We start from the raw sequence: 45,703 nt of genomic DNA on the forward strand, positions 1-45,703 counted from the left end.
GGGTGCTCGGCCTGGGGCGGTTCGCCTCGCGCGGTGGCGTCTTCGGCGGGTGCGGGTGTTTGGTGCAGGCCGGGCCGACTTGCTCGGCGGTGTCTTCGGCAGGGGCGGGGCGCTCGGCCTGGGGCGGGTCGCCTCGCGCGGTGGCGTCTTCGGCGGGTGCGGGTGTTTGGTGCAGGCCGGGCCGACTTGCTCGGCGGTGTCTTCGGCAGGGGAGGGGTGCTCGGCCTGGGGCGGTTCGCCTCGCGCGGTGGCGTCTTCGGCGGGTGCGGGTGTTTGGTGCAGGCCGGGCCGACTTGCTCGGCGGTGTCTCTGACAGGGGACGGGTATTCGGTCCAGGGCGTCCCGCCGCACTGGTGGTGTCTTCGGCAGGGTGCGGGTGGTCGGTGTAGGGCAGTCCGACTTATCCTGCGGTGTCTCCGAGACGGGAACCGCTGTGATTTCGGTGGCCCCTCAGCGCGACTGGTCGGGCGCCGCAGCCCCCGCCCTGGAACCGTGCCGACCCCGCCCGCCCCGCCCGCGGTGCGATTGTTAGCCTCGGTCATGGCCTGTTTCCCCCAACCCCGTCACGGATCGCGATGAGTACGGTCGCCGCCGCCTCCTTCCCGCTCGGCGCCGGGACGACGCTCGCCGAACTCGCCCAGGACCCGCACCCGCGACTGGCGCGGCTCCGTGAGAGCGAACCCGTGTCCTGGCTGCCGGAGTTGGACGGCTGGCTGGTCACCCGGCGGGACCTCGCGCTGAGCGTGATGAAGGACGCGGCGACCTTCACCGTGGACGACCCGCGCTTCTCCACCGCCCAGGTCGTCGGCCCGAGCATGCTGTCCCTCGACGGGGAGCGGCACGCCCGCCACCGCGAACCCTTCACCGCGCCCTTCCGTCCGCGCGAAGTACGGGACGGCTTCGCCTCGTTCATCGAGCGTGAGACCGACCGACTCGTCACCGCGCTGCGACCGGCGGGCGCCGGCGAACTGCGCCGCGCCTTCGCGGGCCCGCTCGCGGTCGCCGTCGTCACCGAGGCACTCGGGCTGACCGGCACCACCCCGGACACGGTCCTCTCCTGGTACGACGCGATCGTGCGGTCGGTCTCGGACATCACGGCCGGCCACGAGGCGGGAGCCGACGGCACCAAGGCGTACGCGGAACTGCGCGCCTCCGTCGAAGCCACCGTCGCCGACCGGGGCGGAGCCTCGCTCCTCGGCTCCGCCGCAGGACAACTCACACTGCCCGAAGTGGCCTCCAACGCCGCCGTGTTGATGTTCGGCGGCATCGAGACCACCGAGGCGATGATCACCAACGCGCTGCTGCACCTACTACGACACCCCGACCAACTCGCCCTCGTCCAGGCCGACATGGGCCTGCTGGACGGTGCGATCGAGGAATCGCTGCGCCTCGAACCCGGCGCGGCGGTCGTGGACCGTTACGCCACCCGGGACACCGTCCTCGGCCCGGCCGCGATCCGCGAGGGCGACCTGGTCACCGTCTCCCTCACCGGCGCCAACCGCGACCCGGCCGCCTTCCCCGACCCCGACCGCTTCGACGTCCGCCGCGAGAACGCCCGCCTCCAACTCGCCTTCGCCCACGGCCCGCACTACTGCCTCGCCGCACACCTCGCCCGTTTGGAGACCCGTATCGCCCTCCGGCACCTCCTCGAACGGCTGCCGGCCTTGCGCCTCGACCCGGACCGCCCGACCGCCCCGCACGGCCTCGTCTTCCGCAAGCCGCCGACGCTGCATGTGCTGTGGGACGCCACGACTCATGAGCTGAGGGGCGGCACGGCCTGACACGGCGAGTCTGGATGGTGACTGTTCGTCAGGACCCCTTCAGTCATTCAGTCACGGCCCACTTGGCGCTCCATGACCTCCACCAATCGCCCCAGTGCACTCAGCACTTGATCCCGGTCCTCGCCCAGCCCCGCCAACAGCCGCACCTCGGCGGAGAGTTGGCGGGGGAACAGGTCGTCCACGGCCTTCGCCCCGGCCGGCGTGATGGTCACCAGGGCGGCACGCCGGTCGGCCGGGTTCGGGGTACGGGCGATGAAACCGCGCTTCTCCAGCTTGCCCAGGGCCTTGCTGACCCCCGCGCGGGACAGCCCGAGCCATTCGGCGAGGCGGCGGGCGATCACCGGGTCGGTGGCATGCCGTAGGGGGATCAGCATGTCGACCTCGGGGGCGGTGAGCTCGGCGCCCGCGTAGAGGGGTTCGACCGCCCGGTTCAGGAGCCCGGTGGCGTGCTTGAGCAGGCCGATCAGCTCCATGGGGGAGGTGTCGAGGCCGGGGTTGTGCTCGGTCCACTGTGCGCGGACGTCGGCGGGGGAGGGCGACATGCGGCTCGTCTTCTCGCTTCCTGGATCGGGTCTTCGTAGGCCTTCGAAGACCCGATCCGCAGGCTTTCACGGTCTTCACGGGCTGACGAAGGCTTTCTCCGGTCCACCATTGTTAACCGGTGAACCATCGGTTACCGTTATGGTCATGGTATCGCCGTCCCCTTCCAGTTCCGCCGCCGCGCGCGCCGCCGCACCGGCCGACTCCACCGACCCCTCGCGGCGCACAGCCGTCGCCCTGGTCGCCGTCCTCGCCGCGCTGACCGCGGTCGCCCCTCTCGCGACCGACATGTACGTCCCCGGTTTCCCCGCGATGGGGGACACGCTCGGGGCGAGCAGCTCGGCAGTACAGCTGACGATGACCGCGTTCCTGGCCGGACTCGTCGTCGGCCAGCTGCTGATCGGCCCGCTCAGCGACAGCCTCGGCCGCCGCGGACTGCTGATGTCCGGAACGGCCGCGTTCACGGTCTTCTCCGTCGCCTGCGCCCTCGCGCCCAACATCGGCGTGCTCACCGGCGCCCGGTTCCTCCAGGGACTGGCGGGCGCCGCCGGCATGGTGCTGGCCCGCGCCGTGCTGACCGACCGCTTCCAAGGGGCCGACCTGCCGCGCTACTTCGCGGTCCTCTCGCAGATCATGGGTGTCGCGCCGGTCGCCGCACCGGTGCTCGGCGGGGCGATCCTCGCCGTGTCGACCTGGCGCGCCGTATTCGTCGTACTGACCGTGATGGGCGGCCTGTTGCTGCTCGGCGTGGTCCGCAAGGTCCCGGAGAGCCTGCCGCCGGAGCGGCGGCACGCGGGCGGGATCACGAACACCTTCCGCGCGATGGGAGCGCTGCTCGGCCGGCGGACGTTCATGGGGTACGTCCTCGTCCTCGCGTTCATCTCGGCGGCACTGTTCGCCTACATCAGCGGGTCCAGCTTCGTCTTCGAGAACCTGCACGGAGTGTCGGCCACGACGTACTCCCTGATCTTCGCGAGCAACGCCGTCGCCATGCTGATCGCCGGCGCGGCCTTCTCCCAACTCGCCGGACGGGTACGGCTGAACAACCTCCTCGTGGCGGCGGTGGCCGTCGCCGCGGTCGGCGCGCTGGCCCAGGTGCTGCTGGTACTGACCGTGGGGGAGACCCTCGCCGGCACCTGGATCACCCTGTTCATCACGGCCGGCGGCATCGGCATGGTCTTCCCGTCGACCCTGAGCATCGGCCAGGCCCTCGGCCGCAACGCCCCGGGCGCGGCCTCCGCCCTCCTCGGTGGCCTGCAGTTCCTGTTCGGCGCGCTCGCGGCGCCGCTGGTGGGGGTGTTCGGCGAGGACAGTTCCCTGCCGATGGCGGTGATCATGCTGATTGCCGTGGCAGCGGCGGGAGTTGCACTGGTGGGGCTGGCCAGGCCCTGGGAGGGACAGGGTGAACCGACGCCGTCGGCATAGGAATTGACGACCCGTCTGGAGCCCGCGCGTTCCGTGGAGTTGCTTCATCGGCTCGGCGGGATGCGAAGGGCGGGTGATCGGTTGTGACCCGTCGGGTTACGGGTCTGTCCCAACGGACGGTGACCGCGGACGAGTTCGCGACGGCGGCGGGAACCGCCGTCCGGGCTGGCCGTTGGGGCGTTCCGGCGTGTTGTGCCTGGTGATGGCGGGCGTCGTACGTGGGGGTGCGTGTAACAGGAATGTCTTATGCGGTGGTTGTGCGGAACGGTCGACCGGGTCGAGCCGCTCTTGATGATCAGAAACGCCCGCTCGTACCGATGACCCGTACTGGGCGGCCGGCACTGACACCACCGATTCTGAGGATGAAACGATGCGCGCTCACAAGCTCACCTTCGCCGCCCTGGCCGTCGCCGCCGGTGTCTCGCTCACGGCCTGCCAGAACGGCGACGCCGCCACGGGGCAGAGCGATTCGTCGTCCGCGTCCACGGCGTCGTCCGGGTCCAACGCCTCGTCCTCGGGCGGCAGTTCGGACACCGGCAGCTCGGACCAGAGCGGCGCGAAGGCCTCCACGGGGACCAGCTCCGGTGGGTCGAGCTCCGGCGGCACGGGTACGGCTGCCGGTACCGGCTCCGACGCGAACGCCAAGGTCGGCAAGTGCCGCACCGACGAGCTGGAGATCACGGCGAAGGACAACACCATCGACGGCGACCCCGACGCCACCGTCGTGGTCGAGCTGACGAACGGCGGCGGCCGGGACTGCACGATCTCCGGGTACGCGGGCGTCGACCTGAAGACCAACGCGGGTCCGCTGTCCGCGAAGCGCACCGGCCAGGCGACCACTTCGACCATCCTCAAGAACGGGAAGTCGATCGCCTTCCCCATCAACTACCCGTTCAACAAGTCGGGCGGCTCCGGCGTCCGCATCACCGGGCTGGTGGTGACCCCGCCGAACGAGACGAAGTCGGTCACCCTCAACTGGCCGGGCGCCGCCACCCTGCCCGTCACGGACGGCTCCGGTGCCTCCGTGACGGTCGGCCCGGTCGGCAGCGCCGGCCAGGGCGGCTGACCCGCAGGCCTGGCCACCGTGCGTTCCAGTTGTGTGCGGTGGCTCTTCCGCATCTGCTGGTGACGGATCCCAAACGGACTCACTACGCTAGGAGTTCTTCGCCGCCCGGGCCCGATAGGCCGCAACCGTCGTCCGGCTCGCGCACGTGTTGGAGCAGAACCGGCGTGTGCGGTTCCGTGACTGGTCCACGAAGTAGTTTCCGCACCCGGCCGCGACGCACCGCCCCAGCGTCACCGCCGGGTCCCCGGCCGCGACGAGGGCGAGTTCGGCGGCGATCAGCTGGCCGAGCCAGTGCTTGGCCGGGGTGCCGTTGCGGCTGAAGTGGATGTGCCAGCCGTCGAGGCCGTCATGGTCGGACAGGTGCATCTCTGGCGGATAGTCGCGCAGCAGGCGGTGCACGGCTTCGGGGGCGGCGCCGTCGACCGACTGTGCCAGGGCCGTGCGGACGAGGTCCGGCAGTTCGCCGTAGTCGCCGCCCGGGGGCGGAGTGACCTCGTGTTCCGCGAAGAACGCGGCGACCAGTTCGCCGTGTTGGTCGAGGGTCCCGGTGTTGGCCAGCTCGACGGCCAGCCGTGCCACGTTCCCCATGTAGTCATCGTATTGCACTTGACCGCCTACATCGCCGCTTCGTATCGTAGGTGCCATGATAGCTGACGCCACCTACATCGCCCGTCGACTGCAGATGCTCGGGGAGTGGGACGCCGCACTCGCCGTCCTGGCCCCGGACGTCGAGCCCGAGCTGCGCGCGGTGATCGCCGTCGACCGCTGGTTCTTCCGGATCGAGGGTCACGAGGAGGCCGAGAAGGCGGTCGCGGTGCTCGAACCCGCATCGCCGACCGCGCACTTGCTCACGGCACGACTGGCCTACAGCCGCCTGCTGTTCCGGCGCGACACCCGCGCCGACGACCGTGCCGTGGCCGAGGCCGGCTACCGTGCGGCGATCGAGGGCGGCGACGAGAAGACACGCGCTTGGGCCGAGTACCACTGGGCCGTCCTGCTGGACAACATCGACGAGGACCCGGCCGGCGCCGTCCCGCTCTACGAGACGGCACTCGAGGTCGCGACGAAGTCCGGCGACGGCTACTTCGAGTCCTACATCATCCGGCACCTCGCACCGCACAAGGAGCCCGCCGAGCGGATGGCGATGCTGCGCCGCTCACTCAACTTGCGCGCCGCGCTCGGCGCCCGGCCCCAGACGATCGCCGCGCAGGCCCTCCTCGCCGACAACCTCCCCGAGGGCGAGCCGGAGCGCGCCGAGCTCATCCGGATATTCCGCCCAGGCGCGGAGGAACTGCACATCGGCTGGCTCCTGTCCGAGGACTGATCCGCCGAGTGTCCCGGCCCTGGGCGAAGTGCGGCGGGGCCGGCCACCCACACCGCGCGAGGTCGTCATGACCTGCTACGGCGCCATGCGGGCCTTCGGCGTCCTGGACGCGTCGGCGAGATCACCGCGCCGACGCTCATCGTGCACGGTTACCACGACATCCAGTCGCCCCTCTCCCAGATGCTGCGGATGGCCAACGCCTACCCGGACGCGGTCGTCCGGATCGTCGACGCCGGCCACGAACTGCCCGTGGAGGAACCGGCCGAACTCACCGCCCTGATCGACGACTTCGTGACCGCGCCGGCCTGAGACCAGCTCCGACTCACCGGCCCGACACCAGTCCCTACTCACCAACCCCGGCCCACCTCAAGCCGGCCGTACCAACCCCGCGTCGTACGCGAAGATCACCGCCTGTACCCGGTCCCGCGCGCCGATCTTCGCGAGGATGCGACTGACGTGGGACTTGACGGTGGACTCGGCGAGGCACAGGCGTTCGGCGATCTCGGTGTTGCTCCAGCCGGCCGCCATGACGGTGAGGACCTCGCGTTCGCGGTCGGTGAGGGCGTCGAGGCGGCGGTCCTGTTCGGCGGTGCGGCCGGGCATGCGGTCGGCGAAGGCGTCGATGAGCTTGCGGGTCAGGCCTGGAGAGATGACGGCGTCGCCGGCGGCCACCGCGCGGATGCCGGCGACGAGTTCCTCGGGCAGCGCGTCCTTGAGGAGGAAGCCGCTGGCCCCGGCGCGCAGCGCGGCGTACGCGTACTCGTCGAGGTCGAAGGTGGTCAGCACCAGGACGCGTGAGCGGCCGCCCGACTGCACGATCCGGCGGGTGGCCTCGATGCCGTCCATGCCGGGCATGCGGACGTCCATCAGGACGACGTCGGGGCGCAGTTCGGCCGCCAGCCGGACCGCCTCGACGCCGTGCGTGGCCTCGCCGACGGTGCTCAGGTCGGGGTACTGCTCGATGAGCATGCTGAAGCCGAGGCGCTGCAGGGCCTGGTCGTCGACGATGAGGACGGTGGTCATGCCGAGTGCTTCTCCGTGAGGTCGGGAGCAGTGGGGATGGGGACGAGGAGGGCGCGGACGGTCCAGCCACCGTGGGAGTTGGGGCCCGCGACGACCTGTCCGCCGTAGAGCGCGGCCCGTTCGCGCATGCCGACCAAACCCTTGCCCTGCTCGTCGGTGCCGGATGCCTTGTGCGGGCCGGTGTCCTCGACGGTGACGGTTACCGCCTCCGGAGCGGCCGTCACCGTGACCTCGACCGTCGTGTTCGGTGCCGCGTGCTTGAGCGTGTTGGTGAGGGCTTCCTGCACGATGCGGTAGACGGCGAGCTGAAGTCCCTGGGCGAGACCGGTGAGTTCGCCCTTGAGGTGGAGTGCGGCGGCGGGACCCGCGGCCCTCACCCGTTCCATCAGGGCGCCGAGATCGGCCAGCCCGGGCTGGGGTGAGAGTGGGGTGTCGTCGGGCTCGTCGTCGTGGATGACGGCGAGCAGCCGGCGCAGTTCGGCGAGGGCGCCGCGGCCGCTCTCGGCGATGATCCGCAGGGTGTCCGCGCCCCGCTTCGGCTTGGTCTCGGCGAGTCCGGCGGCGCCGCCCGCGAGACCGACGATCACGGCGAGGGTGTGGCCGAGGATGTCGTGCATCTCCCGTGCCACGCGGGCGCGTTCGGTCGCCGCGGCCAACTGGGCTCGCTGGTCGCGCTCCATCTCCAGACGTACGGCGTGTTCCTGGAGGGCCTCGATGTAGGCGTTCACCAGTTTTCCGGCCAGACCCAGCGCGGCCATCGACAGGATGGCGACCACGGCCAGGAACGCCAGCACCGGGGTACTGGTCCCTTGGTCCGATCCCTTGAGGCCGTTGAAGAAGGCGATCGACACGAAAGTCTGCAGGAGGTTGTACGCGACGCCGACTGCCAGTTGGCCGGGAGCCCCGAAGCGCCCCAGGTTGAGCAGCGCCACCAACTGGGTTGCGCTCGAACCCGAGTCCACCCCCACGAACAGGCACACCTCGGAGAGGACGACCAGGAAGGCGAAGACCAGCACGGGCCGCTGCCTCCGCCACAGCAACGGCACCGTGTACCCCGCTGTGACCGTCAGCATCAGCACGAAGTCGGGGCCGGAGTCGCGGGCCGCGAGCACCAGCGCCGGAATGCCGCCGAGGGCGTACAGGACGGGCACCCCCCACCGCCGGACCCGAGGATGCGCCACGTCGGCCGCCCGCACCCGCCCCAGCCAGGTGAGCAGCCGGACGACCGACCGGTACTCGGAATCGCCCAGCCGGGTCCGTCCGATCAGGTTCGCGGGCTTGGGAGGCCGGTCCGTCGTCGGCGGTGCGGTCACGGGATACACCCTCCATGGTGCAGGCGGGGCCGCCCGCCGGTCCCGGGGGGAAGGGGACCGGCGGGCGGGGACGGTGTGGTCGACAGGGGCGGCGGCCGTACGTCCGTAATAGGCGTCCTGGGGTGGATCGTACGGCCGCTGCCTCAGCTCTTGTTGGTGGCGCCGGACGACACGGGCGCCTTGTCCGGGCCGATGGAGCCGTCGTCCGGGGTCTCCGCCAGCAGATGGCGCAGCCGGTCGCCCTCGACGTCGACGTTGGGCAGCGCGCGGTCCAGCCAGCGGGGCAGGGCCCAGGCGCGGTGGCCGAGCAGGGTCATGACCGCGGGCACGAGTGTCATCCGGACGACGAACGCGTCGAAGAGGACGGCGGAGGCGAGACCCAGGCCGATCGACTTGATCAGCGCCACGTCGTCGAGTAGAAACCCGGCGAACACGGAGATCATGATGACCGCGGCGGCCGTGACCACCCGGGCGCCGTGCCGGAAGCCGGCGATCACCGCCTCCGTGGGCTCGGCCCCGTGGACGTACTCCTCCCGCATCCGGGTCACCAGGAACACCTCGTAGTCCATGGCGAGTCCGAACACCACGCCGATCATGAAGATCGGCAGGACGCTCACGATCGGCGAGGTCTGGTCGATGCCGAAGACGTCCGCCAGCCAGCCCCACTGGAACACCGCGACCACGACACCGAGCGTGGCGAGCACGCTGAGCAGGAAGCCGAGGGCGGCCTTGAGCGGGACCAGGATCGAGCGGAACACCAGGAGCAGCAGGACCAGGGCCAGGCCGACGACCACACCCAGGTAGGGGATCAGGGCGCCGCTCAGCTTGTTGGACACGTCGATGTTCAGCGCTGTGGTGCCGGTGACCATCAGTTCGGCGCCGGTGTCGTTCTTCAGGGCGGGGCCCCGGTCGCGGATCTCGGAGACCAGGTCGACGGTGGCCGCGCTGCTGGGCGAGCTCTTCGGTACGACGGAGATCAGGGCCACGTCGCCGTTCTGGTTGAACACCGCGGGGCGTACGGCGGCGACGTCGGACATCTTCCCGAGCTGGGCGACCGCGTCCTGCGCGGCGGTCTTGGCGTCGGTGCTGCCCTGGCCGTCGATGACCACGGTCAGCGGGCCGTTGTAGCCGTCGCCGAAGCCCTTGGTGATCGTGTCGTAGGCGATGCGCTCGCTGGTGCCCGGCGAGGACGTGCTGTCGTCGGGCAGGGCCAGGCGCAACGACAGCGCGGGGATGGCCAGGATGCCGAGCCCGACGACCGAGACGACCAGCATCTTCAGCGGGTTGCGGGTCACGAACCGGGCCCAGCGCACGCCCGTCGTCTCCCCCTTGCCGCCCTCTTGGAGCACGCGCATCCGGCGGCTGGTGAACCTGCTGCCCATGATCCGCGTCCCGGCGAAGCCCAGCACCGCGGGCAGCAGGGTCAGCGCGATCAGTACGGCGACGACGACCGCGAAGGCGGCGCCCAGGCCCATGGTGGTCAGCATGCTGATGCCGATGATGCTCAGGCCGGCCAGGGCGATGACGACAGTGAGACCGGCGAACACCACCGCGGAACCGGCGGTGCCCAGCGCGCGGCCCGCGGCCTCCTCCGGTTCGTGGCCGTCCCGGATCTCGCTGCGGTACCGGGAGACGATGAACAGGGCGTAGTCGATGGCCACCGCGAGGCCCAGCATCAGCGCCAGTGTCGAGGCGGCCGAGCTGAGGTCGAAGAACGCGCTCGCGACCGTGATGGCGGCGACCGCCGTCCCGACCCCGAAGATCGCCGTCAGCAGCGGCAGTCCGGCCGCGAGCAGCGACCCGAACGTGATGACGAGCGCCACGGCCGCGATCAGCAGACCGAGCAGCTCGGTGCTGCTGCTGCCCGCCTTCTCCTGTACGGCGTTGCCGCCCAGGCTGACCGCGAGGCCCGCCTTCTCGCCCCGGTCGGCCACCGAGTGCAGCGCGTCGCGCGCGGCGGCGGTGACGTCGGGCTGGCCGACCTTGTAGGTGACCTGCGCGTAGGTGATGGTGCCGGATTTGCTGATCAGGCCGCTCTGGTACGGGTCGGAGACGTTCGCGACCTGGGGTGCCTTCTTGAGGTCGGCGATCAGCGACTGGACCTCGGTCCTGTCGGCGCCGGAGGCCAGCGTGTGCCCCTTGGGCGCTTCGAACACCACGCGGGCGGTGGCGCCGGAGGCCGACGCCTGCGGGAACTCCTTCTCCAGCAGGTCGATCGCCTTCTGCGACTGTGTGCCGGGGAGGCTGAAACTGTCGGACGTGCTCGTCGTGACGTTCATGGCACCGATGCCGACGACCGCCAGGACGGCGATCCACAGCATCAGGACGAGCCGTCGCCGCCGGAACGAGAACCGGCCCAGCCGGTAGAGGAAGGTGGCCATGGGGTACTCCCACCAGGTTCGATAGAAAGTGGAGGGCCTGCGCGACCCACGGCTTCACGCTATGAGCGGCTTTCCTCGCATCCGCAGCACCGGGGAAGTGAAAACGGCCGGGGTGACTAGTACCGGGGTACTAGACCCTCTCCACCCTCCAGTCGAGGTGGGCGAACCTTCAGCCGTGGCGGGCGACTCTCCCGTCGAGAGTGGGCGCCGTGATCCGCCCCACATGATCCGGGACAAGAGCCGGTTATGGTGATCAGGCGAATCGAACATGGACAGAACCGGCGGAGGACACCGTGTCGGACGAAGGGCGTCGCATCGCCGGGCGCTACCGGCTGACCGAGGAGATCGGCCGGGGCGGCATGGGCACCGTCTGGCGGGCCGACGACGAGGTGCTCGGCCGCCAGGTCGCGATCAAACGGCTCCACGCCCGGCCGGAACTCTCCGCCGACGAACTCGCCACCCTCTACGAGCGCACCCGCCGCGAGGCCCGCAGCGCCGCCCGCATCGCGCACCCGAACGTGATCGTCGTCCATGACGTCGTGGACGACGAGGGGCGCCCCTGCATCGTCATGGAGTACGTCCCGGGCCCCACGCTCGCCGAACTCCTCAAGGACGGCCGGACCCTCCCGTACCAGGAGGCGGCCCGGATCGGCCTCGACATGGTCGCCGCCCTGCGCGCGGCCCACGCCGCCGGTGTGCTGCACCGCGACGTCAAGCCCGGCAACGTCCTGCTCGGCGCCGGCGACCGGCTCGTCCTCACCGACTTCGGCATCGCCATGACGGACGGGGCGTCCACGCTGACCAAGACCGGCGAGATGGTCGGCTCCATCCACTACATGGCCCCGGAACGGATCCGCGGGCTCACCCCCGGAACCGCCTCCGACCTGTGGGCACTTGGCGCCACGCTCTACCAGGCCGTCGAGGGACGCCCGCCGTTCCGCCGGGTCACCGCCATGGAGACCGCGTACGCCATCGCGGTGGACCCACTGGAACCCATGAAGCAGGCCGGACCCTTGGAGCCGCTCATCGAGGTACTCCTGATCAAGGAGCCCGACGAGCGGCCGACGGCGGAACAGACGGAACGGGCCCTGCAGACCGCGTGGTGGGGGGAGTCGACGTCCGAACTGCCCCCGGCCACCGCCCACTTGACCGTGGTAGGCCCGGAGCCCGCGAAACCGGCCGGGGACTCAGGCGGTGGCCGTGGGCGGCGACGGAGCCGTAAGGGGCTTGTCCTCGGGGGGATCGCCGTCGCCGTGGCCGCTGCTGTGGCGGCCACGGCGTTCGTGCTGCACACGACGTCGAAGTCCGCACCCGGGGCCGCGACGAGCCGGCCCACGACCACGGCCTCCGCCTCGCCCGTGCCGGAGGGCTATCACCTCGTCCGGGACCGCCAACTCGGCGTCTCCTTCCCGGTGCCGGACGGCTGGAAGGCCGGCAAGCGCACGGCGGAGGGCGTCACCTACACCGACAGGACGGGCCTGGCAGGGCTCACCATCGGGGTCGTGGATCCGGCGGGCCCCAACCCGGGCACGCACTTCGCGGACATCGAGGCCAACACCAAGGTCAACTACCCCTCGTACCGCAGGCTCCGCATGCAGCAGACCACCTTCCAGCAACAGCCCGCCGCCATATGGGAGTTCACCTTCCAGGGCCGGGTGCGGGTGTTCCGTGCCATCGACCTCGGCTTCGGCCGGGAGGGCGACCGCGAGTACGACATCTACCTCTCGGCCCCGGACGCGAAGTGGGACACCTACCGTCCCGTCTTCGACACGGCCAGGGACGGCTTCGTGACGAGCGCGTCCTGACTGGCCTGCTCACGCCGGGTGTTCGGCGCAGAGGCAGCCGACCCCCTTCTCGATCCAGTCCCGCTCGGCCCACTCCGGATGCCGCTGGATCATGAGCGCCCGAACCTCCTCGACGATCGTCTCCTCGCTCGTCGCCGAGTCGCGCCGCACCCACGTCTCGTCCCGCAGCAGCCGCAGATAGTCACGCACGTCCGCGAGCAACTCCGGTCCGCCGACGGCCCCGTGGCCGGGTACGACGACCCGGGCCCCCTCGCCCGCGAGGCGCTCCATGACCGCGAGCCAGCGCGTGCCGGAGACATCGGTGTCGTACGGCGGGAACCACGGGAAGATGGCGAACTGGCCCGCCTCCACCAGGTCCCCCGTGAACAGCACGCCCGCGTCCGGCACCCGCACCACCTGGTCGCCCTTGCTGTGCGCCCGGCCCGTGGCCCGCAACTGCACGACCCGGCCGCCCAGTTCGAGGTCGTACGCGTCGTCGTAGACGAGGTCGGGCTCCGGCAGGACGACACCTTCGAGCTGCCGGGCGACCGGCTCGCCGAGCCCTCGGAACATGTCGAGATAGCCAGGACCCTTCACCTTCAGGTCCTCCGCCTGCGCGCGGTTCACGAGGAACGTCGCCTCGCCCGCGAACACCTGCGCCCCGAAGGCGTGTTCAGGGTGGAAGTGGGTCGTCGTCAGATACAGCCTGCGTCCCCCGGCGTACTCGGACGCGAACTCCAGCACCTTCTCGGCGTTCCGCGGCCCCAGGCCCGTCTCCACGACGAGCACCGCGTCCCGGCCGCCGATGACACCGATGTTGGGCACCAACTGCACCCGCCCGTCGGGCACGACCACCAAGTCGCGGTCCAGTTCCCGCACTTCGGTGATGTGCACGACGGGGTCGTGCGACACGCGGTCGGCCATGGCGACTCCTCAGCAGTACGACGGTCTCGTTCGCCCACCACTCCACCGCCGGACACCCTTGGGTGTCCAAGACCGATCCTGTACGGCCGATACCGCGTCGGTATCATCGCCGGTCATGGAGCTACGCACGCTGCGCTACTTCGTGGCGGTCGCCGAGGAACTCCACTTCGGCCGGGCCGCCGCGCGCCTTCGGATGACCCAGCCGCCGCTGAGCCGGGCGATCAAACAGCTGGAGACCGAGCTCGGCTGTGCCCTCCTGCTCCGCTCGCCCACGGGGGTGGTCCTGACCCCGGCCGGTGTCCTGCTCCACGAGGAGGCGCGCGCCCTGCTGGCGCAGGCCGACCGGGTGCGGGCCCGCGTGACCGCCCTGGCCGGACCGGTCACCATGACGGTGGGCACCCTCGCGGACAGCGCGGAGCAGTTCGGCACCCGGCTCGCCGCCGCCTACCGGGAGCGCCACCCCGCCGCCCGCATCCTCATCCGTGAGTCGGACCTGACCGATCCGACCGCGGGACTACGGGCCGGGCTCGTCGACGTGGCGCTGACCAGGACGCCCTTCGACGACACCGGCATCGCCACCCGGGCCCTGCGTTCGGACCGGGTCGGTGTGGTCCTCCGTACGGACGACCCGCTCGCCCACCGCGACGGCCTGCGCCTGGCCGACCTCGCCGAGCGCCGCTGGTTCCGCTTCCCGAACGGCACGGACCCCGTCTGGGAGGCCTACTGGACAGGGTCGGCAGGCGACGGCCGGCGCCGTGACGGGCCCGTCGTACGGACGGCTCGTGAGTGCCTGCAGTCCGTGTTGTGGAACGGCACGGTGGGCCTGATGCCGCTCGGGCACGCCCTGCCGGAGGGCCTGACGGTGGTGCCGTTGACCGATATGCCGCCGAGCGGGTTCGTCATCGCCTGGCGCGCCGACGACACCACTCCACTGATCCGGTCGTTCGTGCGGATCGCCGAGACCGTCCATCACACGACCGACTCGACCCGGGCGGGATGAGGGCGGTGGCGGCGCGCTCGTCACCCTGTGCGTTCCCCGCAGGTCGAACCGTGTGAGAGGGCGTGCACCGGTCTTGCCTCCGCGGCCCGCGCCCCGTTACCTTGCGGCAAAGTTACTGGCCAGGTACGCGATGCGGTCCGGCGCATCGGTGTTCGGCGAGCGGAACGGGCATCGGGTGACAGGTCGCGGCAAGGGGCAACTGGAGGCGCAGTACGGCCTCCTGACGAGCATCGCCACGGAGGCGGGTGTCTCGCTCAGCACGGTGTCCAAGGTGGTGCACCGGCGCCGGGACGTCGGCGCGCGGACGCGCGAGCGGGTCGAGGAACTCCTCGCCCGGCACGGCTTCGTGCGGCCCTGGGAGCGGGACCCCGCGACGCCCCGGCAGATCATCGCGGTGTTCCGGGACCTGTCCGGGCCGTACACGCTGGAGGTGGTTCGCGGCATCGTGGACGCGGCCGGCGCGCTCGGTATCGACGTGGTCACCGGGACGACGAGCCGGCGGTCGATCTCCGGGTGGCTGGAGCAGTGCGTCGCGCTCGGCGCGGCCGGGATCGTCATCGTGATCTCGATGCTGTCCGAGGAGGACCAGCGCCGCATCGTCGAGCAACGGCTCCCGGTGGTGCTGATCGACCCGCTCAGCGCGCCCTCCCAGGACATTCCCAGCATCGGCGTGACGAACTGGAGCGGGGCCCGCGACGCCGTACAGCACCTGCTGAAGCTCGGGCACACCCGGATCGGCATGGTCGCGGGCCGCTCCCACTCGCTGGCCGGGGCGGCACGCGTGCACGGCTACCGGGCCGCGCTGGAGGAGGCCGGGATCGCCTACGACCCGGCGATCGTCCGCTCGACCGACTTCGACTACGCCGAGGCGCTCGCCACCTGCGCCCAGATCCTGCGGGCCGACGACCCGCCCACGGCCGTCTTCGCGGCCAGCGACGCACAGGCGCTCGGCGTGCTGGAGGCGACCCGGCAGCAGGGGCTCGCCGTACCGGACGACCTGGCGGTCATGTCCTTCGACGACACACTCGTCGCCGCGATGGCCTGCCCACCGCTGAGCGCCGTACGCCAGCCCTTCGAGGAGCTGGGGCGCGAGGCCACCCGGGTGCTCCTGGAACTCGCCCAGGGCAGGGCGCCCGTGTCCCCGCGCATAGAGCTGGCCACGGAACTCGTCCTGCGGACCTCGACGTCCGTGCGCCGTCCCGCCAAGCACGTCAATACCGCGTAACCCGCAATCATGCGAAACACTTTCGACACGTGCCGGTGACATCCCGGTGTCGCATACGAATACTGGCTTCCTGCTCCGCACCCCCATTCCATCCCCCTGGGACCTCCGGAAACTCCGGAACCACCGGAAAGTGGTGCGCGCCTTCCCCCGGTGAAAGGAACGCCGTTGACTAGATCTTGGGTGCGAAAGGCTTTCGCTGCGGCGACAGCCTTCGGCATGGGCGTGGCATTCGCCATCGCCTCCGCGACGAGTGCGTCGGCCTATCAGCCGAGTCCCGCGAATCTGTATACGGCGACCAACACCGCCGCGTGCAGCAAGAGCCCTTGTGTTCTCTACCCGAAGTCCGCCCAGCTGGCCGACGGCCGGATCGTGGCCACCTTCGAGAACGACCAGACCGCTCCGGTGGGCCAGACACTGCCCGTGTACAAGAGCGACGACGACGGCACGACGTGGGCGAAACTGTCCGACGTCAAGGCCCCCGCCTACCTCTCCAGCGACTCCAAGTACGCGAAATACACGAGCAATTGGACCAACCCGTATCTCTACGTCCTCCCGCAGAACGTCGGCAGCCTGAGCGCCGGCACCCTGCTGCTCGCGAGCATCGTCTCCGGCGACGACTACTACTACCAGGAGCAGAAAGCCGCCAACTCCGGCTGGACGCCCACCAGTGACGGCGACCGCAAGGACGTGGCACTCGCCCTCTACTCCAGCACGGACGACGGCGCGACCTGGACCATCCAGAACATCATCGCCGCCGGCAGCTGGCAGGGCGGCAGCGCGGGCAGCGTCGGCCGGGTCTCGACGGCCAACACCTACGCGCAGGTCGACCCGGTGTGGGAACCCCATCTCCTCGCCCACAACGGCACGTTGATCGCCTACTACTCCGACGAGGACGACTACACCGGCTACAACACCACCACCGGCGCCCCGACCCTCGACCCGGACAACGCCACGGCGACGGACTCCGGCGGCCAGGTCCTCCTGCACCGCACCTGGGACGGCGCCGGCACAACTGCCTGGAGTTCCCCGGTCGTTGACGTCCCCGGCGCAACGGTGAGCATGGGCAACGGCAAGACGGAGATCGGCGGCGGCCGGCCGGGCATGACGACCATCGCCCCGACGACCGACGGCAAGTGGCTTCTGACGTACGAGTACTGGGGCGGCGGCACGAACGTCCGCTACCGGATATCCGACGACCCGACGAAGTTCTTCTCGGCCACCGACGCCGCGATCACCTCGCTGCCCGTGCCCTCGGGCGGGGCCGCCCTGTCCACCGGCGGCAGCCCGGTCCTGCTCCCCATGCCGGACGGCCGGATCGTCTACAACGCCTCCGGCAGCGGTGACGTGTGGGTCAACGAGTCCGGGCTGTCCACCGGGACCTGGAAGGAGTACAGGACACCGATCGCCGCCGGCTACAGCCGCACGCTCCAGTACGTCGACGGCACCGGACGTGTCCTCGTCCTCCAGGCATCGTGGAGCGGCACCAGCGTCGGCCCCGTGAAGTACGCCGAGGTCGACCTCGGCCGCTCCGACGGCGCCTACTACAGCCTCGTCAACCGGCTCACCGGCCAGGTGCTCAGCACCGCGTCCGGCAAGACCCAGGACGCGAACCTCACCGGGAACACCCCCGACCTCGTCCTGGCGGCGGACACCGCGGCCAACACCCAGCGCTGGCACCTGACCGCCAAGGGCAGCAACGTGACGCTGCTCAACAAGGCCGGGGGTCGCTCGGCCGCCATCTGGACCGGCACGGCGACGGCTGGGCAGAAGCTGGCCCAGTGGGTCGACGACGGAGCCACCGACAAACAGTGGACCCAGGTCGCCTCGTCGACCAGCGGCTACTACAAGCTCCGCTCGGTGCTCAACACCAGCCTCTACATGACCGGTTCGACGGCGGGCGGCTCCGTCACCGTGGCGGCGGCCACCACCGACGGCTCACAGGACTGGCAACTGGTCCAGGACCCGCTCCCCACGGCCTCCACCTTCACCCTGAAGGGCACGTACTCCGGACGCTGCCTCGACGTCCCGAACGGTACGACAGGCGTCCAGGTCCAGATCTACGACTGCTCCGGCAACGCCAACCAGACCATCACGCAGACCGCCGCGGGCGAACTCCGCGTCTCCGGCAACTGCCTGGCCGCGAACGGTGACGGCACCACCGCGGGCACCACGCTCATCCTCTGGGCCTGCAACGGAAAGCCCAGCCAGAAGTGGGCGTTCCGTGTGGACGGCACCATCGTCAACCGGGCCAACGGCCTGGTCATCGACGTGACCAACTGGGGGACGGCCAACGGCTCGAAGGTCGAGCTGTGGACCGGACTGGGCACCGCCACCCAGCAGTGGACCCGCAGTTAGGCACCCACTGGACAAGCAGGTGGCCCCGCCGATCGGATCGATCGGCGGGGCTACCTTTTGTATGGGGCGCTCGGTTTACGCTCGCTCGATGCTCACGGGCACGGCGTGCTGCCGCAGAACCGTCGCGGCCCGCTCCTCGCCGATGAGTTGGACCGTCCCCCGCGCCGGTGTGTCCAGGCTGGAGGAGCCCGCCTCCAGCAGGATCTCGCCGGGCTCGACGACGCGCCTGCCGGCCAGGCCGGTGAAGGCCAGCCGGTCGGTGTGGACGTGGAAGCGGACCGTCGCCTGCTCGCCGGGTTCGAGGGCCACCTTGGCGAAGCCGAGCAGGGACCGCACCGGCCGGGTCACCTGGGCGACCGGATCGATCGCGTACAACTGCACCGTCTCGGCGCCCGCCACCGCCCCCGTGTTCCGCACCCGCGCGCCGACCGTGAACTCGCCGTCCACCGGTACCAGTTCACGGTCCACGCCAAGCCCGTCGATCTCGAAGGTCGTGTACGACAGCCCGTGCCCGAAGGGGAACGCCGGTGTCGGATCGAGGTTGGACAGCCAGCTCTGCCGGTCGCCGAGCGGGGCGTGGAGATAGGTGTAGGGCTGGCCGCCGGGCGTGGTCGGGATCTGCACGGGCAGCTTGCCGCTGAAGTTCGCCTTCCCTGCCATGAGTTGGGCCACCGCACGGCCGCCCTCCTCGCCCGGGAGGAAGACCTGCACCATGGCGGCGGCGGAGGACGCGAACCGGCCCACCGCGTACGGCCGTCCACTGCTGACGATCAGGACGACAGGCCGCCCGGTCGCCAACACGGCCTCGACCAGCTCCTCCTGTACGCCCGGCAGACGCAGATCCTCCACGTCACAGCCCTCGCCCGAGGTGCCGATCCCGAACATGCCGGCCTTGTCACCGACGACCAGCACGGTGAGGTCGGCCCCGGCGGAGGCTTCCACCGCGGCGGCGATACCGGAGCGGTCCGCCTCGCGGATCGGGCAGCCGTGCGCGAACTCCCACTCCACACCCGACAGTTCGGCCGTCAGAGCGTGGCGCAGGGAAACTGCCTCGACACCGTTGCCGAGGTCGTCACGTTCGGCGAGGACGTGGTTGGGGAAGCTGTAGCAGCCGAACATGGTCCGCACGTCGTCGGCGCACGGGCCGATGAGCGCGATCCGGCCGGTTGCTGCGAGGGGCAGGGCACCGTCGTTCGACAGCAGAACGGCACTCGACTGGGCCACGGCGCGGGCGAGTTGACGGCTCTCCGGCTTGTCCAGGTCCAGCTCGCCGGCGCGCAGGGCGGGCGGGCGTGGGTCCCAGTCGGCGTCGAGCAGTCCGAGTTCCACCTTCTGGCGCAGGACCCGGCGCACCGCCCGGTCCACGAACTCCTCGCCCACCAGGCCCTGTTCGACGGCGTCCACGAGGGCATCGCCGAAGCCGCGCTGGTCGGGCAGCTCGACGTCCATCCCGGCCCGCAGAGCGAGCGCGCCCGCGTCGGGCAGGTCGGCCGCGACCCGGTGGGCGTTCACGAGGAAGGGCAGGGACCAGTAGTCGGAGACGACGGTTCCCTCGAAACCCCAGGCGTCGCGCAGGACTTCGGTCAGCAGCCAGTGGCTCGCGGCGGGTGCCTCGCCGTCGATCTCGGCGTACGAGTTCATGACGGACCGCACACCTGAGGCGACGAGGCGTTCAAACGGCGGGAGGATCACGTCGAAGAGCTCGCGGCGGCCCGCGTGCACGGGCGCGTGGTTGCGGCCGCCCATCGAGGCGGAGTACCCCGCGAAGTGCTTGAGAGTCGCGTACACCCCGGCGCTCTGCAGTCCGGTGACGTACGCCTCGGCCAACTCGCCCACCAGGTACGGGTCTTCGCCGTAGGTCTCCTCGCAGCGGCCCCAGCGGTAGTCCCGGATGACGTCGACGACGGGGGAGAGGCCCTGGTGGACTCCCGCCTCGGCCATGTCGGAGCCGATGGCCTCGCCCACCCTGCGGATCAGCGCGGGGTCGAAGGTGGCCGCCATGCCGAGCGAGGTGGGGTAGATGGTGGCGCCGTAGGCGGTGAAGCCGGTGAGGCACTCGTCGTGGGCCATCGCCGGGATGTCGAACCTGCTCTGTGCCACCACTTGTCGCTGGTGCACGGCCAAGAGGCGGGCGTGTTCCAGGGCGGGCCGGGGGAGGGTGCCGTAAGGGCGGGTGAGCTGGCCCAGGCCGTGCCGGGCGGTCTCGTCGAGGTCGCCGACGCGGCCGAAGTGGTTGCTGCCCGGGGCCACTTCGGGGCCGTCGGCCTCGATGTCCTCCCAGGTACTGCTCAACTGCGCGACCTTCTCCGGCAGGGTGAGCCGGGCGAGCAGTGCCTCGACGCGTTCGGCGGTGGGCAGCGCGGGGTCGGTCCAGGGGCGGTCGTCTTCCCGGTGGGGGAGGCCGCCGTGGTCGGGGATGGTGGTCGTCATTCACGACTCCTCGGTGTTGCGCGGGCACGCCGACGGGGCCGGGCGCATGGCCCGGCCGTCGTACGGGGTGCTGTGCCTTCCCGGGGGACAACCCCCGGACCCCCGGCCGACAAACAGGCCGTCGCGGTGAGCCGGAGCGCCTTTGCGAGGCCAGTTTCAGTGATCTGCCGGGAGGGGACGGTGTGTTGGGCCCGGTGGTGGGGGCTACTTGGAGAAACCGGCGGTGAGACCGGCGACGAGCTGACGGCGGGCCAGGATGAACAGGGCCAGCATCGGCAGGGTGGAGAGCACCACCGCGGCCATCGTGGCCGGTACGTCGATGCCGAACTGGCCGCGGAACAGGGTCAGGGCCAGGGGCAGTACGGCCTTGTCGCCGCTCTGGGTGAGGATGAGGGGGAAGAGGAAGCCGTTCCAGACCTGGAGGCCGTCGTAGACGGCGACCGTCATCAGCGCCGGGCGGGCCAGTGGTGCCGCGAGCGACCAGAGCATGCGCCAGTCACCGGCACCGTCGACGATCATCGCCTCGAACAGCGAGCGCGGCACGTCCCGCAGGAAGCTGACCAGGATCATCACGGTGATCGGCAGCGCGAACGCCGCCGAGGGCAGGACGATCGCGAGCAGGCTGTCGTAGAGATGCATCCGGATGATCAGCAGGTACACCGGGATGATCACCGCCTGGAGCGGGATCGCCAGGCCCAGCAGGAACAGGCGGAACGACACCCGTGAGAAGCGGCTGCCTGCGTTGCGGACGATCGAGAACGCGGCCATCAGGGCGACGGCGACGGCGATGACGACCGTGCCCGCGGTGACGATCACGCTGTTCATCAGGTAGGTGGTGAAGTCGCCGTCCAGGACGGTCCGGTAGCTGTCCAGCGTCGGATGGCTGGGCAGGGCGAGCGGGCTGTCGGAGGTGAAGTCGGACTGGCTGCGGAGGCTGGTGACGACGAGCCAGTAGATGGGGACGACGACGATCGCCGTCCAGAAGAGTGTGGCGCCACTGGTGAGGGTGCGGCGGAGGATCCCCGGTGCGGGGTTCCGGCGGACGGGCTTCGGCGTCACCGCTCGGTGGGTGGGGACGCCCTGTCGTCCCGTGGCGGGGGTTCGGGTCTTGGTCACGGTGGTGCTCACATGCCCTCCTGCTGGCTGTCCATCCGGGTGAAGCCGGACAGGCGGGTGGTCAGCAGCGACAGGCCGAGGCCGAACACCACGAGGAGGGTGGCCACGGCGCTGGCCCGGCCCATGTCGTGGGCCTGGAATCCGGTGATGTACATGGAGAGGGGAAGGACGCGGGTGGCGGTGCCGGGGCCGCCCGTGCCGCCGGACAGGACGAAGATCAGGTCGAAGTAGGTCAGCGAGCCGACCAGCATCAGCGTGCTCGACGTGACCAGCGTGTACTTCAGCTGCGGCAGCGTGATGTGCAGGAAGCGGGTCACGGGCCCGGCACCGTCGAGCGCGGCGGCCTCGTACAGGGCGGTCGGGATCTGCCGTATCCCCGCTTGGTAGAGCAGGGCGTGGAAGGGCACGAACTGCCAGGCGATCACGAAGATCACCGTGTACAGGGCGAGTTCGGGCGAGCCGAGCAGCGGCTTCGCCAGCCAGTGCAGGCCCGGGGTGGCGCCGATGCCGAAGGACGGGTCGAGCAGCGCCTGCCAGGTGAGACCGATCGCCACGGCGGACAGCAGCAGCGGCAGGAAGAACAGCACGGCGAACAGCGCGCGCAGTCGGCCCTTGGGCGCCTGGAACAGGCCGAGCGCCAGGGCGATCGGGGTCTGCACCAGCCAGCTGACGACCATCACCTTGACGGTGAGCCACAGGGACTGCCAGGTGGCGCTGTCGGTGAGGACGGACGTCCAGTTGGTGACGCCCGCCCAGCTGATGGAGCCCAGTCCGTCCCAGCGGGCGACGCTGAGCGCCGCCACACCGACCAGGGGGACGAAACCGAACAGACCGAAGAGGAGCAGGGCCGGGGCGGCCATGAGGAGGCCGCTCCCTCCTTTCCGGCGCGTCGGGGTGGTGGTGATGGTCACGAGCCCGCCTTGCTCATGTTGGTCCCGAAGTCCGCGGGCGCGATCTGCCGCAGGAACGACTTGTCGGTGTTGGTCAGCAGCGGGTCGGACTGGTCCGACGGCAGTGCCTGGTCCCACGAGAGCTGGAAACTCGGGGCCTTGTTCACCAGGTCGTACACGAACGTCAGCCATTCCTTGTCGGACGACGACTTCACCGCCGCGAGCTTCGAGTCCAGGCCCTTGACCGGCGGGACGCTGCCGGACGCGAGGTAGGCGTCGACCTGGGAGCCGTTGAGGACGTAGTTCTTCAGGTAGGTCAGCGCGTCCGACTTGTTCTTGGACGACTTGTTCAGCGACAGGAAGTTCGACGGGTTGCCGACGATGTTCGCCGGGTTGCCGGCGCCGCCGGTCAGGGCCGGGAACGCGGTGTAGCCCAGCTCGCCCTTCTTCAGGAAGTCGGGCGCGGCCTTGGCTATGTTGGCGTACTCCCAGGTGCCCATCACCTCCATCGCCGCTTTGCCCGTGTAGAGCAGCGCGGTCGAGGCGCCCTGGTCGTAGCTGACGGAGGAGGCGTTGTCGCCGAAGGCGCCGGCCTTGGCCAGGTCCTGGAGCTTCTGGTTGGCCTTGGTGACCGACGGGTCCTTCCAGGCGGCGGCGTCACCGGCGGCGATGTTGCTGAACACGCGGGAGCCGCCGGTACGGTCCAGCAGGTACTCCAGGTACATCAGGGTCGGCCACTTGGAGTTGGCCGCGAGGGACAGCGGGGTCACGCCCTTGCCCTTGAGCTTCTTCACGGCCGCGAGCAGGTCGTCGTACGTCTTCGGGGGCTGGACGCCCGCGTCGGACAGCACCTTCTTGTTGTAGTAGAGGACGACCGGGGCGAGGCCGTTGACGGGGACGCCGTAGACCTTGCTGTCGAAGGTCGCGCTCTGCATCACGCTGTCGGTGTACCGGTCCGCGTTCACGTCCGTCGCGTTCAGGACGTCGACCTTGCCCGCCTTGACGTAGTCGTTGAGGGCGCCTCCGCCCCAGTTGAAGAAGAGGTCCGGGGCCTGGTTCGCGCCGAAGGCCACGCGCAGCTTCTGTTTGTAGTCGTCGTTGGCGAACAGTCGCAGGGTGATCTTCGCGTCGGGGTGGTCCTTGTTGTACGCGTCGACGGACTGCTTGAGGATCGTCTGGTCGTTCAGCGCCCACATCGTCAGGCCCTTCGCCGACGAACTCGTGGACGGACCCGAGGACCCGCAGGCGGCAAGGCCCGCTGCCGCGGCCAGGGTGACCGCGGCAGCGACGGCGCGTCGAATTCTCGGGCTTCCGAGATGTCCGGTGACCGGGATTCCCCGCATGGTGTGCCTCTCTTCTTTCGGCATGCCGTAGGTGAGCCAGGCAGATCGGAAACGGAAACCGGCCCGAAAGGCTTTCGGATGCCCCACCGCGGGTCGCCTGCCTGCTGGCCGGGACACTGACACGGAATTCACACCCAGGACAAGCAGGGGAAATTCCTCGGTTACGAAACATTTTCGTACACCGCTCAGGGCAGCGGTCCTACGGCGGCCCGTACGTTCGGTGGCTGGCAGTCGCCGTCCGGGAAGCATCGCTTCCGCGGCTCACGGGACTCTTGCCCCGGCTGACGGTGTGGGCGTTGAACCCGTATTCCCCGTTGAGTGCCGGGTAGAAGATCGGCTGTTCGGACAACTGGGGTGTCCGGGAACCCCAGTTGAGCCTGCAGAATCGGCGGTACGGACCCCCCGGCCACGGAGTTTCGCCACCCCCGACCAGTCACCCCGCCCCGACCCGATGCCGCCGCACCACGGGTCGCTACCGGCCGATCGGGCGTGCGGGTGTTGGGATGGGGGGCGGCAGAAAGGGACGGTCTTGGACGGTGACGGGGTTAGCGGGTCAGGGGTGGGTTCGACGGATCGGTTCGCGCTCGCGCAGCGGGCCGTGTCCGCCATCGGGTCGACTCTCGACGAGCGCAGGACGGCGGCGGAGTGCGCGGGGTTCCTCGTCGACGGGCTGTGTGACGCCGCGGCCGTGGACCTGTTCGCGCAGGACGAGGCACGCCCGGCACCGCACGGCATGCTGCACCCGATGGCGGCCGTGGGCCGCAAGGAACTGCTGGACAGTCTGCGGACCGCGCCGCGCGAGGACGTCATGGTCCGCGCCCTGGACGCCGGCCACCCGATCACCACGTCGTTCACCACGAACGACCACGGCGTCCTGGCCGCCCTCTCCGTGCCGCTGACCGCCTGGGGCAAGGCCTACGGCGCCCTCCTCGCGATCCGCGCCGACCGGACGTTCGCCGACGACGAGGCCGCCGCCGTGCACTACGCGGCCCGCCTCACCGCGGCCCATCTGCACCACGCCGTCGAACACCACCGCCTGCGCACCACCGCCCTGAACCTGCAACAGGTCCTGCTCACCGAGCCCAGCCGTCCCCACCCCAACGTCGAGATGGCCACCCGCTACCTGCCCGCGGGCAGCGGCACCCTCGTCGGCGGCGACTGGTTCGAGGCCGTACGACTGCACTACGGCCGCACCCTCCTCGTCATCGGCGACGTCATGGGGCACGGCCTGGACGCGGCGGTCGACATGAACGCGTACCGCTCGATGCTGCGCTACGTCGCCTCCACCGATCTGCCGCCCCACCGCATCCTGCGCCAGATGGACACGGCCATGTCCGAGGAGCACAACCGCCGCCCCGCGACCTGCCTGCTGGCGCTCCTCGACCCGGACCGGGGCACGGCCGCCTTCGCCAGCGCGGGCCATCTCCCGCCCGCCGTGTTCCACCGCGACGGCGCCGGCGAACTGATCCCCGTCCCCGTCGGCCCACCCCTCGGCACGGGCCTCGCCGACTACGAGATGACCACGCTCGCCCTCACCCCCGATGACACCCTCGTCATGTTCACCGACGGGCTGGTCGAGCGCCGCGGCGAGGACATCGACGTCTCCCTCGCCCGCCTGGCCCGACTCCGCCTGCACCCCGGCCAGGGCGTCTCCCGCCTCCTCGACGACATCGTGCTGCGTCTCCACGTCCAGGAGGCGGAGGACGACGTCGCCGCGATCGCCGCCCGACTCCGCCCGAGAAATCCGGCTTAGGCGGTCGGCCCCGCTGCGGGCTGCTTCTGGGTACTTCTCACCGATCCACCCGATCTTTCCGTACGGCCGTGCGCCTTTCCGTACGGCTGTCCGTGCGCGGGCCGGGCGCGGCGCACGGTGAACTTCGCAAACGGGAAACGAATCCGGCGCCGGAGCCTTCGAGCCCGCCGACTCATGCGCGAGCCCAGCCGTCCCCCGAGGCTTGGCAACACCCAGGCACGCCCCGATGTTGCCGGTCGCGGCTTGGCCAACCCCTTTCCGCACGTTGGCCGCAAATTCATCGCACGCCCCTGACACCCCATACCGAATGGGGCGGAGAGTGATCCGAGGTCTGGTCCACGAGATCCCTCGAAGCTTCTTCAAGAAGGGGCAATCACGGCCGAGTTGACACGTCGTAGACTCCTGGGTCGGCCGCGGGCGCGCTGGGAACGCGCAGCCCGGCTCCGACCTGTACGAGCGGGGCGTACGCCCGCAGCCGCACGGCACGTTCGAGGACGACGCCCGCAACGACCGGCTGCCGACGGTGTCGTGGATCTGCCCCACGAGCTATCAGTCGGAGCACCCGGACTACCTCCCGGCCGCGGGTGCCGACTACGTGGCGTCGAAGATCGAGGCGATCGCCTCGAACCCGAAGGTGTGGCGCAAGACCGCGTTCATCCTCAACTACGACGAGAACGACGGCCTGTTCGACCACGTCGTCCCGCCGACGCCGCCCGCGGGCACGGCGAACGAGTTCATCCAGGGCCTGCCCATAGGCAGTGGCTTCCGCGTCCCCGCCATCATCATCTCGCCCTGGACCGTGGGTGGTTGGGTCGCTTCGGAGGCATTCGACCACACCTCGGCGCTGCGGTTCCTGGAGCGGTTCACCGGCGTCGAGGAACCGAACGTCACCGACTGGCGCCGTGACACCTTCGGCGACTTCACCTCCGCGTTCCGCTTCCGCGACGCCCGTCCGCGCTCGCCCCGACTGCCCGACGACACGGCGGAGCAGCTGGAGAAGGCGAAGGAGGAAGTGGCGACGCTGCCGAAGCCCACGCTGCCGGGAGCGGACCAGAAGTTCCCGCACCAGGAGCGGGGCCGCCGCCCGCGCGTCTGACCCGGACCGTCGCGGTGGGCGGCCCTGGCCGGTGTCACCCGGCCACGGCCGCCCGCGCCACCGAGAGCGCCTGCTCGGCATAGCCGCGACCGAACAGCACCACGTGCACCAGCAGCGGAAACAACTGATGCAGCCCGACACGGTCGGCCCACCCGGAGGCAAGCGGCGCGGCCTCCTGGTAGCCGTCCAGCAGCTCGGACAGATACGGGCAGCCGAAGAGGCGCAGCATCGCCAGGTCGGTCTCCCGATGCCCGCCGTGCGCGGCCGGATCGATCAGCCAGACATGCCCGTCGGCACCCCACAACACGTTCCCGTTCCACAGATCGCCGTGCAGCCGCGCGGGCGGCTCGGCGGGACCGGCGAGCCGGGGCAGCCGCTCGCAGACCTCCTCCACCACCGTCGCCTCGGCATGCCGCAGGGTGCCCGCGTCGACCGCCCGGCGCAGATACGGCAACACCCGTTGCTCGGCATACCAGTTGGGCCAGTCGGCGGCGGGTACGTTGCGCATCGGCGCGAGCCCGATGTACGCGTCCGTGGGACCGCCGGGCGGTGGCGCGCCGAACGCGGGTGCGCCGGAAGCGTGCAGGGCGGCCAGGTCGCGACCGAACCGGACGGCCGCTCGCGCACTCGGCGGCCCGGTGCGGACGAGATCGGTGACCAGCCAGCGCTCGTCCAACCCGCGCACCGCCGGGACACGGACCGTCCCGGCGTCCGCCAGCCAGCGCAGCCCCGCTGCCTCGGCCCGCACCGCGCCCGGCGCCTCGTCGCCCTTGACCATCACCAACTGACCGTCGTCCAGGGCGACTTCGGTGACCGCCTCGGACAACGGACGCTCACCGGTCACCGCGCACCCGGTGAGCCGGGCCGCGGCGGCACCCGCACTCTCGCCTTCGGTCACGGTGACAGCGTACGAACGGGAGCCGGGCGGAGGTGCGCGCACGGCGAGGCGCAGAGCCCGGACTCGTGCAGCACCCGGTCGACCGTCCCGTCCAGCGGGCTCGTCGCCGGGATCACCGTCTCCACACCACCGGGCAGTACGTCCAACGGCCGGTACCACTCCCGGAGTTGATGCTCGGTGACCTCGTCCGCGATGGGCTTCGTGGCGTGCCGGGCCAGGGTCTCCTCGAACGGCACGTCGAGGTAGTAGCAGTGCGTGCGGCCCGGGTGGTCGGCGAGCAGACCGGCCAGCATCTCGCCGTAGTGGGAGACGTAGAGGAGGCCTTCCAGCACGGTGTGGAAGCCGTGCGCCAGGGCGTGCCGGACGGTCAGGTCGATCAGGCCGATGTTCGCGCCGCCGGGGATGTCACGCTCGCGCAGCACCTCGCGGCGGAGGGTGTCCTGGCGCACCAGGGCGATACCGCGGCCGTACCGCTCACGCAGAGCGGTGGCCACCGAGCTCTTGCCGGACGCGCTGTTGCCGCGCAGCACGATCAGCCGGGTGGGGGAGGAGAGCGTGGTCACCGGGGCACCCTATCCATCGTGTGGCACTGAGTGACCGGGGGAACGCAAAGTGCCCCCCGAGGCGTACCCGGTCTGCTTATACCGTGGGAAAATGGTGTGATAGCGGCGATTGGTGGCAGGGCCATGACGGACGCGGCGATCGACTACGCGGCGGTGTTCCAGGGGCTGCCCGGCATGGTGGCCCTGTTGACGCCCGACCTGGTGTACGCGGACGCCAACGAGGAGTTTCTGCGCATGTCCGGCCGCACCCGCGAGCAGGTCGTCGGCCGTTTCCTCTTCGACGTCTTCCCCGACAATCCGAGCGACACGGCCGCCACCGGCATGCGCAACCTGGAGGTCTCGCTACGGCGGGTACTGGCGACCGGGGAACGCGACAGCATGGCTCTCCAGCGCTACGACATCGAGTCGACGGCGTGTCCCGGGAAGTGGGAGGAGCGCTACTGGAGCCCGGTCAACGCCGCCGTGCTCGACCCGGACGGCAAGGTGGTGCTGCTGGTCCACCGGGTCGAGGAGGTCACGGAACTGATCCGGGCCCGCGGCAGCTCCGGCGGCAGCCGCACCCGGGTACTGGAGGCCGAGCTGTACACCCGCGCCCGCGAACTGCAGGAGGTCAACGAACGCCTGCGCAGCGCCCACGCCCGCGAACGCGAGGTCGCCCTGGCGCTCCAAGCGGCGATGCTGCCCACCCGCCGCCAGGGCGCGGGCCACCAGATCGCCGTGCGCTACCGGCCCGCGGTCGGCTCCCTGAACGTCTGCGGGGACTGGTACGACGTGGTCGACCTGGTCGGCGGCAACCGTATCGGCGTCTCCGTCGGCGACGTCGTCGGCCACGGCCTGGCCGCCGCCGGCGTCATGGGCCAACTGCGCAGCGCCCTGAGCGCCACCTCCCGGGTCGCGGACGGCCCCGCCGAGGTCCTCGACGTCCTGGGCCGCTACGCCAACGTGGTCGACGGCGCCGAGTCCGCCACGGTGGTCACGACCTTCGTCGACTTCGAGCGGCACACCATCACCTACAGCAGCGCCGGACACCCGCCGCCCGCCCTGATCCATCCCGACGGCCGCGTGGAATTCCTGGACCGGGCCACCGACCCGCCCCTCGACGCGCGTCCCGACCCGATGCCCCGACCGCAGGCCACCACCGCGTTCTCCCGCGGCTCCACCCTGGTCCTCTACACCGACGGCCTGATCGAACGCCGTCGCGAGGACATCGACAAGGGCCTGGCCCGCCTCGCCGACTCCCTGGTCCGCCACCAGAACACCGACCCCGAAGCCCTCGCGGACGCCGTACTCCACGAACTGCTCCCGCACGGGGGCGCCACCGACGACACGGCCCTGATCATCGTCCGGCTCTGACCGGCCGTACGAAGCACCGAGTCAACTGAGTCATACGACGATGGAGGTCATCGCCGCCCACAGCAGCGGCGAGTGCTCGATACGGCCGTCGGCGCGCCAGCGGTCGAGCTGCTCGCGCTGCCAGCCGCCGAGGCTCAGTACGGGGTCCTCGTGCTCGTGCGCGGTGTCGACGGCGATGATCGCCTCCGACAACGGGCGGACGGACTCGGCCAGTTGGGCCAGGCGGTGGAACGCGAAGCTGGTCGGCAGCACCCAGCGGGTGGCGGTGACGAGTTCGGCGCCGTTGTACAGCATCGCCGTCGCCAGGCCGAACGACTCGGCGAACCGCAGATCGCCGCCGCTCTCGCAGCCGATGAGGGCGACACGGGGTGGCGCGGGCCAGATCCGCGCGCCCGGTTCGCCGTCCGCGCGCAGGGGGAGCGAGCCCAGCAGGAGATCCTTGGCCGACAGTGGCCGGTGGGTGCGGAGCGGCTCGGCCAGGCCGGTGGCGCCCGCGTCGCAGCACAGGTGGAGGGTGCCGTCCTCGCTCTGACCGCCCCCGACCGGTGCACCGCTCACATGGCCGACGTACATCAGCCTGCGGGCGCCCTTGCGGAGCACGCCGCTCAGCCAGTCCCGGTCCAGGTCCGTGCGGCGGAAGGCCTCCGCGGGGGCCGCGATGGACGGTACGACGGCACCCGCGTCGAGACGGGTGCGGACCAGCGACAACAGCTCCGGGTCGGAGCCGGGCGGTCCCAGGACCGAGCCGAGCGGGGAGTCGGCGCGGAAGCCGGGGACGCGGGGGTCGAGGACGAGAACGACCGGGCCGGTGTCGGTCCTGGTGTTCGTCCCGGTGTCCGTGGCCTGTGTCGTCGGAGCCGCTGGACCCCGCGACCGCAACGACGCCGGCGCGGTGGTCACGACATCCGCCAGGTCGATGAGCCGTACGTCGGTCCCGTCGTCGACGGCGAGCAGTTCCCAGGGGACCTGGGCGACCCGGGGCGACGGCTGGATCCGTACGAGGGGACGGCCCGCCCGTTCCGCCACCTGGCGTATCTGCGCGGTCAGTTGCTCGGGCCACAGGGCCTCGGCCAGTGTTCGCGCGAGCCGACGTTCGCTTCCGTGCTCGGCCAGCGCACCCGAGTCGAACGCCCGCCGCATGCCCTCCGCTCCGTCGCCCGCACCCGGCAGTGCGTCGGTCAACGCCCTTACCGCCTGGTCGACTTCGGCACCGGGCCCGTGACCGGTGCCGAACCCCTGGGCGCCGCCCGCCCACAGCCAGGTCATGAACAGGTCGCCGGCGTCGACCAGTCGGACCTGGACCACCGGGCGGCTCGTCAGGTCGTCGGTGATCCAGAACGGCACCGCTTCCTCGTGCACGATCCGCCGGTGATAGCGGAACTCGGCCGCCGCGATGTACTCCTGGAGCGCGACGCGGCCCGGGCCCGACTGTGCCGACATCCGCACCTTCGGCGGCGGCGCGACCCGCAGGCCGACCGAGGCGGCGGCCTCCGCCGCGACACCGCCGAGCGTCATCGTGCCCTCGGCGTGCTCGTGGTTCGCGTACGACTTCATCGCCGCACTCGGGAAGACCGACGCGGGGTCTTCGACCGGCTCGGAGGGCGGCGTACGGTCCAGGGCCAACGAGGCGCCCGCACAACGGTGTTCCGCCAGTTCGAAGAGCAGGCCCTGGTCCTGCCGACGGATCGCGAGGCGGAACACCAACTGCATGGCCTCGTCCGCCAGTTCAAGCCACTGGCTGCGCGCGTGGGCGGTCGCGAAGTCGTAGCGTGCCGCCTCCAGGGCCAGCGCGGCGGGCAGGGAGAGGGAGAGCGCGGTGTCGATCGACTCACGCTCGCGGTCGCCGTGGTCCGTCCGGTTCAGGTTGTCCTCAAGAGTGCGTGCCAGCATGAGGTCGACCTGCGCGCACCGCTCGTACACCTCCCGCTCCTGGTACACGTCCCGGGCGCCTTGGGCCAGCCGCTTCATCTCGTCGATGTCGCCCCGGTCGTACGCGTGTTGGGCGCCCAACAGCATGGTGTCGGCGGCGGCGATCGAGGCGCCGAGCCGCTCGAACCGGGCCAGGCTCGCCGCCAGCAGATCCTCCGCGCCGATCGCGTCGCCGCGCCGACCGGCGAGAAAGGCACGGGCCTGTTCGCAGACCGCGAGGTCGCCGAACCACCGCTGCCGCTCGAAGAACACGGAAGCCTCCGCGAACAGCCGCTCCGCGAGGTCGAGTTCACCCCGGTGCATCGCCGCGTACGCCCGGTGCGCGAGCAGCGTCCGCTGCCCACCGGTGTCCCCGATCGCCCGGAAACGGTCCTCCGCACGGGCGAAGTAGTCCTCGGCCGGATCGAACCGCCCGGTCGAGGAGCAGATCAGTCCGAGGGCGACGAGCAGCCGCGGGATCGTCTCCACCGCGGTCGTCGGCGTGGTCGACAGCAGCGCCGACGCCTGATCCTCGGCCGCTCCCCACTCACCCCGGTCCATCAGCAAGTGCACGCGGTTCAGGCCGAGTTCGGAGGTGCGCAGTCCGTCGGGGTCGTCGAACTCGGGCAGCCTGACCGCCGCTTCGTCGAGACAGGCCAGCGCCTCGTCCAGACGCCCGGTCCTGCGCAGGAGGTCGGCTCCGGCGATCAGCGTCCGCAGCAGCATCTCCAGCCACAGTTGACGGCCGCGCGGCCCCATCGGTGCCGAGGCGATGTCGTCGAGCAGCGCACGGGAGCGCTTGTTGGTGTCCTCGGCCCCGGCCAGATCTGTCGAGGCGAGGTGGACACTCGTGATGTCCGCCAGCAGATGCGCCCGCAGGAAGCGCACGTCGGGGGAGTCCTCGATGGACTCGGCCAGGGCGAGCATCTCCTCGTAGACGGCGATCGCGGTGGCGAGATCGGCGGCCAGGTGAAGGTGCTCGGCCTGGGCGAAGCCGCTGTCGAACGGTTCTCCGTAGAGTCGCGTCACTCCGTCGCCCGTGGTGTGGTCCACTCCGCCGCCCACCGCGTTGTCTTCCTCGTCTTCCTCGTCCGGCATCCGTCAGTAGTCCTCATCGGTGGCAGCGGCGGTGATCTCGGCGAGGAACGGTCGGAACGGTCCGGAAGTGCTGTCGTACGGCGGTGAGTTGAACGCGCCGGGCTGTGCCGCTGTCGCGAGGCGTCGTCGGACCAGCGCGCGGACCGAGTCCCGGTCGGCGCCGACCTCGGGACCCGGTCCCGGGTCGAACCCGGGCAGCAGCACACCGAGTTCGATGTGCGGCTGGGTCTCTCCGGCAGGGAGGTCCAGGTCCGCCCGGCCGGTCCACACGTCGACCCGCCTGGAGAGGGGCACCCGATTCCGGGGACCGTCGTTCACGCGGACCTCCGCCGCGAGGGGTACGGCGGTGCCGGGCGCCGCGATGTGCGCGACGACCTCGACCTCGATCTGCCGTCGGGCGCCGAGCGCGCGGGCGGTCCAGGACACCGCGGTCTCGGAGGCGTCGACGAAGCCGGGCGGGTAGCGGCGCCAGTCGTTGGTCCCCGAGCCCCGCGCGATCAACCGGCCGCCCGCGACGAGCGGTTCGCCCGCGGCAAGGGCGTAGCCGTCGTGTCGTACGAACAGTGCGACGGGATCGACCGGAGTGGCGTCCGGACGGAGCTGAGTCAGGGACGACCGAAGGCGACGCAGAGCCGGCCCGTCCAACCCGGCGCTGTCCGCCGCGTCGTCGACCGACCGAAGAACGCTCTCCAGTCGGCGTGCCGTGTCCGTCGACGGCGGTGTGCCGTGCCACCACTGGATCAGCGGGTCGAGGGCGACTTGGTGATCCCCGATCAACTCGGCCACGCAGTCGTCGGGTTGATCACCAACGTCGTCGAACAACTGCTGGCACTCGTGCGTGAGCGCGGCCAACTCCAGTCCGAGCACGTCCGGTTGGAGCACGGGAATCCCGTCCAGGTACGACGCAGGCCACCACCGCGCCGCCCAGTGCCCGAAACCGAGCCGCCCGGCGCTGCCCGCGAGCCGGGTCGTGTCCGCAGGCGCCCGCACATCGACCAACTCGCCTGCCGCACAGGCGTGCACGGCCTCGGCGACGCGCTCGCCGTAGACCGCCCACAACCACTGCTGCGCCCGCGCCACGTCATGTATCTCCGCCACCGGCAGCACCGGATCCCCAAGGACGGGCCAGGTCAGAACGGCGCCCGCGACGTCGAGAACCGCACGCGTGAAGTCGGGAGCGGCGGAAGCACTGGTGGCAGGATCGGCGGCGATCCGGATCGTGCCGTCATCACCGCGCACGACATGGACGTCGACAGGGCCACGCGCCATCACGCGCTCCTCGACTCGGCCGTTTCGGCTACGGCAGATGGTGCCGCCGATGCCGACAACGTCCGCAGCGCCGACCGGACCCGGGCCCGGTGGTCCATCATCACGGAGCGGGCGACCCCGTCGAGCACCGCCCAGGCCGACGCGGCATCGGCGAGCGGTGCGTCGCGGACGTCCCGCCCGTGCAACCGCACCCAGAGCCGCCGCATGTAGGCGGTCCACGGCGTACGAAGATCCTGGGCGAGGGAGTCCAGTACCCCGCCGTCCGGATCAGGGCGAGGCGAGACGGTCATCCGGCGGGCGCGAAGGACCGAAGCCTCCCTGCGCCAACGGCTGTTGACGGTTCGGTGCGCCGCGGTCCGGCCCGGCGCGGGCTCCTCGATGCCCAACGGGTCGAGGCCGACCGCGAGTCGGCCGCCGAGTACGACAGCGACGCGCAGGCTCTCGTCGTAGAGACCGAGCGGAGCGCAACTGCGGCCGACCTCCCGTCCGACGAGTTCCGGCACCGTGGGCAACTCCTCGCGCCGGGCCGACGACTGGAGCACGACGAAGAGCCGCTCGAAGAGCGTGCGGTCCAGCGGCGCGGGCAGCGTGGCCGTCGAGGCACCCCGGCCGACCTGCGGCCGCGGCGGCAACTGCCGTTCGGTCAGGCCGAGATGGGCCGGGAGATCGGCCCGCCCCCAGACCCCGCTCGCGTGCGCCCACAGCGCCCGGCCGAGCAGTTCGCCGTGTCCCGCCTCGACCATGGACATGTACGACGGTGAGTTCCTCGGCCCCTCCGCGCCGCCGCAAGCCTCCAGAACCTCACCCGCCAGCGCGACCGCAGCGACCGTATCGGCGACCGGAGCCGACTGGCGACGGTCCCACGCGACGCCCAACTCGACGTCCAGCCGGGCGCGTTGGGCGGCATCCGCCAGATACCGCTTCAGCGCGTCCACCGTACGGCCGCCGTCCGCGTCCGCGACGTCCTCGACGACGGCCCTGGCCAGCGCGCCCGCACCCGCAACGGCGGCGGGTTCCCCGTGCTCGGCGGCCAGTTCGAAGCACCGCTGGAAGTACAGATCCTGGGGGTGGCCCGACACGATGCCCAGCGCCCGGCGGGTCCGTTTGAGGAGCGTGAACCACTGTGCCGTAGCGACAAGCCGCGTACCGGACTCCCGTATCAGCGCGTCGAGACGCGCGGCCGGCTCCGGTGCGAGGAAGTCCACCGCGAGTTCGGGATGCAGGGTCGGCCTGACGATCAACGGCAGCACGATCAGCTTGACCGTCCGGGTGAGCGGGGCGCCACCGGGGCCGCTCAGCGATTCCAGCCCCGGTCCGAGGGCACGCCACGCGCCGTCGATGACCATGGCGCGCGGTCGGCGCTCGCCGGTCGGCTGGCTGGGAAGCGGCATGTCAGGAGGGTACGTCGTCCGAGATCGGGCGGGCGAACCTGGGATCGGTAGGCGATCGGGGCCGCCTAGCGTCCACAGGGACAGCGGGAACCACGGGCATCCACCCCGACCAGAAGGAGCAGCCGTCATGGGAATCTTCGGGCGTCGCAAGAGCCGCGAGGAGCGGGCCGCCGAGATCGCGGGCCAGGTGGCCGGCGGCAAGGGCTTCTACGGCCGAACCACCCGCGCGTTCCTCGGCAACGAGGACTACGCCAGAGTCCAGCAGTCGGTCGGCGCGTACAACTCGGGCCTCGGAGTACAGCAGTTGCTCGCCGCGGGAGCGCCGACGACAACCGCCGTAGTCGTGTCGATCGCCGACACCGGCCAACTCGTCAACCACGACCCGGTGGTCGACCTGGTCGTGCAGCCGACCGGGAGCACCGACCGGATCACTCTCCAGACCATCGTCTCCAAGCTGCGGATACCCCGCACCGGTGACCAGGTCCTGCTGGTGGCCGACCCCGCCCACCCCGGCGGCTACCTCTACGCGGGCGACGGCGTGACCCCGTGACACAGACACCGCACGTCGACGTGCCGGTGACCGATTCGGCGATGCTCTCCTTCGACGGCCGGGTACTGGAGGTGTTCGGCTACGTCGACGCCGCCCGGTACCACGTCTGGGAGGAGCCCCGGATCGAGTTCCGCACCGGCCGCATCCGCCGACTGACGATCACCACCAAGCACGGCAGACGCCACTCCGTCCTCTACGACGCCCACCGCCTCCCCGAACTGCAAGCCTTGGTGGAGCGGTTGGAGCGGAGCGGGCCCGAGGGCTCGGAACCTTGACATGACCGACGACGGAGTCCGTCCCGAGCCGGCGCGGATGGCGCTGATCGATCATGTCGGCCCGTGGGATGCCGCGTTCCTGTACGTCACCGCCGCGATGGTGGCCCTGTGCGGCCCGGTCATGTTGGGCTTCGCCGTCTTCACCGGCGCGGACGTCATGGTCATGGGCGTCGTGTTCACGGTGGTCTTCGTTCCCGTGGGCCTGGGGTTCTGGGGCAACGCGATCGCCGAAAGGGAGCAGAACCGGCGGCTGGACGCCGTAGGGGTTCCGGCGACCGCGGAGATCACCGATCTGACCTGCTTCGACTGGGACGGAGAGGCATCCGGTGTCGAGGTCGGTCTGCGTGTCAGCGGGCCGGGGCTGCGGACGTTCGAGGCGACCTGGAGACGTACGCACCATCCCGCCCTGCGCGTGGGCCGCCGGCTCGCGGCCGTGGTGGACCCGTCCGGCGGGCGGTTCCGTGTCGAGTTGTGAGCGAGCGCGGAGAACGAGTGCATGGAGGAGGAGGGGAAATGCGCAGCCATACGCGTGTGTTCGTAGGCAATCTGCTGTTCACCGCGGTCTGTCTTTCGGGGGGCCCGATCTTCCTCTTCGTCGGGTGCTCCGCCTGGAGCGACTATCCCGGCTGGGACTGGCCGGCGATCATGATTGCCTTCGGGCTGGTCGGCACGGTCATGATCCCTGTCCTGGCGATCACCGCCACGCGCCAGGAATTTCCCCGGATCACGCGCAGGGACCGCGTGAAGGGCGGGAGCAACCGGTGCCCGGACGACACCTTCGTGATGTGGGCGCCGCGATCCGAACAGGGTCCGGCCCAGGCGCAGTTGGTACGGGCGGACGTGCTGGAGGCATCACTGGCCCGGTACAACCCCGACGGCGAGTCCACCTTCACGACCCACTACGGCAACTACACGCCCGATGAATTCACACCGCTGATCAGGCTGAGGCTGCGGGTGCACGAGGCCGAGGAGACCGACGGGACCGCCGGGTTCGAGGTGACGGGGGAGTGGCGGGTGCCGTCCCTGTGCCTCTCGGCGATCACGGCGGGACGCCTGGTCGTCCTCGTCGACGACCCGGCCGCTCCGGGGGCTCGGCGAACGGTCACTCCCCACTGGCCGCGCAGCAACCTGCTCGCGGGCACGAGAACCTGCAGGGTGATCGACCTCGAAGGCCGAACGGACCATGCCACACGGCGAGTTGACCGCCAGCTCCAGCAGATGCGGATCTCACGGGAGGTCGGAGGCGTCGTCATGAACGGCGACACGATCGACCTCCGGCGCCTGGACCCGCACACGGCCGCACGCTACGCCGCCCTGGCCGACCGCGACCGCGCCCTCCCCGAGGAACCGGCACCGGTGAGCGAGCCGGGCGAGGAAACCCGCTGGCTCGCGGACCAACTCCCGGGTGAGAAGGCCGCGTTCGGCTCGGTCGGCCGACGCTGGTCGCGCCGGGGCGGTGTTCTGGTGCGCGCCCGCTTCCTGGAGATGCGCGCCAGGACCACCTTCCAGGACCACGGCCCCGTCCTCGACACGGTCCTGCGCGTCCAACCGGCTGACGGCACGCCCCCGTTCGACGCCGCCCGACGACTGACGGTACCGATGGACTACCTGACCGTCCTCCACCGCACCAAGGAGGTCGTCCTCACCGTCACCCCGAACGGCATCTCGTACGACGTCGACTGGGCCCGAAGCAGCCTCCTCGCGGGCGTGACCGCGGCTACGGTCATCGCTCCCGACGGCCAGGAACTCTCTTTGACGGGACGCCCCGACATCATCTGGGCGTTGATGAACTTGCTGGCGTCTCAAGGCATTTCGGTCACGTCGCCTGTGCTGGACCTTCGCAAGCGCCGGATGGGCGCGGTGGCGGGTATGGCGATGAGCGTGGTGAGCCGTTAGCGGAGGCTGCGGGAGCCGACGATGCGGAACGTGGGATGGTCGGCGGGGTCCGGGAGTTGGCGGAAGGTCTCGGCCACGGTGGGGAAGCGGCCGAACTGTTCGAGGTAGACGGCGATCAGCGGCGAACGCTCGTCCGTCGGCACCTCGACCGCCTCGAACTCCTCGATCAGGCCCTTGCGTTGCAGCCGCCCGCTCTTCGCGGCACGCAGATTGCGGGACCACTCGGTGTTGCCGCGGGGCGCGATGAGGTACCGCTCCCCGCCGTGTTCGAGGACGGCCACCGGCACACTCCGCAGGCGCCCACTGGTCCGCCCACGAACGCTCAGCGTGCTCAGCACCGACCGCGCGAAGAGCCTGGCCATCCGGTTGCCGATCACCCGTGCTCCCCAGGGCGGGCGTAGGTAGGGGGCGCTCGACGCTGTCAACTGGGCTTGTGGGCATGGCTGTGGCGGGATGTCGGTGGGCGGTCCGAGCAACTACCGTGCCGCGTATGGAGATCAGCGTGGTCGCTGCGGCGCGTGAAGACGACAGTCCCGTCGACGAGCCCTTGCGGGTGGCCCAACTGGCGGACCGGCTCGGGTATCGGGAGGTGTGGGCCGGGGAGGGGCCGACGTGGGACGCGTTCGTGCTCGCCACGGCGATCGGGCTCCGTACGGAGCGGGTCGCGCTGACGGCAGGACCCGTACCCGTCTCCGTACGCGACCCGTTGACCATCGTCCGGGGCGCCGCGTCGGCCGCCGCCGTAATCGGCCGTCCGGTAGGGGTCGCACTGGGCACGTCCAGCAAGCGGGTCGTCGAAGGGGTGCACGGACGGCCCCGTACCCACCCCGCCGCCGCACTGGCCGAGAGCGCCGAGGCGGTACGCGACCTCCTGCACGGTGAACCGGGCGAGACGATCGTGCCCGGAAGCGTCTTCCTACGGCGCCAACAGCCGCCCGGCGGCCCGCTCACCGTAGCGGCGTTCGGTGACCGCGCGATCGCCGTGGCCGCCGAGCACGCGGACCGGATGCTGCTCGATGTCGTCTCGCCGGAGCAAGTCCGCGTGCTGCGCGCCAAGTTGACCGAGGCCGCGGAGCGAGTGGGCCGCACTCCACCGAGGTTGGCCGCCTGGCTGCCTACGGCGGTGGATCCCGAACCGGAGTCCCTCACCCAGGTGTTGCGCAGCATCGTCGGCTATCTGACGGTGCCGGGCTACAGCGACGTGTTCGCCGAGGCCGGCTTCGGCGAGGCGGTGGAACTGGCCCGCTCCGGCGCCGACCCCGGCACCCTTGTCGCCGCGCTCCCGCCCGAGGCAGCGCACACGGTTGCCCTTGTGGGTGACGCCGCCACTGTCCGCGCTCGTATCGACGCCTACGCGGAGGCCGGCCTGGACGAGATCGCGGTGGTCCCGGCCACGGCCGGAGACCCGGGTGGGGAACGGACGTTGACGGCGCTGGCGGGTTGACCGCGCCGGCGGGACTTCACCGGGCGGGCCGTCGAATTCAGCTACGGACAGGACTCCCCGAACTTCACCGCGGAGAACTCCACCGGCTGCCCGCTCAACTTCGTCCCGGTCGGCGGCTTCTGCGAGCACACCTGCCAGTTCGACTCCAGGAGAACGTAACGCCCTTTACCGGAGGCGTCCTTGACCGTGATCGACGTGCCGGAGGCGAGTGCGTCGCGGGCGGTGTTCACCGACTTCCCCTTGAAGTCCGGCATCGTTCCGCCGGCCGATGCGGGCGCGGACTGGTCCTTCGCCGGGCAGGTCTCGTCCAACTTCGCGGCACCGAAGTCGAGTTGGGTCTCCGTGGACGTGGTCGTGCCGGCCTTCACGTTCTGGGAGCAGACCTTCCAGTCCCGGTCGAGGATCTGATGACGGTCACGGCCGAGCGAGTCATGGGACTTGAGGCTGTAGAAGCCTTGCTTCTGGGCGGCGTCCTGCGCGGACTGAAGACCCATGCCGATGAAGTCGGGGACGGTCCTGGACTTACCGCCGGTCTTGGCGTTGTCGCTGCTCCCGTTGGTGGCTGTGGCGGTTGAACTTCCGCCTGCGCCCGTGGTGTTGTGGCAGGCGGTTCCGAGGCCGCCGATGACGAGAATGCCTGCGGTGACTCCGCCGACGAGCTTCCAGTCGCGCTTCCTCTTCGGCTTCGGGGATGGTCCGGCGGCCCATGGAGGCTGACCTGGTGGCGTAAATACGGAGTTGGACACGGTACGCCCCTGATGTGTGGATGAAGGGACACTGTGTCAGACACGGAGGCCCGGCCGCACGCTGCGTGACGAACCGTGACAGGTTTCGGAACGGTGTCCGGCAACGGCAGACTGGGCGGATGGACGCAGGACTCGCCGCGCTGCTGGGTGCCGCTGTCGGCTCTGCCGCCACTCTCGGTGCCGCGATCGTGAGCAGTCGGACACAGACACGGGCTCAGAACGACCAGTGGCGTCGCCGGCATCGCCGCGATGCCTACGCCAGTTACCTGGGCGCGCTCCATGACCGCGACATCGCCATGGACGCCGTACTCGACGCGCTGCGTGCGGACGAGCCCGAACTGCCCGATGTCGATGAGAAGATACGTCGCTTCATCGCCCTTGCCCGCGAGGTTCACCGAGCCGCCGAAGTCGTGTTCCTCGAAGGTCCGGCCTCCCTCGTGGGAGTCACCGAGAGAGTCGCCGACGCGTCCAGGGGCCTCTCCGAAGTCATGCGGCAGATGGCCGACAGCGCTCGCGCGGGGGACGTCGCCCGCAAGGCCGAGGACGCGGCCCTCGCCGCCGAACGGGAGCGAGTCCTCTACCAGGAAGTCAGGGCCTTCCGGCTCGCGGCCCGCGGTGTCATCGGCAACGCCGCCTGATCCTCGACTACTTGAGGTGCCGCCCCAGGAAGTCGACGATGTGGCCCATCGTCTCCTGGGTGGACCAGGGCAGGGAGCCCGAGGTGTCGCCGGTGAAGGACAGGTCGCCGTGGCCGGCGCCGGTGAGGACGTAACGGGCGCTGTCGATTCCCTTGGTGCGTAGTGCCGTGTGCAGGTTCAGGGTTTCGCTGGGTGAGACCAGGTTGTCGGCGCTGCCGTGGAAGAGGATGAACGGTGCTGTCTTGGAGCTGATGTGCGTGGCCGGGTCGGCGGCCGCGACCTCGCCGGTGCGGTCCGCGACCGACTTCTTGGTGCCGGGGCCGTAGACCCACTGGGCGGCGCTGTTGCCCGCCGCGTAGTTGGCCTTCTGTGCCGCCGTGTCGTAGTCGGCCGCGAGCTCGGACAGGTCGGCCGGGCCGAACTCGTCGATGACGCCCTGCACTTCACTGCTCTGGTCCAGACTGTCGCCGACGTCGAAGGACTTCTCCCCGTTGGTCGCACCGGTCATCGCCGCCAGGTAGCCGCCCGCGGACTGCCCCCATACGGCGACCTGGTCGGCGTCGATGGAGTACTTGTCCGCGTTGGCGCGGAGGTACCGGATCGCGGACTTCACGTCGGCGACGGCGTCCTTGTACGTGGCGCCGTCCTTGGTGGTGCGGTACTGGACGCTGGCCACGACATAACCCTGGTCGGCCACATAGGTGCGCTGATTCAGGTTGGCGGTGCGGTCCGCCATGACGAACCCACCGCCGGTCAGGTAGATGACCAGCGGCTTCTTGCCCGATGTGGACGTGGGCACCTGGATGTCCAGCTTCAGGTCGCTCTTCCTGCCGTCGGTGGTCGGCGAGGAGTACGTGATGTCGTGCGTGGTGGTGATCCCGGCGGTGGCGCACCGGATCTGCGCACCCTTGGGGTTGATCACGGTGCTGGTGCTGGTGTCCGACTTCTTGATGGTCTTGGCCATGGCGATGCCTCCCGCGTTGCCCGACGGCATTCCGGTGGGCGTTCCGGCACCGGCACCGGCCCCGGCGGTGTTCGCGCCCGTGGGGCATGCGGCCGTCTTGGCGCCGGGGCTGGATGTACCGCCGGCCGAATTGGTGCCGCCCGAAGAGCAGGCGACCAGGGCCAGTCCCGCGATGATGGTGACCGTGACGACAGCGCCGCCCCTCCACCAGCCCGCCCGCGCCTTTCCTTGAGGTGTTGTGCTCTCTCCGCGCATGTCCATGTCCTCTTCTCCCGCCGACGTGAGGTGGTAATCGGAGATTCAATCTCCGCTTCCTTCTGTCACCGTAACATCAAACGGAGATGACATCTCCGATTAGAGCTCGGGGTGATCACCCCGGGATCGAACCTGATCAAGGGGTGCCCAGTTCGCGCCGGTACGATGAGCTGGACGATTCGGGACCATCCGGAAGGCGTGACGACTGGCATGGCGGAGCTCGCTGGACCCGGGAGACCGCCGCTGCGGCGCGATGCCGAGCTGAACCGCCGCCGCCTGATGACCGCCGCCCGCGAGGTGTTCCGCGACCGGGGTCTGGCCGCGACCCTCGACGATGTCGCCCGCCACGCGGGGCTCGGTGTGGGGACGGCCTACCGGCACTTCTCCAACAAGGAGGAGCTGGTCGACGCGGTCTTCGAGGACATGATCGACCAGGTCGAGGCGTCCGCCCGGGAAGCCGCCGCCGATCCCGACCCGTGGCACGGGCTGGCGTCCAGCCTGGAGAAGGTGTGCGAACTCCAGGCGCACGACCGGGGACTGCGCGAGGTCATGCTCGGCACCGGCAAGGCCGCCCAGCGGCATGCCCTCGTCGATCAGCGGATCAAGCCACTGGTCGATCCGCTGATCGCGCGTGCCAAGGAGCAGGGGGCGCTGCGCCCCGACGTGGAACACCTGGATCTCCCGATGATCCAGCTGATGGTGGCCGCGGTCACCGACCAGACCGGAGACCCCGATCTGTGGCGGCGCTACCTGCGACTGCTGCTGGACGGCATGCGCACCCAGCCGGACGGGGCGGAGCGCCTGCCTCCGGCCCCCGAGTTCCGCGGCATCGGACCGGGCGTGTACCCCGCGGGGGAGAAGCCGGCGCGTTCCTGACGCTGTCGGCGCAGGCCCGTCGCTCCGTCGCCGGGTGTTGGACCGAGAGTGCGAACCCACCCGTCACCCGCAACGTCTCACTCCTGATGTGTCCCGTTCCCCTGATCGCTCGCACACACGTTTTCAGGCGTCAGGAACTCGCAATAGATGTGAAGCATTTCTTACGTCCCTCTGTCAGGTGGGCCTCTTCCCGTTTTCCGTGGGTAGGTTGGTCTTGCTCGGCGGCAGCCAGTTTCTATTGCCGCCGATTCCAGTGGAATCAAGAAGAGGAAAATTGGCATGCGGAAAATCGGGTTTGCCGGCGTGGCTCTCGTTGCGATTTCCTTCACGCTCACGGCGTGCGGCGGATCTGACAACAAGGACTCCACCTCGAAGGCGGCGGCCTCCATGTCGGCCTCGCAGCCGGCGATGCAGTCCGCGGACAAGCAGGGCATGTTCGCGGGGCTCAACGGCAAGAAGGTGTCCGGCTCCGCGCAGGTGAGCGGTACGGGTGTCAAGCTGTCGGGCTTCTCGTCCGACGAGGGACCGGACCTGCATGTCTACCTCACGAACGGCACGGATGAAGCCGCCGTGTCGGCGGGCAAGCAGCTCGGAGCCGTGAAGTTCGACGCGAAGTCCCAGACGTTCGCACTCAACGGTGTCAACGCGTCCATGTACAGCACCGTGGTCATCCACTGCGACAAGGCGAAGGCGGTATTCGGCGCCGCGAAACTGTCATGAAGACGTCTGTTTCGCGCCCGACTCTGATCGCGGCGGCCCTCGCCGGCGCGATCAGAGTCACCCTCGGTGTCCTGTGGCTTCATGAGGGGACGCTGAAATACCGGGCGCACTTCGGAGCGGCGGACATCCTGCTGGTGGCGAACAGTGCGAAGTCGAACAGCAGGGTTCCGGGATTCTTCAAAAGCTTCTCGGATGTCACCCTCGCGGAATGGCCGCATTTCTTCGGCTTCGCGATGCCCCTTCTGGAGACATCACTGGGCGTCGTCCTCGTCATGGGGGTTTTCTCGCTGCCCGCGTCCCTGGCGTCGGCTTTCACCCTGCTGATGTACTGGAGCGCCGATCAGCTCATCACGGAGTATCCGATCATGGCCGCCCTCTCGACGGTCGTCATCGCGTGGCCGCTCCTGGCCGCACGCTTCTCCGTGACGACCCTCGCGGAAAGGGTCGTGGGCCGAAAACGTCCGAACCTGGCGGTGTTCCAGGAGCCGTTCCGTCGTTGGCTCTGACGTTCAAAGCCTCCCGGACAGTGGGCCCGTGGCTCAGGCCAGGCCGCCGTTGGCGTACAGCACCTGGCCGTTGATCCAGCGTGCCGGGCCCGCGAGGAAGGCGACCGATTCGGCGATGTCGTCCGGGGTGCCGAGGCGTTCCAGCGGGGACGCCTTGGCGAGGTTCTGGACCGTCGCCTCGTCCTTGCCGTCGAGGAACAGGGGCGTGGCGGTCGGGCCGGGGGCGACCGTGTTGACGGTGATGTCCTTGCCGCGCAGCTCGCGGGCCAGCACCAGGGTCATCGCCTCGACCGCGGCTTTGCTCGCCGCGTAGGCGCCGTACGTCGGGAACTTGGTGCGGGTGACGGAGGTCGAGAAGTTGATGATCGCGCCGCCGGCGCGCACCCGGCGGGCCGCCTGCTGGGAGACGACGAACGTGCCGCGGATGTTGGTGCGGTGCACGCGGTCGAGGTCGTCGAGGTTCATGGTCGCGATGGGTGAAAGGACCATGATCCCGGCGGTGTTGACGACCACGTCGAGCCCGCCGAACTCCGCCTCGACCGCGTCGAAGGCGGCGGCCATCTCCTGCTCGTCGGCCACATCACCGCCGACCGGGATCGCCCGGCCGCCGGCCGCGGTGATCGCGGCGACCGTCTCGTCGGCCCGTGCCTTGTTGCCTGCGTAGTGCACACCGACGGCGATGCCGTCCTTGGCGAGGCGTTCCGCGACCGCGCGGCCGATGCCGCCGGAGCCGCCGGTGATCAGGGCGACGCGGGTGGGGGTGCCGGTGTCAGTCATGGTGAGGGCCCTTCCGTGAGGTGGGGAGCTGTGTGGAGGTGGGGATCTGTGTGAGCCACTGCCCGAGCAGGGCCGACTCCGCGGGGGTGAACGGTTCGGGGGTGAGGCCGTCGAGGGACGAGAGGAGTGTGGTGGCCGCCGCCGCGCGGGCGTCGTGGGCCGTCGTGTCCGCCGCCGTCGGGCCGAGCAGGATTGCCTGCACCATCGCGTCCCGGACCAGCGTCGACAGCCCGGCGTCCGGGTACAGCTCGGGGCGGGTGATCAGCGCCAGCGCCACACCATTGGTGGCCGTCATGACCATTTGCGCCGCGATCCCGGGTGCGATCCGCATCCGGCCCTGCGCGGCGAGCCGCTCCAGAACCGCCTGGAGAATACGCAACGCCTCCTGCGCCGCCTCCGGCATGGAGCGCAGTGCCGGGGCGAACATCAACTTGTAGGCGTTGGGATGCGCCAGCGCGAACGCCACATGGCTGTCCCACCCGGCGAGCAGGTCCTGCAACGGGTCCGCCGACTTCTCCGCGGCGCGCTTGGTCTCCAGGTACTGGTCCCACACGTGGTCGACGGTCGCCGCCAGCAGTCCGTCCTTGTCGCCGAACAGCCGGTACAGCACGGGCTGTTGGACGCCCGCCGCCTCGCACACCGCGCGTGTCGAGACGTCGCCGCTCGGCGACTGGGCGATCAGCTCCGCCGCCGCCTCGATTATCAGCGATCTCGTGTTCATGTAATCGACGATAACACCGATGCGTATCGCTGACAACAGTCTGCTGTTAGCAATGAAAACAAGGGCGCCTCCCACCGCGTCAGTGC

At 70.4% G+C, this 45,703-nt stretch carries 39 protein-coding genes and 2 pseudogenes; 21 read left to right on the forward strand and 20 right to left on the reverse strand.

The window, feature by feature from the left end; all coding sequences use genetic code 11:
* Nucleotides 1-575: 575 nt before the first annotated feature.
* The gene (locus tag ACFWP5_RS29840) at nt 576-1,781 is read left to right on the forward strand and encodes a cytochrome P450 (RefSeq protein ID WP_384163151.1); all 1,206 of its coding nucleotides are present in this window, start codon (nt 576-578) and stop codon (nt 1,779-1,781) included.
* 47 nt (nt 1,782-1,828) lie between these two features.
* Here the strand turns inward: ACFWP5_RS29840 and ACFWP5_RS29845 are convergent, their stop codons facing one another.
* Entirely contained in the window at nt 1,829-2,323 is a 495-nt protein-coding gene (locus ACFWP5_RS29845) for a MarR family winged helix-turn-helix transcriptional regulator (RefSeq protein ID WP_384163154.1), read from the reverse strand.
* 145 nt (nt 2,324-2,468) lie between these two features.
* Between ACFWP5_RS29845 and ACFWP5_RS29850 the strand changes: the two genes are divergently transcribed.
* Both ACFWP5_RS29850 and ACFWP5_RS29855 read left to right on the forward strand, forming a co-directional pair.
* Nucleotides 2,469-3,746, forward strand: a complete 1,278-nt coding sequence (locus ACFWP5_RS29850; protein ID WP_384163157.1) for a multidrug effflux MFS transporter — start codon at nt 2,469-2,471, stop codon at nt 3,744-3,746.
* 370 nt (nt 3,747-4,116) lie between these two features.
* Nucleotides 4,117-4,812 (forward strand): DUF4232 domain-containing protein, encoded by a 696-nt coding sequence (locus ACFWP5_RS29855; RefSeq protein ID WP_384163160.1) that lies wholly within the window; start codon nt 4,117-4,119, stop codon nt 4,810-4,812.
* Nucleotides 4,813-4,899: 87 nt separating this feature from the next.
* Here the strand turns inward: ACFWP5_RS29855 and ACFWP5_RS29860 are convergent, their stop codons facing one another.
* Entirely contained in the window at nt 4,900-5,400 is a 501-nt protein-coding gene (locus tag ACFWP5_RS29860) for a CGNR zinc finger domain-containing protein (protein WP_384163163.1), read from the reverse strand.
* Between the two features lie 55 nt (nt 5,401-5,455).
* Here ACFWP5_RS29860 and ACFWP5_RS29865 point away from each other — a divergent pair, with 55 nt between their 5' ends.
* Together ACFWP5_RS29865 and ACFWP5_RS29870 are read left to right on the forward strand one after the other, a co-directional pair.
* On the forward strand, nt 5,456-6,136 hold the full coding sequence (locus ACFWP5_RS29865; protein ID WP_384163166.1) for a hypothetical protein: 681 nt from the start codon (nt 5,456-5,458) through the stop codon (nt 6,134-6,136).
* Nucleotides 6,137-6,170: 34 nt separating this feature from the next.
* A pseudogene (locus ACFWP5_RS29870) lies at nt 6,171-6,445 on the forward strand (alpha/beta fold hydrolase); the annotation flags it as partial.
* A 57-nt stretch (nt 6,446-6,502) separates the two neighbouring features.
* Here the strand turns inward: ACFWP5_RS29870 and ACFWP5_RS29875 are convergent.
* The 3 genes from ACFWP5_RS29875 to ACFWP5_RS29885 form a co-directional block, all read right to left on the reverse strand.
* Nucleotides 6,503-7,159: a response regulator transcription factor gene (locus tag ACFWP5_RS29875; RefSeq protein WP_365302421.1), complete on the reverse strand. Its 657-nt coding sequence runs from the start codon at nt 7,157-7,159 to the stop codon at nt 6,503-6,505.
* Entirely contained in the window at nt 7,156-8,472 is a 1,317-nt protein-coding gene (locus ACFWP5_RS29880; RefSeq protein WP_384163170.1) for a sensor histidine kinase, read from the reverse strand. The genes ACFWP5_RS29875 and ACFWP5_RS29880 overlap by 4 nt, the downstream gene beginning before the upstream one ends.
* 143 nt (nt 8,473-8,615) lie before the next feature.
* Nucleotides 8,616-10,853 (reverse strand): MMPL family transporter, encoded by a 2,238-nt coding sequence (locus tag ACFWP5_RS29885; RefSeq protein ID WP_384163173.1) that lies wholly within the window; start codon nt 10,851-10,853, stop codon nt 8,616-8,618.
* A gap of 293 nt (nt 10,854-11,146) precedes the next feature.
* On the opposite strand from ACFWP5_RS29885, the gene ACFWP5_RS29890 reads away from it, so the two are divergent.
* A complete protein-coding gene (locus ACFWP5_RS29890; RefSeq protein WP_384163176.1) occupies nt 11,147-12,658 on the forward strand; it encodes a protein kinase in 1,512 nt (503 codons plus the stop codon).
* Between the two features lie 9 nt (nt 12,659-12,667).
* Here ACFWP5_RS29890 and ACFWP5_RS29895 read toward each other — a convergent pair whose 3' ends face one another.
* Nucleotides 12,668-13,561 (reverse strand): MBL fold metallo-hydrolase, encoded by an 894-nt coding sequence (locus ACFWP5_RS29895; RefSeq protein ID WP_384163179.1) that lies wholly within the window; start codon nt 13,559-13,561, stop codon nt 12,668-12,670.
* A 115-nt stretch (nt 13,562-13,676) separates the two neighbouring features.
* Here ACFWP5_RS29895 and ACFWP5_RS29900 point away from each other — a divergent pair, with 115 nt between their 5' ends.
* The 3 genes from ACFWP5_RS29900 to ACFWP5_RS29910 all read left to right on the forward strand — a co-directional run bounded on the left by ACFWP5_RS29900 (nt 13,677) and on the right by ACFWP5_RS29910 (nt 18,141).
* The gene (locus tag ACFWP5_RS29900) at nt 13,677-14,561 is read left to right on the forward strand and encodes a LysR family transcriptional regulator (protein WP_384163182.1); all 885 of its coding nucleotides are present in this window, start codon (nt 13,677-13,679) and stop codon (nt 14,559-14,561) included.
* A 130-nt stretch (nt 14,562-14,691) separates the two neighbouring features.
* Nucleotides 14,692-15,786 carry a substrate-binding domain-containing protein gene (locus tag ACFWP5_RS29905; RefSeq protein WP_384163185.1) on the forward strand — a complete coding sequence of 365 codons (1,095 nt, stop codon included), beginning with the start codon at nt 14,692-14,694 and terminating at the stop codon, nt 15,784-15,786.
* Nucleotides 15,787-16,002: 216 nt separating this feature from the next.
* Nucleotides 16,003-18,141, forward strand: a complete 2,139-nt coding sequence (locus tag ACFWP5_RS29910) for an RICIN domain-containing protein (RefSeq protein ID WP_384163188.1) — start codon at nt 16,003-16,005, stop codon at nt 18,139-18,141.
* 75 nt (nt 18,142-18,216) lie between these two features.
* On the opposite strand, the gene ACFWP5_RS29915 is transcribed toward ACFWP5_RS29910, so the two are convergent.
* The 4 genes from ACFWP5_RS29915 to ACFWP5_RS29930 form a co-directional block, all read right to left on the reverse strand.
* The gene (locus tag ACFWP5_RS29915) at nt 18,217-20,571 is read right to left on the reverse strand and encodes a glycoside hydrolase family 3 N-terminal domain-containing protein (RefSeq protein ID WP_384163191.1); all 2,355 of its coding nucleotides are present in this window, start codon (nt 20,569-20,571) and stop codon (nt 18,217-18,219) included.
* 204 nt (nt 20,572-20,775) lie between these two features.
* Nucleotides 20,776-21,699, reverse strand: coding sequence for a carbohydrate ABC transporter permease (locus tag ACFWP5_RS29920; protein ID WP_384163194.1), 924 nt, complete (start codon nt 21,697-21,699; stop codon nt 20,776-20,778).
* On the reverse strand, nt 21,696-22,547 hold the full coding sequence (locus ACFWP5_RS29925) for a carbohydrate ABC transporter permease (RefSeq protein ID WP_384163261.1): 852 nt from the start codon (nt 22,545-22,547) through the stop codon (nt 21,696-21,698). Before ACFWP5_RS29925 ends, ACFWP5_RS29920 begins: the two co-directional genes overlap by 4 nt.
* Before the next feature lie 47 nt (nt 22,548-22,594).
* Nucleotides 22,595-23,920 carry an extracellular solute-binding protein gene (locus ACFWP5_RS29930; protein WP_384163197.1) on the reverse strand — a complete coding sequence of 442 codons (1,326 nt, stop codon included), beginning with the start codon at nt 23,918-23,920 and terminating at the stop codon, nt 22,595-22,597.
* A gap of 559 nt (nt 23,921-24,479) precedes the next feature.
* Here ACFWP5_RS29930 and ACFWP5_RS29935 point away from each other — a divergent pair.
* Together ACFWP5_RS29935 and ACFWP5_RS29940 are read left to right on the forward strand one after the other, a co-directional pair.
* A complete protein-coding gene (locus ACFWP5_RS29935; RefSeq protein WP_384163200.1) occupies nt 24,480-25,673 on the forward strand; it encodes a PP2C family protein-serine/threonine phosphatase in 1,194 nt (397 codons plus the stop codon).
* Nucleotides 25,674-26,100: 427 nt separating this feature from the next.
* Nucleotides 26,101-26,769, forward strand: a pseudogene (locus ACFWP5_RS29940) (alkaline phosphatase family protein); the annotation flags it as partial.
* A 34-nt stretch (nt 26,770-26,803) separates the two neighbouring features.
* On the opposite strand, the gene ACFWP5_RS29945 reads toward ACFWP5_RS29940, so the two are convergent.
* On the reverse strand, nt 26,804-27,667 hold the full coding sequence (locus tag ACFWP5_RS29945; RefSeq protein WP_384163203.1) for a fructosamine kinase family protein: 864 nt from the start codon (nt 27,665-27,667) through the stop codon (nt 26,804-26,806).
* Nucleotides 27,664-28,230: an AAA family ATPase gene (locus ACFWP5_RS29950; protein WP_384163206.1), complete on the reverse strand. Its 567-nt coding sequence runs from the start codon at nt 28,228-28,230 to the stop codon at nt 27,664-27,666. The genes ACFWP5_RS29945 and ACFWP5_RS29950 overlap by 4 nt, the downstream gene beginning before the upstream one ends.
* Nucleotides 28,231-28,353: 123 nt before the next feature.
* Between ACFWP5_RS29950 and ACFWP5_RS29955 the strand changes: the two genes are divergently transcribed.
* Nucleotides 28,354-29,583 carry a PP2C family protein-serine/threonine phosphatase gene (locus ACFWP5_RS29955; protein WP_384163209.1) on the forward strand — a complete coding sequence of 410 codons (1,230 nt, stop codon included), beginning with the start codon at nt 28,354-28,356 and terminating at the stop codon, nt 29,581-29,583.
* 30 nt (nt 29,584-29,613) lie between these two features.
* Here the strand turns inward: ACFWP5_RS29955 and ACFWP5_RS29960 are convergent, their stop codons facing one another.
* Genes ACFWP5_RS29960 through ACFWP5_RS29970 form a run of 3 tightly spaced genes read right to left on the reverse strand, consistent with a single transcriptional unit; the run spans nt 29,614 to nt 35,249 of the window.
* Nucleotides 29,614-32,589 carry a CHAT domain-containing protein gene (locus ACFWP5_RS29960; protein ID WP_384163212.1) on the reverse strand — a complete coding sequence of 992 codons (2,976 nt, stop codon included), beginning with the start codon at nt 32,587-32,589 and terminating at the stop codon, nt 29,614-29,616.
* Between the two features lie 3 nt (nt 32,590-32,592).
* Nucleotides 32,593-33,858, reverse strand: a complete 1,266-nt coding sequence (locus ACFWP5_RS29965; RefSeq protein ID WP_384163215.1) for a hypothetical protein — start codon at nt 33,856-33,858, stop codon at nt 32,593-32,595.
* Nucleotides 33,858-35,249 carry a hypothetical protein gene (locus tag ACFWP5_RS29970; protein ID WP_384163218.1) on the reverse strand — a complete coding sequence of 464 codons (1,392 nt, stop codon included), beginning with the start codon at nt 35,247-35,249 and terminating at the stop codon, nt 33,858-33,860. Before ACFWP5_RS29970 ends, ACFWP5_RS29965 begins: the two co-directional genes overlap by 1 nt.
* A gap of 127 nt (nt 35,250-35,376) precedes the next feature.
* Between ACFWP5_RS29970 and ACFWP5_RS29975 the strand changes: the two genes are divergently transcribed.
* From ACFWP5_RS29975 to ACFWP5_RS29990, 4 genes are read left to right on the forward strand one after another with little or no spacing between them, the layout of a single operon-like run.
* A complete protein-coding gene (locus tag ACFWP5_RS29975) occupies nt 35,377-35,799 on the forward strand; it encodes a hypothetical protein (RefSeq protein WP_384163221.1) in 423 nt (140 codons plus the stop codon).
* The gene (locus tag ACFWP5_RS29980; RefSeq protein ID WP_384163224.1) at nt 35,796-36,074 is read left to right on the forward strand and encodes a hypothetical protein; all 279 of its coding nucleotides are present in this window, start codon (nt 35,796-35,798) and stop codon (nt 36,072-36,074) included. Before ACFWP5_RS29975 ends, ACFWP5_RS29980 begins: the two co-directional genes overlap by 4 nt.
* Before the next feature lies 1 nt (nt 36,075).
* On the forward strand, nt 36,076-36,549 hold the full coding sequence (locus ACFWP5_RS29985) for a hypothetical protein (RefSeq protein ID WP_384163226.1): 474 nt from the start codon (nt 36,076-36,078) through the stop codon (nt 36,547-36,549).
* A gap of 38 nt (nt 36,550-36,587) precedes the next feature.
* Nucleotides 36,588-37,970 carry a hypothetical protein gene (locus ACFWP5_RS29990; protein WP_384163229.1) on the forward strand — a complete coding sequence of 461 codons (1,383 nt, stop codon included), beginning with the start codon at nt 36,588-36,590 and terminating at the stop codon, nt 37,968-37,970.
* On the opposite strand, the gene ACFWP5_RS29995 is transcribed toward ACFWP5_RS29990, so the two are convergent.
* Nucleotides 37,967-38,347, reverse strand: coding sequence for a nitroreductase/quinone reductase family protein (locus tag ACFWP5_RS29995; protein WP_384163232.1), 381 nt, complete (start codon nt 38,345-38,347; stop codon nt 37,967-37,969). The two genes, ACFWP5_RS29990 and ACFWP5_RS29995, sit on opposite strands and share 4 nt — an antisense overlap.
* Before the next feature lie 113 nt (nt 38,348-38,460).
* Between ACFWP5_RS29995 and ACFWP5_RS30000 the strand changes: the two genes are divergently transcribed.
* Nucleotides 38,461-39,414, forward strand: a complete 954-nt coding sequence (locus ACFWP5_RS30000) for an LLM class F420-dependent oxidoreductase (protein WP_384163235.1) — start codon at nt 38,461-38,463, stop codon at nt 39,412-39,414.
* Between the two features lie 41 nt (nt 39,415-39,455).
* Here ACFWP5_RS30000 and ACFWP5_RS30005 read toward each other — a convergent pair whose 3' ends face one another.
* Entirely contained in the window at nt 39,456-40,160 is a 705-nt protein-coding gene (locus tag ACFWP5_RS30005) for a PASTA domain-containing protein (RefSeq protein WP_384163238.1), read from the reverse strand.
* Between the two features lie 119 nt (nt 40,161-40,279).
* On the opposite strand from ACFWP5_RS30005, the gene ACFWP5_RS30010 reads away from it, so the two are divergent.
* Nucleotides 40,280-40,798, forward strand: coding sequence for a proline dehydrogenase (locus ACFWP5_RS30010; protein WP_384163241.1), 519 nt, complete (start codon nt 40,280-40,282; stop codon nt 40,796-40,798).
* A 7-nt stretch (nt 40,799-40,805) separates the two neighbouring features.
* On the opposite strand, the gene ACFWP5_RS30015 is transcribed toward ACFWP5_RS30010, so the two are convergent.
* Entirely contained in the window at nt 40,806-42,023 is a 1,218-nt protein-coding gene (locus ACFWP5_RS30015) for a prolyl oligopeptidase family serine peptidase (RefSeq protein WP_384163244.1), read from the reverse strand.
* A 204-nt stretch (nt 42,024-42,227) separates the two neighbouring features.
* Here ACFWP5_RS30015 and ACFWP5_RS30020 point away from each other — a divergent pair, with 204 nt between their 5' ends.
* The 3 genes from ACFWP5_RS30020 to ACFWP5_RS30030 all read left to right on the forward strand — a co-directional run bounded on the left by ACFWP5_RS30020 (nt 42,228) and on the right by ACFWP5_RS30030 (nt 44,119).
* Complete coding sequence (locus ACFWP5_RS30020; protein WP_384163247.1) at nt 42,228-42,893, forward strand: TetR/AcrR family transcriptional regulator; 666 nt, start codon at nt 42,228-42,230, stop codon at nt 42,891-42,893.
* 303 nt (nt 42,894-43,196) lie between these two features.
* Nucleotides 43,197-43,613, forward strand: coding sequence for a DM13 domain-containing protein (locus ACFWP5_RS30025; RefSeq protein WP_384163250.1), 417 nt, complete (start codon nt 43,197-43,199; stop codon nt 43,611-43,613).
* A complete protein-coding gene (locus tag ACFWP5_RS30030) occupies nt 43,610-44,119 on the forward strand; it encodes a hypothetical protein (RefSeq protein ID WP_384163252.1) in 510 nt (169 codons plus the stop codon). The genes ACFWP5_RS30025 and ACFWP5_RS30030 overlap by 4 nt, the downstream gene beginning before the upstream one ends.
* 33 nt (nt 44,120-44,152) lie before the next feature.
* Here ACFWP5_RS30030 and ACFWP5_RS30035 read toward each other — a convergent pair whose 3' ends face one another.
* Both ACFWP5_RS30035 and ACFWP5_RS30040 read right to left on the reverse strand, forming a co-directional pair.
* Complete coding sequence (locus ACFWP5_RS30035; RefSeq protein WP_384163255.1) at nt 44,153-44,896, reverse strand: SDR family oxidoreductase; 744 nt, start codon at nt 44,894-44,896, stop codon at nt 44,153-44,155.
* Nucleotides 44,889-45,617, reverse strand: a complete 729-nt coding sequence (locus ACFWP5_RS30040) for a TetR/AcrR family transcriptional regulator (RefSeq protein ID WP_384163258.1) — start codon at nt 45,615-45,617, stop codon at nt 44,889-44,891. Before ACFWP5_RS30040 ends, ACFWP5_RS30035 begins: the two co-directional genes overlap by 8 nt.
* Nucleotides 45,618-45,703: the final 86 nt, after the last annotated feature.

The sequence above is a fragment of the Streptomyces sp. NPDC058469 genome (genome assembly GCF_042721125.1).
Taxonomy (GTDB): domain Bacteria; phylum Actinomycetota; class Actinomycetes; order Streptomycetales; family Streptomycetaceae; genus Streptomyces.

Bases quoted from the DNA above. Each gene is read 5' to 3' on its own strand.
- ACFWP5_RS29840 (WP_384163151.1), top strand. From the start codon at position 576: ATGAGTACGGTCGCCGCCGCCTCCTTCCCGCTCGGCGCCGGGACGACG.
- ACFWP5_RS29855 (WP_384163160.1), top strand. From the start codon at position 4,117: ATGCGCGCTCACAAGCTCACCTTCGCCGCCCTGGCCGTCGCCGCCGGT.
- ACFWP5_RS30040 (WP_384163258.1), bottom strand. From the start codon at position 45,617: ATGAACACGAGATCGCTGATAATCGAGGCGGCGGCGGAGCTGATCGCC.
- ACFWP5_RS30000 (WP_384163235.1), top strand. From the start codon at position 38,461: ATGGAGATCAGCGTGGTCGCTGCGGCGCGTGAAGACGACAGTCCCGTC.
- ACFWP5_RS30035 (WP_384163255.1), bottom strand. From the start codon at position 44,896: ATGACTGACACCGGCACCCCCACCCGCGTCGCCCTGATCACCGGCGGC.
- ACFWP5_RS29865 (WP_384163166.1), top strand. From the start codon at position 5,456: ATGATAGCTGACGCCACCTACATCGCCCGTCGACTGCAGATGCTCGGG.
- ACFWP5_RS29925 (WP_384163261.1), bottom strand. From the start codon at position 22,547: ATGGCCGCCCCGGCCCTGCTCCTCTTCGGTCTGTTCGGTTTCGTCCCC.
- ACFWP5_RS29930 (WP_384163197.1), bottom strand. From the start codon at position 23,920: ATGCGGGGAATCCCGGTCACCGGACATCTCGGAAGCCCGAGAATTCGA.
- ACFWP5_RS29990 (WP_384163229.1), top strand. From the start codon at position 36,588: ATGCGCAGCCATACGCGTGTGTTCGTAGGCAATCTGCTGTTCACCGCG.
- ACFWP5_RS29965 (WP_384163215.1), bottom strand. From the start codon at position 33,858: ATGGCGCGTGGCCCTGTCGACGTCCATGTCGTGCGCGGTGATGACGGC.
- ACFWP5_RS29970 (WP_384163218.1), bottom strand. From the start codon at position 35,249: ATGCCGCTTCCCAGCCAGCCGACCGGCGAGCGCCGACCGCGCGCCATG.
- ACFWP5_RS29915 (WP_384163191.1), bottom strand. From the start codon at position 20,571: ATGACGACCACCATCCCCGACCACGGCGGCCTCCCCCACCGGGAAGAC.
- ACFWP5_RS29905 (WP_384163185.1), top strand. From the start codon at position 14,692: ATGCGGTCCGGCGCATCGGTGTTCGGCGAGCGGAACGGGCATCGGGTG.
- ACFWP5_RS29985 (WP_384163226.1), top strand. From the start codon at position 36,076: ATGACCGACGACGGAGTCCGTCCCGAGCCGGCGCGGATGGCGCTGATC.
- ACFWP5_RS29900 (WP_384163182.1), top strand. From the start codon at position 13,677: ATGGAGCTACGCACGCTGCGCTACTTCGTGGCGGTCGCCGAGGAACTC.
- ACFWP5_RS29845 (WP_384163154.1), bottom strand. From the start codon at position 2,323: ATGTCGCCCTCCCCCGCCGACGTCCGCGCACAGTGGACCGAGCACAAC.
- ACFWP5_RS30020 (WP_384163247.1), top strand. From the start codon at position 42,228: ATGGCGGAGCTCGCTGGACCCGGGAGACCGCCGCTGCGGCGCGATGCC.
- ACFWP5_RS30030 (WP_384163252.1), top strand. From the start codon at position 43,610: ATGAAGACGTCTGTTTCGCGCCCGACTCTGATCGCGGCGGCCCTCGCC.
- ACFWP5_RS29960 (WP_384163212.1), bottom strand. From the start codon at position 32,589: ATGCCGGACGAGGAAGACGAGGAAGACAACGCGGTGGGCGGCGGAGTG.
- ACFWP5_RS29885 (WP_384163173.1), bottom strand. From the start codon at position 10,853: ATGGCCACCTTCCTCTACCGGCTGGGCCGGTTCTCGTTCCGGCGGCGA.
- ACFWP5_RS29975 (WP_384163221.1), top strand. From the start codon at position 35,377: ATGGGAATCTTCGGGCGTCGCAAGAGCCGCGAGGAGCGGGCCGCCGAG.
- ACFWP5_RS29895 (WP_384163179.1), bottom strand. From the start codon at position 13,561: ATGGCCGACCGCGTGTCGCACGACCCCGTCGTGCACATCACCGAAGTG.
- ACFWP5_RS30010 (WP_384163241.1), top strand. From the start codon at position 40,280: ATGGACGCAGGACTCGCCGCGCTGCTGGGTGCCGCTGTCGGCTCTGCC.
- ACFWP5_RS29850 (WP_384163157.1), top strand. From the start codon at position 2,469: ATGGTATCGCCGTCCCCTTCCAGTTCCGCCGCCGCGCGCGCCGCCGCA.
- ACFWP5_RS29955 (WP_384163209.1), top strand. From the start codon at position 28,354: ATGACGGACGCGGCGATCGACTACGCGGCGGTGTTCCAGGGGCTGCCC.
- ACFWP5_RS29910 (WP_384163188.1), top strand. From the start codon at position 16,003: ATGGGCGTGGCATTCGCCATCGCCTCCGCGACGAGTGCGTCGGCCTAT.
- ACFWP5_RS29860 (WP_384163163.1), bottom strand. From the start codon at position 5,400: ATGGGGAACGTGGCACGGCTGGCCGTCGAGCTGGCCAACACCGGGACC.
- ACFWP5_RS29875 (WP_365302421.1), bottom strand. From the start codon at position 7,159: ATGACCACCGTCCTCATCGTCGACGACCAGGCCCTGCAGCGCCTCGGC.
- ACFWP5_RS30015 (WP_384163244.1), bottom strand. From the start codon at position 42,023: ATGGACATGCGCGGAGAGAGCACAACACCTCAAGGAAAGGCGCGGGCG.